This window comes from Reyranella sp. (assembly GCF_965249915.1).
Taxonomy (GTDB): domain Bacteria; phylum Pseudomonadota; class Alphaproteobacteria; order Reyranellales; family Reyranellaceae; genus Reyranella.
This window is the reverse complement of the sequence record NZ_OZ252257.1, coordinates 1,999,269-2,056,063: the sequence shown is the minus strand read 5'-3', so window position 1 is coordinate 2,056,063 and position 56,795 is coordinate 1,999,269. Positions and strand designations below refer to the sequence as shown.

The 56,795-nt window shown below is 65.5% G+C and carries 53 protein-coding genes and 4 tRNA genes (2 of these 57 cut by a window edge); 45 read left to right on the top strand and 12 right to left on the bottom strand.

Annotated elements, in window-relative coordinates; translation table 11 throughout:
• The 6 genes from ACP15H_RS10285 to pcp form a co-directional block, all read left to right on the top strand.
• Positions 1–216, top strand: partial view of a hypothetical protein gene (locus ACP15H_RS10285; RefSeq protein WP_425066090.1) — the 3' portion only. The gene continues 1,716 nt to the left of window position 1, outside the view; 216 of the gene's 1,932 nt are visible here — the last part of the coding sequence; the start codon falls outside the window, past its left edge; the stop codon is at positions 214–216.
• A gap of 22 nt (positions 217–238) precedes the next feature.
• Positions 239–700 (top strand): SRPBCC family protein, encoded by a 462-nt coding sequence (locus ACP15H_RS10280; protein WP_425066089.1) that lies wholly within the window; start codon positions 239–241, stop codon positions 698–700.
• Positions 701–966: 266 nt separating this feature from the next.
• Positions 967–1,452, top strand: a complete 486-nt coding sequence (locus ACP15H_RS10275; protein ID WP_425066088.1) for a (2Fe-2S)-binding protein — start codon at positions 967–969, stop codon at positions 1,450–1,452.
• Between the two features lie 3 nt (positions 1,453–1,455).
• A complete protein-coding gene (locus ACP15H_RS10270) occupies positions 1,456–3,840 on the top strand; it encodes a xanthine dehydrogenase family protein molybdopterin-binding subunit (RefSeq protein WP_425066087.1) in 2,385 nt (794 codons plus the stop codon).
• A gap of 15 nt (positions 3,841–3,855) precedes the next feature.
• Entirely contained in the window at positions 3,856–4,653 is a 798-nt protein-coding gene (locus ACP15H_RS10265; RefSeq protein WP_425066086.1) for an FAD binding domain-containing protein, read from the top strand.
• Positions 4,654–4,724: 71 nt separating this feature from the next.
• Positions 4,725–5,366, top strand: coding sequence for a pyroglutamyl-peptidase I (pcp, locus tag ACP15H_RS10260; protein ID WP_425066085.1), 642 nt, complete (start codon positions 4,725–4,727; stop codon positions 5,364–5,366).
• 151 nt (positions 5,367–5,517) lie between these two features.
• On the opposite strand, the gene ACP15H_RS10255 is transcribed toward pcp, so the two are convergent.
• The gene (locus ACP15H_RS10255; RefSeq protein ID WP_425066084.1) at positions 5,518–8,622 is read right to left on the bottom strand and encodes an efflux RND transporter permease subunit; all 3,105 of its coding nucleotides are present in this window, start codon (positions 8,620–8,622) and stop codon (positions 5,518–5,520) included.
• Between the two features lie 41 nt (positions 8,623–8,663).
• Entirely contained in the window at positions 8,664–9,818 is a 1,155-nt protein-coding gene (locus ACP15H_RS10250) for an efflux RND transporter periplasmic adaptor subunit (protein ID WP_425066083.1), read from the bottom strand.
• Positions 9,819–9,928: 110 nt separating this feature from the next.
• Between ACP15H_RS10250 and ACP15H_RS10245 the strand changes: the two genes are divergently transcribed.
• Positions 9,929–10,591 (top strand): TetR/AcrR family transcriptional regulator, encoded by a 663-nt coding sequence (locus ACP15H_RS10245; protein ID WP_425066082.1) that lies wholly within the window; start codon positions 9,929–9,931, stop codon positions 10,589–10,591.
• Positions 10,592–10,594: 3 nt separating this feature from the next.
• Here ACP15H_RS10245 and ACP15H_RS10240 read toward each other — a convergent pair whose 3' ends face one another.
• From ACP15H_RS10240 to ACP15H_RS10225, 4 genes are read right to left on the bottom strand one after another with little or no spacing between them, the layout of a single operon-like run.
• Complete coding sequence (locus ACP15H_RS10240) at positions 10,595–11,782, bottom strand: TMEM43 family protein (protein WP_425066081.1); 1,188 nt, start codon at positions 11,780–11,782, stop codon at positions 10,595–10,597.
• A 30-nt stretch (positions 11,783–11,812) separates the two neighbouring features.
• Entirely contained in the window at positions 11,813–12,622 is an 810-nt protein-coding gene (locus tag ACP15H_RS10235) for a phytanoyl-CoA dioxygenase family protein (RefSeq protein WP_425066080.1), read from the bottom strand.
• Positions 12,619–12,921 carry a putative quinol monooxygenase gene (locus ACP15H_RS10230; protein WP_425066079.1) on the bottom strand — a complete coding sequence of 101 codons (303 nt, stop codon included), beginning with the start codon at positions 12,919–12,921 and terminating at the stop codon, positions 12,619–12,621. Before ACP15H_RS10230 ends, ACP15H_RS10235 begins: the two co-directional genes overlap by 4 nt.
• 27 nt (positions 12,922–12,948) lie before the next feature.
• Positions 12,949–14,634, bottom strand: a complete 1,686-nt coding sequence (locus ACP15H_RS10225; RefSeq protein ID WP_425066078.1) for an N-acyl-D-amino-acid deacylase family protein — start codon at positions 14,632–14,634, stop codon at positions 12,949–12,951.
• A 108-nt stretch (positions 14,635–14,742) separates the two neighbouring features.
• On the opposite strand from ACP15H_RS10225, the gene ACP15H_RS10220 reads away from it, so the two are divergent.
• Both ACP15H_RS10220 and ACP15H_RS10215 read left to right on the top strand, forming a co-directional pair.
• Complete coding sequence (locus tag ACP15H_RS10220) at positions 14,743–15,816, top strand: tartrate dehydrogenase (protein WP_425069881.1); 1,074 nt, start codon at positions 14,743–14,745, stop codon at positions 15,814–15,816.
• A 35-nt stretch (positions 15,817–15,851) separates the two neighbouring features.
• Positions 15,852–16,838 carry a tripartite tricarboxylate transporter substrate-binding protein gene (locus ACP15H_RS10215; RefSeq protein ID WP_425066077.1) on the top strand — a complete coding sequence of 329 codons (987 nt, stop codon included), beginning with the start codon at positions 15,852–15,854 and terminating at the stop codon, positions 16,836–16,838.
• A 558-nt stretch (positions 16,839–17,396) separates the two neighbouring features.
• Here the strand turns inward: ACP15H_RS10215 and ACP15H_RS10210 are convergent.
• A complete protein-coding gene (locus ACP15H_RS10210; protein WP_425066076.1) occupies positions 17,397–18,446 on the bottom strand; it encodes an alkaline phosphatase D family protein in 1,050 nt (349 codons plus the stop codon).
• Positions 18,447–18,491: 45 nt separating this feature from the next.
• On the opposite strand from ACP15H_RS10210, the gene ACP15H_RS10205 reads away from it, so the two are divergent.
• Positions 18,492–19,001, top strand: coding sequence for a hypothetical protein (locus tag ACP15H_RS10205; RefSeq protein ID WP_425066075.1), 510 nt, complete (start codon positions 18,492–18,494; stop codon positions 18,999–19,001).
• Here the strand turns inward: ACP15H_RS10205 and ACP15H_RS10200 are convergent.
• Positions 18,998–19,903, bottom strand: coding sequence for a LysR family transcriptional regulator (locus ACP15H_RS10200; RefSeq protein WP_425066074.1), 906 nt, complete (start codon positions 19,901–19,903; stop codon positions 18,998–19,000). The genes ACP15H_RS10205 and ACP15H_RS10200 overlap by 4 nt on opposite strands.
• A 103-nt stretch (positions 19,904–20,006) precedes the next feature.
• Between ACP15H_RS10200 and ACP15H_RS10195 the strand changes: the two genes are divergently transcribed.
• The 4 genes from ACP15H_RS10195 (at position 20,007) to ACP15H_RS10180 (ending at position 23,892) form a co-directional block, all read left to right on the top strand.
• Positions 20,007–21,362, top strand: a complete 1,356-nt coding sequence (locus ACP15H_RS10195) for an arylsulfatase (RefSeq protein WP_425066073.1) — start codon at positions 20,007–20,009, stop codon at positions 21,360–21,362.
• Entirely contained in the window at positions 21,359–22,321 is a 963-nt protein-coding gene (locus tag ACP15H_RS10190) for a Bug family tripartite tricarboxylate transporter substrate binding protein (protein ID WP_425066072.1), read from the top strand. The genes ACP15H_RS10195 and ACP15H_RS10190 overlap by 4 nt, the downstream gene beginning before the upstream one ends.
• Positions 22,322–22,416: 95 nt before the next feature.
• Entirely contained in the window at positions 22,417–23,256 is an 840-nt protein-coding gene (locus ACP15H_RS10185; RefSeq protein WP_425066071.1) for a TauD/TfdA dioxygenase family protein, read from the top strand.
• Positions 23,257–23,307: 51 nt separating this feature from the next.
• Complete coding sequence (locus ACP15H_RS10180; RefSeq protein ID WP_425066070.1) at positions 23,308–23,892, top strand: GNAT family N-acetyltransferase; 585 nt, start codon at positions 23,308–23,310, stop codon at positions 23,890–23,892.
• Between the two features lie 362 nt (positions 23,893–24,254).
• Here ACP15H_RS10180 and ACP15H_RS10175 read toward each other — a convergent pair whose 3' ends face one another.
• The 4 genes from ACP15H_RS10175 to ACP15H_RS10160 all read right to left on the bottom strand — a co-directional run bounded on the left by ACP15H_RS10175 (position 24,255) and on the right by ACP15H_RS10160 (position 28,208).
• The gene (locus tag ACP15H_RS10175; RefSeq protein WP_425066069.1) at positions 24,255–25,448 is read right to left on the bottom strand and encodes a CaiB/BaiF CoA transferase family protein; all 1,194 of its coding nucleotides are present in this window, start codon (positions 25,446–25,448) and stop codon (positions 24,255–24,257) included.
• Positions 25,445–26,344: a hypothetical protein gene (locus tag ACP15H_RS10170; RefSeq protein ID WP_425066068.1), complete on the bottom strand. Its 900-nt coding sequence runs from the start codon at positions 26,342–26,344 to the stop codon at positions 25,445–25,447. Before ACP15H_RS10170 ends, ACP15H_RS10175 begins: the two co-directional genes overlap by 4 nt.
• A gap of 62 nt (positions 26,345–26,406) precedes the next feature.
• Positions 26,407–27,813: a type I glutamate--ammonia ligase gene (gene glnA / locus ACP15H_RS10165; RefSeq protein ID WP_425066067.1), complete on the bottom strand. Its 1,407-nt coding sequence runs from the start codon at positions 27,811–27,813 to the stop codon at positions 26,407–26,409.
• Positions 27,814–27,869: 56 nt separating this feature from the next.
• Positions 27,870–28,208 (bottom strand): P-II family nitrogen regulator, encoded by a 339-nt coding sequence (locus ACP15H_RS10160; protein WP_324504790.1) that lies wholly within the window; start codon positions 28,206–28,208, stop codon positions 27,870–27,872.
• 199 nt (positions 28,209–28,407) lie between these two features.
• On the opposite strand from ACP15H_RS10160, the gene ACP15H_RS10155 reads away from it, so the two are divergent.
• The 31 genes from ACP15H_RS10155 to ACP15H_RS10005 all read left to right on the top strand — a co-directional run.
• Positions 28,408–29,571: an aminotransferase gene (locus ACP15H_RS10155; RefSeq protein WP_425066066.1), complete on the top strand. Its 1,164-nt coding sequence runs from the start codon at positions 28,408–28,410 to the stop codon at positions 29,569–29,571.
• 69 nt (positions 29,572–29,640) lie between these two features.
• Positions 29,641–30,390, top strand: a complete 750-nt coding sequence (locus ACP15H_RS10150; protein ID WP_425066065.1) for a TetR/AcrR family transcriptional regulator — start codon at positions 29,641–29,643, stop codon at positions 30,388–30,390.
• Positions 30,387–31,004 carry a TetR/AcrR family transcriptional regulator gene (locus ACP15H_RS10145; protein WP_425066064.1) on the top strand — a complete coding sequence of 206 codons (618 nt, stop codon included), beginning with the start codon at positions 30,387–30,389 and terminating at the stop codon, positions 31,002–31,004. Before ACP15H_RS10150 ends, ACP15H_RS10145 begins: the two co-directional genes overlap by 4 nt.
• Positions 31,001–31,642 carry a TetR/AcrR family transcriptional regulator gene (locus tag ACP15H_RS10140; protein ID WP_425066063.1) on the top strand — a complete coding sequence of 214 codons (642 nt, stop codon included), beginning with the start codon at positions 31,001–31,003 and terminating at the stop codon, positions 31,640–31,642. The genes ACP15H_RS10145 and ACP15H_RS10140 overlap by 4 nt, the downstream gene beginning before the upstream one ends.
• A 55-nt stretch (positions 31,643–31,697) precedes the next feature.
• Positions 31,698–31,774, top strand: a tRNA-His gene (locus tag ACP15H_RS10135).
• Between the two features lie 23 nt (positions 31,775–31,797).
• A complete protein-coding gene (locus ACP15H_RS10130; protein WP_425066062.1) occupies positions 31,798–33,300 on the top strand; it encodes an NAD(P)H-hydrate dehydratase in 1,503 nt (500 codons plus the stop codon).
• Between the two features lie 88 nt (positions 33,301–33,388).
• Positions 33,389–33,473: transfer RNA gene (locus ACP15H_RS10125), tRNA-Leu, on the top strand.
• A gap of 18 nt (positions 33,474–33,491) precedes the next feature.
• A complete protein-coding gene (gene tig, locus ACP15H_RS10120) occupies positions 33,492–34,838 on the top strand; it encodes a trigger factor (RefSeq protein ID WP_425066061.1) in 1,347 nt (448 codons plus the stop codon).
• A gap of 76 nt (positions 34,839–34,914) precedes the next feature.
• Entirely contained in the window at positions 34,915–35,565 is a 651-nt protein-coding gene (locus ACP15H_RS10115; RefSeq protein ID WP_425066060.1) for an ATP-dependent Clp protease proteolytic subunit, read from the top strand.
• Between the two features lie 145 nt (positions 35,566–35,710).
• Complete coding sequence (gene clpX / locus ACP15H_RS10110; RefSeq protein WP_425066059.1) at positions 35,711–36,982, top strand: ATP-dependent Clp protease ATP-binding subunit ClpX; 1,272 nt, start codon at positions 35,711–35,713, stop codon at positions 36,980–36,982.
• Positions 36,983–37,157: 175 nt separating this feature from the next.
• Positions 37,158–39,557: an endopeptidase La gene (gene lon, locus ACP15H_RS10105; protein WP_425066058.1), complete on the top strand. Its 2,400-nt coding sequence runs from the start codon at positions 37,158–37,160 to the stop codon at positions 39,555–39,557.
• Positions 39,558–39,705: 148 nt separating this feature from the next.
• On the top strand, positions 39,706–39,978 hold the full coding sequence (locus ACP15H_RS10100) for an HU family DNA-binding protein (RefSeq protein ID WP_425066057.1): 273 nt from the start codon (positions 39,706–39,708) through the stop codon (positions 39,976–39,978).
• Between the two features lie 34 nt (positions 39,979–40,012).
• Positions 40,013–40,087: transfer RNA gene (locus ACP15H_RS10095), tRNA-Val, on the top strand.
• Between the two features lie 591 nt (positions 40,088–40,678).
• Positions 40,679–40,755: transfer RNA gene (locus tag ACP15H_RS10090), tRNA-Asp, on the top strand.
• Positions 40,756–40,800: 45 nt separating this feature from the next.
• Positions 40,801–41,166: an NADH-quinone oxidoreductase subunit A gene (locus ACP15H_RS10085; protein ID WP_068198877.1), complete on the top strand. Its 366-nt coding sequence runs from the start codon at positions 40,801–40,803 to the stop codon at positions 41,164–41,166.
• On the top strand, positions 41,157–41,690 hold the full coding sequence (locus ACP15H_RS10080; protein WP_422036071.1) for a NuoB/complex I 20 kDa subunit family protein: 534 nt from the start codon (positions 41,157–41,159) through the stop codon (positions 41,688–41,690). The genes ACP15H_RS10085 and ACP15H_RS10080 overlap by 10 nt, the downstream gene beginning before the upstream one ends.
• Entirely contained in the window at positions 41,690–42,319 is a 630-nt protein-coding gene (locus tag ACP15H_RS10075; RefSeq protein ID WP_425066056.1) for an NADH-quinone oxidoreductase subunit C, read from the top strand. The genes ACP15H_RS10080 and ACP15H_RS10075 overlap by 1 nt, the downstream gene beginning before the upstream one ends.
• A 1-nt stretch (position 42,320) precedes the next feature.
• Positions 42,321–43,505, top strand: coding sequence for an NADH-quinone oxidoreductase subunit D (locus ACP15H_RS10070; protein WP_425066055.1), 1,185 nt, complete (start codon positions 42,321–42,323; stop codon positions 43,503–43,505).
• 11 nt (positions 43,506–43,516) lie between these two features.
• Complete coding sequence (gene nuoE / locus ACP15H_RS10065; protein ID WP_425066054.1) at positions 43,517–44,098, top strand: NADH-quinone oxidoreductase subunit NuoE; 582 nt, start codon at positions 43,517–43,519, stop codon at positions 44,096–44,098.
• 4 nt (positions 44,099–44,102) lie between these two features.
• Positions 44,103–45,386 (top strand): NADH-quinone oxidoreductase subunit NuoF, encoded by a 1,284-nt coding sequence (nuoF, locus tag ACP15H_RS10060; RefSeq protein ID WP_425066053.1) that lies wholly within the window; start codon positions 44,103–44,105, stop codon positions 45,384–45,386.
• A 19-nt stretch (positions 45,387–45,405) separates the two neighbouring features.
• Positions 45,406–47,454 (top strand): NADH-quinone oxidoreductase subunit NuoG, encoded by a 2,049-nt coding sequence (gene nuoG / locus ACP15H_RS10055; protein WP_425066052.1) that lies wholly within the window; start codon positions 45,406–45,408, stop codon positions 47,452–47,454.
• Between the two features lie 16 nt (positions 47,455–47,470).
• Complete coding sequence (gene nuoH, locus ACP15H_RS10050) at positions 47,471–48,496, top strand: NADH-quinone oxidoreductase subunit NuoH (RefSeq protein ID WP_425069880.1); 1,026 nt, start codon at positions 47,471–47,473, stop codon at positions 48,494–48,496.
• A gap of 13 nt (positions 48,497–48,509) precedes the next feature.
• Positions 48,510–48,998 carry an NADH-quinone oxidoreductase subunit NuoI gene (gene nuoI, locus ACP15H_RS10045; protein ID WP_425066051.1) on the top strand — a complete coding sequence of 163 codons (489 nt, stop codon included), beginning with the start codon at positions 48,510–48,512 and terminating at the stop codon, positions 48,996–48,998.
• A 24-nt stretch (positions 48,999–49,022) separates the two neighbouring features.
• On the top strand, positions 49,023–49,637 hold the full coding sequence (locus tag ACP15H_RS10040; protein ID WP_425066050.1) for an NADH-quinone oxidoreductase subunit J: 615 nt from the start codon (positions 49,023–49,025) through the stop codon (positions 49,635–49,637).
• Positions 49,637–49,945, top strand: coding sequence for an NADH-quinone oxidoreductase subunit NuoK (gene nuoK, locus ACP15H_RS10035; protein WP_425066049.1), 309 nt, complete (start codon positions 49,637–49,639; stop codon positions 49,943–49,945). Before ACP15H_RS10040 ends, nuoK begins: the two co-directional genes overlap by 1 nt.
• A 12-nt stretch (positions 49,946–49,957) precedes the next feature.
• Positions 49,958–51,925, top strand: a complete 1,968-nt coding sequence (gene nuoL, locus ACP15H_RS10030) for an NADH-quinone oxidoreductase subunit L (protein WP_425066048.1) — start codon at positions 49,958–49,960, stop codon at positions 51,923–51,925.
• A gap of 8 nt (positions 51,926–51,933) precedes the next feature.
• Positions 51,934–53,448, top strand: coding sequence for an NADH-quinone oxidoreductase subunit M (locus tag ACP15H_RS10025; RefSeq protein ID WP_425066047.1), 1,515 nt, complete (start codon positions 51,934–51,936; stop codon positions 53,446–53,448).
• A 19-nt stretch (positions 53,449–53,467) separates the two neighbouring features.
• Positions 53,468–54,910: an NADH-quinone oxidoreductase subunit NuoN gene (gene nuoN, locus ACP15H_RS10020; RefSeq protein WP_425066046.1), complete on the top strand. Its 1,443-nt coding sequence runs from the start codon at positions 53,468–53,470 to the stop codon at positions 54,908–54,910.
• Positions 54,907–55,641 (top strand): biotin--[acetyl-CoA-carboxylase] ligase, encoded by a 735-nt coding sequence (locus ACP15H_RS10015; RefSeq protein ID WP_425066045.1) that lies wholly within the window; start codon positions 54,907–54,909, stop codon positions 55,639–55,641. Before nuoN ends, ACP15H_RS10015 begins: the two co-directional genes overlap by 4 nt.
• Positions 55,642–55,652: 11 nt before the next feature.
• Positions 55,653–56,423, top strand: coding sequence for a type III pantothenate kinase (locus ACP15H_RS10010; protein ID WP_425066044.1), 771 nt, complete (start codon positions 55,653–55,655; stop codon positions 56,421–56,423).
• A protein-coding gene (locus ACP15H_RS10005) for a ribonuclease J (RefSeq protein WP_425066043.1) crosses the window boundary here: on the top strand, positions 56,420–56,795 show its 5' portion. It continues 1,277 nt past the right edge of the window; the window shows 376 of its 1,653 coding nt (coding positions 1–376); its start codon is at positions 56,420–56,422; its stop codon lies beyond the right edge, outside the window. Before ACP15H_RS10010 ends, ACP15H_RS10005 begins: the two co-directional genes overlap by 4 nt.

The following is a 56,795-nucleotide window of genomic DNA, read 5'->3' as shown; positions in this document are numbered from 1 at the left end:
GAAGGGGCGATCAAGCTGCATGATGGCGGCGCCGGCGGTTTCGTGTCGGCCGATGGCGGCCGCTGGGTCATCCGCACCTTGCTCTGGAACACCCAGGCCAACTGGTTCGCGTTCATGGCGCTGCTGATGGCCGTGCCCTATATCGCCACCATCTATGTCTCCGTACGCGAGCCTCTGGCAGAATTGCCGCCGGACTCCTATACGAACAAATGGTAGGCGCTGAGCCGGGAGTTGCGAGATGGAAATCAAGGGCGAGTACAGGATTGCGGCATCGCGGGAGAAGGTTTTCGCGGCGCTGAACGACCAGGCCATTCTGCAGGCCTGCATTCCGGGATGCGAATCGCTGGAGATGCTTTCACCCACCGAGATGACGGCCAAGGTGCGCCTGCGCATCGGGCCGGTGAGTGCTGCGTTCTCGGGCAAGGTGACGCTCTCCGACATCGATCCGCCGAACGGCTACCGGATCTCCGGTGAAGGGCAGGGCGGGGTCGCGGGCTTCGCCAAGGGCGGCGCCGTCGTGGCCCTCACGGAAGATGGCGGTGATACGATCCTGAAATACGAGGTCGATGCCCAGGTCGGCGGCAAGATCGCCCAGGTCGGTGCCCGCCTGATCACCGGTACGGCCAAGAAGCTGGCCGATCAGTTCTTCGGCAAGTTCGCCGAAAGCGTCGGCGCTCCGCCGCCCGTCGCGGCCGCGTGATGACGATGCCGACGTCGGGCCCGTCAGGCGATCCGCCGCCTCCGGTGCCGTCTGCTGCAGTGCAGCGCGGATTTCGTCACTGGACCGTCATCGGTGTCGGCGCCGCCGTGCTGATCCTTGTCTTTCTTGCGAGTCGTTAGCAGTTAGCGACCGTAACTTGCAATTCCCTTGACCGCCACGTGAAGGGCTTGCGAGAGTCGTGGGCAATGCCCGGCGGCCGCGCATAGCCGCAGCCGCGCGAACCAATACGTGAGGGGAGATTGAGTATGACCATTTCCGTCGCCATGACCGTCAACGGCAAGTCCGTCTCGGGCAAGGTCGAGGCGCGCACGCTGCTGGTTCAGTTCCTGCGTGAACATCTCGGCATGACCGGCACCCATGTCGGCTGCGACACCAGCCAGTGCGGCGCCTGCGTCGTCCACGTCGACGGCCAGTCGGTGAAGTCCTGCACAATGCTCGCGGTCCAGGCCGAGGGCGCGCAGGTCACGACCATCGAAGGTCTGGCCCCGAGCGCCGACAAGCTGCACCCGATGCAGGAAGCCTTCCGCGACAATCATGCCCTGCAGTGCGGCTTCTGCACCCCCGGCATGGTGATGAGCGCCATCGACATGGTGAAGCGCCACAACTACGTGCTCGACGAGGCCACGGTGCGCCGCGAGCTCGAAGGCAATCTCTGCCGTTGCACCGGCTACCACAACATCGTGAAGGCAATCCTGGCCGCTGCGCCGGCTATGAAAACCGCAGGGGTGTAAGCCATGACCTCCGCCACCGGAATCGGTGCCCGCGTCCCGCGTACGGAAGACAAGCGCTTCCTCACCGGGACCGGTCGCTATGTCGACGATCTGCCCCTCGCCCGGGCGACCTACGCGTATTTCCTGCGTTCGCCGCATGCCCATGCGAAGATCAAGAGCATCGACATTTCGGCAGCGGAGAAGAGTCCTGGCGTCGTCAACATCTTCACCGGCAAGGATCTTGTCGACGCCAAGGTGGGCGGCCTGATCTGTGGCTGGGTGGTGAAGGACAAGCACGGCGAGCCGCACAAGGCGCCTCCGCACCCGGTGATGGCGGTCGATACCGTGCGTTACGTCGGCGACACCGTCGCCATGGTCGTGGCCAACAGCCATGACGAGGCCAAGGATGCGGCCGAGGCGATCAAGGTCGACTACGAGGTGCTTCCGGCCAGCGTCGACCTCGCCAGGGCGTTCGACAAGGACGCCCCGCAGGTCCACGCCGAGGCGCCGGGCAACCTGATCTACGACTGGGAGATCGGCGTGAAGGCCGATGTCGAGGCGGCGTTCGCCAAGGCGGCGCACGTCACCAAAATGGACATCGTCAACAATCGGCTGATCCCGAATGCGATGGAGCCGCGCGCCGCGGCGGCCGAGTACGACAAGGGCACGGGCAACTACACGCTCTGGTCGACCTCGCAGAACCCGCATGTGCTGCGCCTGATCCTGTCGGCCTTCGTGCTGGGCATTCCCGAGCACAAGCTGCGGGTCATCGCGCCTGACGTCGGTGGCGGCTTCGGCAGCAAGATCTTCTGCTACGCCGACGAGACGCTGGTCTGCTGGGCAGCCTCACGGGTCGGCCGGCCGATCAAGTGGACCGCCGAGCGCAGCGAGTCGTTCCAGACCGACTGCCATGGTCGCGACCACGTCACCCACGCCGAACTTGCTCTCGACAAGGAGGGCAAGTTCCTGGCCCTCAAGGTCGAAACGATCGCCAACATGGGCGCCTACCTGTCGACCTTCTCGACGGCGGTCCCAACCTATCTCTATGCGACCTTGCTGGCCGGCCAGTACACGACGCCGCTCATCTATGCCAACGTCAAGGCGGCGGTGACGCACACGGCGCCGGTGGATGCATATCGCGGCGCCGGTCGCCCGGAGGCGACTTTCGTCATCGAGACGATCGTCAGCAAGGCGGCAGCCGAACTGAAGATGGATCCGGCCGAGCTGCGCCGGAAGAACTTCATCCCGACGACGGCCTTCCCGTATCAGACGCCGGTGGCGCTGCAGTACGATTCGGGCAACTACCCGCCGATCATCGACGAGGCAATGAAGATCGCCGACTATCCGGGCTTCGAGGCCCGGCGGGCCGAGGCCAAGGCGCGCGGCAAGCTGCGCGGCATCGGCTTCTCGTCCTACATCGAGGCCTGCGGCCTCGCGCCGTCGCAAGTCGTAGGCTCACTGGGTGCCGGCGTCGGCCAGTGGGAATCGGCACAGATCAAGTTCAACCCGACCGGCAATGTCCAGGTCATGACCGGGGCGCACAGCCACGGCCAGGGACACGAGACCACCTTTGCCCAGCTGATCCACGACAGGCTGGGCGTGCCGATGGACCAGATCGAAATCGTCCACGGCGATACCGCGACCACGCCCTTCGGCATGGGCACCTACGGCAGCCGTTCGCTGGCCGTCGGTGGATCGGCGATCATGAAGGCGACCGACAAGATCATCGCCAAGGGCAAGAAGATCGCGGCGCATCTGATGGAAGCCGACGTGGCCGACGTCGTGTTCGAGGACGGCACCTTCAAGGTGGCGGGCACGGACAAGAACGTGCCGCTGGCCCAGGCGGTGTTCGCCGCCTACGTGCCGCACAACTACCCGCACGCCGATCTCGAGCCGGGCATGGACGAGAACGCCTTCTACGATCCGGCGAACTTCGTCTATCCGTCGGGCACCCAGATCTGCGAGGTCGAGATCGATCCGGAGACCGGCATCGTCGAGGTCATCGCCCATACCGCGGTCGACGATTTCGGCAACATCATCAATCCGATGATCGTCGAGGGCCAGGTCCATGGCGGCATCGTCCAGGGTGTCGGCCAGGCGCTGTTCGAAGGTGCGGTCTACGACAAGGCGACGGGCCAGCTGCTGAGCGGCTCGTTCATGGACTATACGATGCCGCGCGCCGACAACTTCCCGTCGTTCAAGCTCGGCTACAAGGTCACCCCATGTCCGCACAATCCGCTGGGCGTGAAGGGATGCGGCGAGGCGGGGGCCATTGCGGCGCCCGCGGCCGTGATGAACGCGGTTCACAACGCGCTGGCGCCGATCGGCGTCAAGCACGTGGAAATGCCCGCCACGCCGCTCAACGTGTGGCAGTCGATCCAGGGCGCCCAGCACGCGGCGGCCGAGTAAACGGAGGAAATCCAGATGTACGATTTTGCCTATCATCGTCCGAAGTCGGTTGCCGACGCGATCGCCCTGCTCAAGGGCAATGAAGAAGCCCGCCCGATGTCGGGCGGCATGACCCTGATCCCGACGCTGAAGCAGCGTCTGGCGCGGCCGAGCGACGTCGTCGATCTCGGCGGTCTCAAGGAACTGGCCGGCATCAAGATCGAAGGCGACACCGTCGTCATCGGCGGCATGACCAAGCATGGCGACGTCGCGACATCGGCCGACGTGAAGAAGGTCATTCCGGCGCTGGCCGACCTGGCCGGCCATATCGGCGATCCGCAGGTCCGCAACCGCGGCACGATGGGCGGCTCGGTCGCCAACAACGATCCGGCGGCCGACTATCCGGCGGCCGTGGTGGCGCTGAATGCCACGGTGATCACCAACACCGGCAAGCATTCGGCCGACGCCTTCTTCAAAGGCCTGTTCGAGACGGCGCTGGGCGAGGGCGAGATCATCACCGCCATCAGCTTCCCGAAGGCCGAGAAGGCCGCGTACATGAAGTTCCCGAATCCGGCCTCGCGCTACGCGATGGTCGGCGTGTTCGTCGCCAAGACGGCGGCGGGCGTGCGCGTCGCGGTCACAGGCGCCGGCCCCAGCGTCTTCCGGGTGAAGGCGATGGAAGAGGCGCTCTCCAAGAACTTCTCGTCGGACGCCATCAAGGACATCAAGGTGCCGGCCGACGGCCTGAACAGCGATATCCACGGTAGCGCCGAATATCGCGCCCACCTGGTCGGCGTGATGGCCCGCCGCGCGGTCGACAAGGCCAACAAGTAGCGGTGCCCCGTTTCAGGGACTAACGTCGGGGCGCCCTTACCGGGCGCCCTTTCGTTTGAGGTGAGTAGACAATGAAAGCTCTGGTCACGGGCTTCGACCCTTTCGGCGGCGACGCGGTCAATCCGTCGTCGCTGGCGGTGAGCCGGCTGAAGAAGAAGATCGGGACGGTGACCGTGGTGACCGCGGTGCTTCCGACGTCCTATGCGAAGTCCGCGATTGTGCTCCGCAAGGCGATCGAAAAGGAGAAGCCCGACATCGTTCTGTGCGTCGGCCAGGCCGGCGGCCGCACCGAGCTCTGCCTCGAGCGGATCGGAATCAACGTCCAGGACGCCCGTATCCCGGATAACGACCGAAATCAGCCGATCGACGTGCCCGTGCTGGCTGAGGGCCCCGCGGCCTATTTCGCGACCCTGCCGATCAAGGCCTCCGTCGCGGAGATGCGGAAGGCGGGCCTCCCGGCCGCCGTGTCGAACACCGCCGGCACCTTCGTCTGCAATCATATCCTCTATTCGCTGATGGACATCATCGTGAGCCATCCGGCGAGGATGCGCGGCGGCTTCCTGCACATTCCTTACGTACCCGAGCAGGCCGCCCGGCTGGGCGGCGCGCCGTCCATGGCCCTCGACGACATCGTGCGCGGCATCGAGATCATCGTCGCGACAAGCGCGGCGCGGACGACGGACATCCACAGCGCCGAGGGCCGGATTTCCTAAAACTCCCGTCGTCTCGACCGGAGCACCGAAGGTGCGGAGCGGAGAGACCTGTGCTCGACCAAAAGCCGGCAAATCGTCGAGAGAAGATCTCTCCACTCCGCGCTGCGCGCTCCGGTCGAGATGACGGAGTAGTTATTAGGCCAGCGTGCGGCTACTCCGCCGCGATCGCGAGCGGGGGCGGGGCGTGGTGGACCGGCGAGGACTGGGCGGTCACCTGCGGCTTCTTCACCCGGAACCACGCGGCATAGAGCGCCGGCAGGAATAGGAGCGTGAGCGCCGTGGCGACCAGCAGGCCGCCCATCAGCGCGACGGCCATGGGACCCCAGAAGACGCTGCGCGACAGCGGGATCATGGCGAAGATCGCGGTGCCGGCCGTCAGCAGGATCGGGCGGGCGCGGCGCACCGTGGCGTCGATCACCGCGTCCCACTTGCTGTGGCCGGCGGCGATGTCCTGGTCGATCTGGTCCACCAGGATCACCGAGTTGCGCATGATCATGCCCGCGAGCGCGATCACGCCCAGCAGCGAGACGAAGCCGAACGGCTGGTTGAACAGCAGCAGGAACAGCGACACGCCGATCAGGCCGAGCGGAGCGGTCAGCAGCACCAGCGCCAGCTTCGAGAAGCTTTGGAGCTGCAGCATCAGGAACAGGATCATCAGGAAGGCCATCAGCGGCATCATCTTGAAGATCGAGGCCTGGCTCTTGGCCGATTCCTCCTGGTCGCCGCCGACCTCGATGCGGTAACCGGGCGGCAGGCTGGCGCGGACCGGCGCCAGCGCCTTGTCGATGCGCGCGGCGACGTCCGGTCCCTGTACGCCGTCGGCGACACCGGCGCGGACGGTCATCAGCAGGTCCTTGTTGCGCCGCCACAGGATCGGCTCCTCGAGTTCGAACTTCAGCGTCGCGAGCTGGGCCAGCGAGACGACGCCGCCCGTCGAGGTGCGCAGGTTGATCGCCTCCAGCCCCTCGACGCTCAGCCGTTCCGGCGCGACCGCGCGGGCGACGACATCGATCGACTCGGTGCGTTCGCGATACTGGGTGACGTTGATGCCCGTGAGAAGGGTCTGCAGCGTGTTGCCCAGCGCCTGCGAATCGACGCCGAGCGCGCGCGCTTTCGCCTGGTCGACCTCGAGGCGCACCGTCTTGGCGAGTTCGTTCCAGTCGAAGTTGACGTCGCGCGTCGCCGGGTCGGCCTTGAACACCTGGCGCACCTGTTCCGCCACCTGGCGCACCTTCTGCGGGTCGTCGCCCAGCACGCGGAACATGACGGGGTAGCTGACCGGCGGGCCGTTCTGCAGCCGCTGCACGCGGGCGCGGACGGCTTCGAAGTCCTTCTTGAAGAGGTCGTCGAGAGCGGCGACGACCCGCTCGCGGGCCACCAGATCCTTGGTCATGACGATGATCTGGCCGAAATTCGCATTGGAGAGCTCAGGGACCGTCGGCAGATAGAAGCGCGGGCTGCCGGCGCCGACATAGGCGGTGTAGGAGGCCACGTCGGCGCTGTTGGCGAGCCAGGTTTCGAGCTTGCCTATCTCGGCGTCGGTCGCCGCCCACGAGGCGCCCTGCGCCAGTTTCATGTCGACGATCAGCTCCGGCCGGTTGGCGGTCGGGAAGAATTGCTTGGACACCAGGCCGAAGGCCGCGATCGAGCCGACGAAGGCCAGCGCCGTGATGACGATCGTGGTCTTGCGCCAGGTGACGCACCACGTGACCATCTTGCGAAAGAGCGTGTAGAGCCGGCCGTTATACGGATCGTGGTGCTGGACCTTGGGAGTCGGCAGCAGGTGATAGCCCATCCACGGCGTAAACAGGACGGCCACGAACCACGAGATGATCAGCGACAGGCCGACTACCCAGAAGATCGAGTTGGTGTATTCGCCGGCGCCGGAGCGGGCGAAGCCCACCGGCACGAAGCCCACGGCCGTCACCAGCGTTCCCGTCAGCATGGGGAAGGCGGTGGAAGTGTAGGCGTAGGTCGCGGCCTCCATGCGGCTGGCACCTTGTTCCAGCTTCACCATCATCATCTCGACGGCGATGATCGCGTCGTCGACCAGCAGGCCCAGCGCAATGATCAGCGCGCCGAGCGAGATGCGCTGGAAGTCGATGCCCAGGATCAGCATGCCGACGAAGGTGATGGCCAGCACCAGCGGCACGGAGAGGGCCACGATCACGCCGGTGCGGATGCCGAGGCTGACGAAGGAGACCACCAGCACGATCGCAAGCGCCTCGAGCAGCGAGGAGCTGAATTCCTCGAACGACTTGGCGACGACCTCGGGCTGGTTGGCGATGCGATGCACCGTGATCCCGACCGGCAGGTCGGCCTCGACCTGCTTCATCGTCTTGTCGAGCGCGACACCCAGCTTCTCGACGTTGCCGCCCGGCGCCATGACGACGCCGAGGCCGATCACCGCCTTGCCGTTGAAGCGCATGGAGAGCTGGCGGGGATCCTGGTAACCGCGCTTGATCTCGGCCACGTCGCCCAGGGTGAGCGTCTGGCCGTTGGCGGTGAACGGTAGCGCCATGAGCTGCTCGGCAGAAGTCGGCGCACCGTCGACCCTGACGGCCACGCGCTCGCCCTTGGTCTCGACCGTGCCGGTGGCCACGATCGCGTTCTGCCGGCGCACCACCTCGAGGATCTGGTCGACCGGCACGCCCAGCATGGCGAGCCGGGTGTGGCTGAACTCGATGTAAATCTTTTCATCCTGGAGGCCGAACAGGTCGGCCTTGGTGACGTCCGGCACGCGCAGCAGGCGCTGGCGCACCGCCTTGGCGATCTCCTTGACCTCGGCCGGCGAGAATCCGTCGGCCTCGAAGGCCCAGATCATGCTGTAGGTGTCGCCGTACTCGTCGTTGAAGAAGGGGCCAACCACGCCCTGCGGCAGCGAACTCTTGATGTCGCCCACCTTCTTGCGCACCTGGTACCAGAGGTCGGCGACCCGGCCCGGCGGGGTGTCGTCCCGCAGCGAGACGTAGATCACCGTCTCGCCGGGCTTGGTGTAGCTCTGGACGTTGTAGAAGTAGGGGAGTTCCTGCAGCTTGGTCTCGATCTTCTCGGTGACCTGCTGCTCGACCTCGCGCGCGGTGGCGCCGGGCCAGGCCGCCGACACGACCATCTGCTTGATGGTGAAGGGCGGGTCCTCGGCGCGGCCGAGATTGAAGAAGGCGTAGAAGCCGGCCAGCGTCAGCGCGATCATGAAGAACACGGTGAGCGTGCTGTACTTCAGCGCGAGCGCCGAGAGATTGGTGCGCGTCGTCATGGATCGTCTCCTCTTGGAGCGAAGCGGGCGGGGCGAGGCCGCTAGCGTGCCGCCTGTTGCTGCTGCTGGAGAGGCTTCACTTTCTGGCCGGTCTCGAGCTTGTGCACGCCGGCGGTGGCGATCAGCTCGCCCTCCTTGACGCCCGACAGGATGGCCGCCGTGTCGTCGCGCCACCGTGCGATGGTGACGGGCCGAAGTTCGACCGTGCCGGTGTCGCGATCGACCACCCAGACCGCGGGCTGCGTGCCGCGCTGGAAGATGGCGGAGAGCGGAACCTCGGCGACCGGCGTCGCATCCGGCCGCTCGAAGCCCAGGGTCGCGGTCATGCCGAGCCCGATGAACTCGGGCGGCTCGAGGACGCTGAAGCGGGCGGCATAGGTGCGGGTCACCGGATCGGCGCTGGGCGACAGCTCACGCAGCTTGGCGGCATGATGCCGGCCTGGATCGGACCACAGTTCGAAAGTGGCGGTGGGGTTTTCGCGCACGACCTTAAGGCGATGCTCCGGGACACCGACCACGATCTCCAGCTCGTCCAGTCGAGCGAGCCGGACGACGCCCTGGCCCTGCGCCATGACCTGGCCGACCTCGGCCTGCACGGCCGTGACGACACCTGCCGCATCGGCGCGCAGCACCGTATAGGCGAGGTTGTTCTCGGCCGAGGAAAGCTGGCTCTTCGCCTGGTCGACGCGGGCAAGGGCAGTCGAGGCCAGCGACTGGCGCTGGTCGAGCGTCTGCGGCACGAAGGCCATGCTGCCGCGCAGGTTCAGGTAGCGCTCGTGGTCGGCCTTGGCGCGCACATAGTCGGCTTCCGCCGAGGCGAGGGCGGCACGCGCATTGTCGACGGCGAGCTTGTAATCGGAGGGATCGAGGGACGCGATGACATCGCCCGGCTTGACCACGGCGCCGACATCGACCGAGCGCTGGATGATCTTGCCGGCGACGCGGAAGCCCAGGGTGCTCTCGATGCGGGGCACGACCGTGCCGGCCAGTAGCAGAGCCTGACTTTGCTTCCTGTAGGCGATTTCGGCGACCCGGGCCGGCCGGATGACCGGTTCGCTGCCGGCTGAGGGACGATGGGCAGTGCCGACGAGGGAGACGGCGGCGAAGGCTCCGCCAGCGAGGGCCACGCCGACCGCTCCGAACACGACGAGTTTCAGGGGAAACTTGTGGGGAATCCGGACGTTGGGGAGACGCATGGCGGGGCTTCCTTCGGACGTTTACTATGAACTCAATAATCTAAACGCCGTTAACTGACCATTGATAAGTTATCGACGTTCATATAAGAGTCAAGGGTAGGAGAACCCCGGTGAGCGCTTTTTCGACAGCGGCGACCGGCGGCCGGAAGAAGCGCGGCGAGGGTCATACCCGCCGCGAGGAAATCCTCCAGGCTGCCAAGGAATTGTTTCTGGAGCAGGGCTACGAGGCGACCACCATCCGCAGGATCGCGGACCGGGTCGGTGTGTCCGCGCCCGCGCTGTACCTCTACTTCCAGGACAAGGAGCAGATGATGCTCGCGCTCTGCGATCAGACCTTCGGGTACCTGATCGGGAGCATCAGCGAGATCGAGGCCACCGTCAGCGATCCGCGCGAGCGCATCCGGCGCTTCGGCGAGGCCTATCTCAAGTTTGGCCTCGCCCATCCCGACGAGTACAAGCTGATCTTCCTGGGGACCAACATTCCCGAATCGGTCCGTAAGCTCGGACACCGCATGCCGACGGACGATCCGACGCGGCCCGGCATCGGGGGCGCCCTCGTGTTTCAGCGCCTCGTCTCTATCATCGCCGAAGCCGAGGCGTCGGGCCTCAAGCTCAATTACCCGGCGGACACCTGCGCGGAGCTCTGCTGGATGGCCATGCACGGCGTCGCCTCGGCCCTGATCCTGAAGGCCGACTTCCCATGGTCCAACCGCGACCTGCTGGGCACCGGCATGCTCGACATCGTGATGAAGGGCATCATCAGGGGCGACTGACGATCAGGCCGCGGGCTGCGCAGCCTTCTTCTTCGCCGCCCGCGTGTGCAGCAGCCGTATCAGGCCCCAGGTCGCAGCCGCCCCGACCGCCAGCACGCCGATCCCGATCAAGGGTCGGTACCACAGCCATCCGAAGGCGATCACGATCGGTGCGATCGCCACCGTGCAGACCAGCGCGACCAGGAACGTGCCGGCGCCGATCACGGCGCCCAGCAGCGGGATGACGCTGCCCGCGACCGCCAGCGGGCGCAGCACGAAGTTGAAACCGATCATCATGAAGATCACGCCGATCAGGCGCAGTACCCAGGTCATGGCGACGTTCTCCTCCTCGGCATGCTGGAACATGACCTTGGCGGGCACGCTGCCGGCCGCGATCAACTCGACCGTCGTGCCGGTATGGGTGGGGAAGGGCGCGAAGCCGGAACCGGCCTGTGCCGCGACCACGGTGGCCGGCTGCACTGGCACTTCCGAGAAAGAGATCCGCATGTCGCCGATCGCCGGTTCGGAGGGATCGCGACCGACATAAAGAATGCCGTCGTTGACCGTGACCGGCTTGGTGACGCGGTTTTGCAGGGCGTTGACCTGGGCATCCGTCGCCGCCAGCCGCCTTGGCTCGCCGAAACCCCGCAGCAGCGACTCAGGGACCGCAAAGGCGCCGAGGCGCGTGCCCGGCGCCAGCGACTCGCGCGACTGGTAGGTCATCACCGGGTTGGTATGGCCGCGCGGCTCCTTGAAGCGGTCGGAGTCGATGGGCTTGTCCGACCAGGTACGCACATACTTGTAGGTCGTGGTGCGCTCCTCGCCGCCGCCGAGGCGGGTATGGCTCTCGCTGTGGGTCTCTTCCTTCCACTGATAGACCTCGACATGACGGTCGAGCCGTACGCCGCGCACCCTCATGGCGAAGTCGGGATCGGACACCGGGCCGGCTGTCGAGAGCATGCCGCTCACATGGATCAGCCTGCCGTCGTTCGCGGGGTCGACCGCTTCGGCCGGCACGCTGCGCACGATACCGGCGCCTTCGGCCAGACCCTGCGCCGTTCGGATCGCGCGGCCCTCGTTCCAGAACAGCACGCCGATCGACACGACGATGAAGATGAGGCCGATGAAGACACCGACGATCGCCTGCCCGAGCCGTGCGAACCACGATGTGCTGGTGACCTCGGTGATTTGATCGACGCCGCGCTCTTCCATTGAACCTGCCCTCGGGAACGGGCGCGGAGACTAACGCCTCGGCCAGACCCTCGGGAAGAGGTCGCAGGTCATCGGCGCGCCCGCGGCGAGATCGGGTGTGTAGGGGAACTGGAAGGTGCCGGGCCGCGGATCGTAGCGGGCATCGTCGCCGGTGTAGCGCAGCGACAGGCCGCGACGCCGTGCGCCCGGCGTATCGTTGCCCGGCGCGCCGTGCACGATCATCGCGTGGAATACCAGGCAGTCGCCCGGCTCCATCTTCCAGGACCGGATGTCGAATTTGCTCCGGTCCGCGTCGATGTCCGGGATCTGGACGAGGTCGCTCGACGTGAACTTGGCTTCGTGTCCTTTGCGGAAAGGCGTCGGCCGGTAGTTGATTCCCCAGCGATGGGAGCCGGCGATGAATTCGACCGCGCCGTTGCTGTGGTCGATATCGTCGAGGGCGATCCAGACCGATGTGATCTGCCGGCCTGTAATGGGCCAGTAGGACTGGTCCTGATGCCACGGCGTGGGATGCGCCGTGCCGGGCTCCTTCACGAACAGCTGGTCGTAGAAGAAGTCGACCTTCTCCGACTGCATGAGGGCGGCGGCGATTTCTCCGGCCGGCGACGTGGTGGCGGCAAGGCGGAAATCGTTGTCCCGCCGCCACATGAACATGTCGCCGAAGAACCTGCCCGACGAGCTGCCTTCGGCAAAATTGGTTGCGTGGGGTCCAGGCTTGAGGAGGTCTCGCTCGACCGCCTCGCACAGGATTCCAACCCACACGGCATCGAAGGCGCCGCGCAGGCAGACGACGCCGTCGCGTTCGTACGCGGCGACGTCCGTTTCAGTGACGGAGATCAAGCGTTCTGCAGGACGTGGACGGCGCGATCGGCGAGCAGGTCCTTGTTCTTGACTGCATAGGCCTTCATGTGCTCCGACGCGCCATGGGCCTTGAGGTGGTCCATGCTCTCCCACTTTTCGACGACGACGAACGTGTCGGGACCGAACTTGGCGAACGGACCGCCATCGATGTCGACGGTCGCGCCGTACTCGATGCAGCCCTTCTCGGCATGCACGGCCGGGACGTTGTCCTTGAAGTTCTTCAGGACTTCGTCGCGCTTGCCGGGCTTGGCCGTGATGATGGCGATGACGTGGATCATGATCTTCTCCCTGTGGCTTCTTGGTCGCTAGGCGGCGCGGCCGTGTCTTAGCAGACGACCGGGCAGCTTGTCGTTGGCCGCGACGGTATCCTTGTTGTTCTGGCGAATGACCTTGCCGTTGACGATGACGGCGTCGATGCCGCTGGCTTCGGAGACGAGACGGTCGGCGCCGGCCGGCATGTCGTAGACGCGCTTCAGCGGGCCGGGGCTCACGGTCTTCGGATCGAACACCACGACGTCGGCGGGGCGGCCTTCGGCCAGCACGCCGCGATCGGTGATGCCGAACATCTCGGCCGGGCGCTGCGTGAGATTGTGCACCGCCTCCTCGAGCGTGAAGACCTTGCGGTCGCGTACCCAGTGGCCGAGCAGGTGGGTGGAGTAGCAGGCGTCGCAGAGCTGACTGGCATGGGCGCCGGCGTCGGAGAGGGCGATGATCGTGTTCGGATCGGTGATCAGTTCGGCCACTTCCTTCTCGTCGAAGTTCATGACGGCCATGCGGAAGCGGGTCTGCAGATCGTCGGCCAGCGAGATGTCCAGGGCGAGATCGACCGGATCCTTGCCCAGCCGGGCGGCCGCCACGGCCAGCGGCATCTCTTCGAGCTCGCGATGCGATGGCGACCACGAGATGACCACGCGGTCCCACCATTTCTGGAAGAGCGGGGTGACCTCGCTGCGCAGCTTTTCGCGCCAGGCCGGATCGGCATAGGCGCGGCGGCGTGCGCCGGGATCCTTCGCGTCGGCTTTCGCCAACTCGTTCATGAACGGCATCACGTCGAAGATGAACGGTTCGGCGAACGTGACCTCGAAGTTGAGCGGCCGGCAGCTCACCTGCGGGATCACCATGGCGCCGGACTTGCGCTGCTCGGCGGCGAGATCGAGCTGCTTGCGATGGCCGCCCGGCCCGTAGAGGTGGGAGAGCAGGGCGGTCCAGGTGACCGGGATGTTGTACTTGCGGCTGACCTCGGCCATGTGGCGGGTCGAGAAATCGCGGCCGATGGTGATCTGCATCAGGCCGCGCTTCATCTCGCCCATGACCGAGACGAGGGCATCCATTTCCTCGGGCGTCGCCTGGCGGCTGGGCACCGGCTTTCCGGCGTAGCCGTTGTGGCTGACCGACACCGAGGTGCCGAAGCCGATGGCGCCGGCTTCCATCGCCTCGCGCACCAGCTTCTTCATCGTGCCGACCTCGTCGGCGGTCGCGGCGCGCTCGGTCGATTCCTCGCCCATCACGTAGAGGCGCAGCGGCGTGTGGCCGAACAGGGCCGCCACGTTGATCGCCGAGCCGCGCGTCTCCAGCGCATCGAGATATTGTGGGAAGGTCTCGAACGGCCAGTCCGTGCCGAGCCCCGCTTCCAGCGCCTCGAGGCTCATGCCCTCGACCTTTTCCAGGGTCTGCATGATCATCTTGCGGTGGATTTCCCGGGTCGGCGCGACACCGAAGCCGCAATTGCCGATCACCGTCGTGGTGACGCCGTGCCAGGGCGAGATGGTGAGCATGCGATCCCACAGGATCTGGGCGTCGTAATGCGTATGCACGTCGACGAAGCCCGGGGCGACGACCTTGCCCGTGGCATCGATCGTCTGCGCCGCCGATCCATCGACCTTCCCGAGTGCAACGACCTTGCCGTCCTTGATGCCGAGATCGCCGGCGAAGCCCGGCTTGCCGGTGCCGTCGATGATGGTGCCGCCGGTTATCTTTAGGTCGAAGGTCATGGCCACTCCGGGGTAAACGCTTGTTCATATTGGCGCGGGTGCGTCGCAGGGGCAATGCCGTGCTTGCATGGCAAGGTCGCGCTGCTACGTTCCGCGCGGTTCGGGAGGATTATGATGGCCAAGCACAAGATCGCGCTCATTCCGGGTGACGGAATCGGCAAGGAAGTTCTGCCGGAAGGCGTGAAGGTTCTGGAGGCCGTGGCGCGGCGCTTCAACTTCCAACTCGAGTTCACCGATTTCGACTGGTCGTGCGACCGTCTGGTGAAGACCGGCAAGATGATGCCGGACGACGGCATGGAGCAGCTCAAGGCCTTCGAGAGCATCTTCCTGGGGGCCGTGGGGTGGCCGGGCGTGCCCGATCACGTTTCGCTGTGGGGCCTGCTGATTCCGATCCGTCGCGACTTCGACGAATACGTGAACCTGCGCCCGGTGCGCCTGTTCGAAGGCGTGCCGTCGCCGCTCGCCAACCGCAAGCCGGGCGAGATCGACTTCTGGGTGGTGCGCGAGAACACCGAGGGCGAGTACAGCTCGATCGGCGGCCGCATGTTCCAGGGCACCGACGACGAGATGGCCATTCAGCAGTCCATCTTCACGCGCAAGGGCGTCGACCGGATCCTCAAGTTCGCCTTCGACTTCGCCAGCACGACGAAGAAGAAGCATGTGACCTCGGCCACCAAGTCCAACGGCATCATCCACACCATGCCGTTCTGGGACGAGCGCTTCGAGGTGATGCGCAAGAAGTATCCCGACATCAAGGCGGACCAGTATCACATCGACATCCTGACGGCGCATTTCGTGCGCAACCCGGACTGGTTCGACGTGGTGGTGGGCTCCAACCTGTTCGGCGATATCCTCTCCGACCTCGGCCCGGCGCTGACCGGTTCGATCGGCGTGGCGCCGTCGGGCAACATCAACCCGGAGCGCAAGTATCCGTCGATGTTCGAGCCGGTTCACGGTTCGGCACCCGACATTGCGGGCAAGGGCATCGCCAACCCGATCGGCCAGATCTGGTCGGGCGCGATGATGGTTCGTCACCTGGGCTATCCGGAGGCTGCCGAGGCGATCGAACGGGCAATTGCGGCCTCCCTCGTCGAGGGCGGTCCCCGGACCAAGGATCTGGGCGGCAACGGCGACACCAAAACCGTGGGCGCTGCCATTGCAGAGCTCGTGAAGACGGTGTAGCAGCCGCGTTACAGTGATTCTTGGGAGGTAAGCCTGTGAAGAGACGCAACCTGCTGACGACCGCCGCCGCCGTTGCCCTGGCGGCCGCGCCTATGGGCGCGATGGCCCAGACGGCCTATCCGACGAAGCCGATCACCGTCGTCGTGCCGTTCGCGGCCGGCGGCCCGACCGACGCGCTGGCGCGCGTGCTGACCGCCCGCATGGGCGAGGCGCTCGGCCAGACGATGATCGTGGAGAATGTCGGCGGTGCCGGCGGCACGATCGGCGTCAACAAGGCCGCCAAGGCGACACCGGACGGCTACACGATCCTGTTCACACACATGGGCACCCTCGCGGTGAACATCGCGCTCTACAAGACGCTGCCCTACGACAGCCAGAAGGACCTCGAGCCGGTCGGTCTCGGCGGCACGAACCCGATGGTGCTGGTCACCAAGAAGGATCTGCCGGCCAAGAACTTCAAGGAGTTCGAGGCCTATGTGAAGGCCAACCAGAAGAAGGCGCAGTACGGCATGGCCGGCATCGGCGCCGCCTCGCATCTCGGCGGCCTGATGCTGAACAGCATGATGAAGGTCGACGTGCTCGAGATCCCCTACAAGGGGACCGGTCCGGCGCTGAACGACCTGGTGAGCGGCCAGTTCGATTACATGGTCGACCAGGCGGTGAACGTGTTGCCTCAGATTCAGGGTGGCAACATCAAGGCCTTGGGCGTCAGCACGCTGAAGCGCCTGCCGCAGCTCCCCGACGTCCCGACGATCGACGAGTCCGGCCTCAAGGGCTACGAGGTCACGATCTGGAACGGCTTCTTCGTGGCCAAGGGCACGCCGAAGAACGTCATCGAGACGCTCAACAAGGCGCTGGTCACCGCGCTCAGCGACGAGAAGGTGCGCGCGCGCCTGATCGAGCAGGCAGTCGATCTGCCCGAGCCGAAGGACGCGACACCCGAAGCGCTGCGTGACCAGCTCAAGGCCTCGATCGACAAGTGGGTGCCCGCCATCAAGGCGGCCGGCGTCCAGCCGCAGTAACGCACCCCGGAATGCATAAAGGGCCGCCGCGGAGGCGGCCCTTTTTTTGCGCCATCAACCGGGGTTTGCGGCACTCGAGCCGGCTGGCGGCTGCTGGCGGGACGGGGGCCTTTCCTGATCGCGCGGTTGGCCTGACATCGGTTGCGGCGGCTGACCCTGCTGGCCCATGCGCGACGAGTCGGGTGGAGGCCGGCCGTTTCCTCCTCGGTCACCGGAGGGCGGCTGGCCCGGCTGAGCCGGGCGCGAAGCGTCGGAAGGAGGCCGGCCGTATCCGGTCCGCTCGCCCGGCGGTGTCTGTCGAGCGTCGGTTGACCTTCCTTGCGGAGGCTGCCCTTCGGGACGGCCGGAGGGCGCCTCCGTCGATGCCTGGCGGGACGGCGGCGCCGGCCCGTCCTGTGCGCGGACCGAGGTACTGGCGAGCGCCAGTGCGAGCAGGGGGATCGAGGTGAGGGCTTTCACCGATTGCATGCAGCTTCCTTTGGAAACCGGCGGTGGACACCGCCATGGTCCCGGTTACGCGCCGCAGCGATTGCCCATCCCCGGATTCAATTAGGGCATTCAGGTGGCGATGCCGAGTGCACTGAAGTCGATGTCGACGGCGCGCCGCGTGTCGCCGCTTTCGTCGCGTAGCGCCAGCAGGAGCTTGCGGGCCGGCCAGTCGATTTCGACCACGCCGAAGTTGGCGGCGGCGAAGAGCGGGCCGAGGCGATTGGGGCCGGGCTCCTTGGCGGCCCAATAGACCATGTTGAGGCCGCTCGACGTGGCCTCGTACAGCGGGTAGAGCCCGTCGGGCGTCTCGCGATAGAGCGCGCCGATGTGACGGTCGCCGGACAGCAGCACGACACCCTTGGCGCCGCTCTCGCGAATCGTATCGACGAGCTTCTGCCTTTCGAGCGGGAAATTGCCCCAGCGCTCCCAGCCATGGCCTTCGGCGAGGACCTGCGTGCTCGACACGAGCAGGCGCAGCTCGGCCGGCTTGCGCAGTTCTCCCGCCAGCCAGGCCCATTGCTCGGCGCCCAGCATCGTCTTCGCCGGATCGGGGTCGGGCAGGTAGCGCTGCTTGCCCGCCGCGCCGCGCTTGTCCGTGATCTTCAGCGGCGAGCGGAACCAGCGCACGTCGAGCAGGATCACCTGCACGCGCTTTCCCGGCGGACCGATGATGCGCGAATCGTAGATGCCGCCGCGCGTGCGGCGGATATCGTTTGCCGGAGCCTTCCAGAACTCGAGGAAGAGGTCCTTCGACAGCGCCTTGTGCGCGAACTCCCCGCCGCCGTCGTTGACGCCGTAATCGTGATCGTCCCAGACGGCGAGATGGGGGACCGTCTCGAGCAGCTTCGTGTAACCCGCGATGTGCCTCGCTTCCTCGTAGGCACGCTTCAGATCTGCTGCATCCGGCGCATTGAAGTCGCCATAGACATTGTCGCCGGCGAAGATGAAGAGGTCCGGCCGGTAGTTGAGGATGGGCTCCCATATCGGCTGGGGCAGGGTCTGCTTCGCGCACGAACCGAACGCGATCCGGGACAGGGGCTTTTGCGGCTGCGCCAGGGAAGAGGCGGGAGCCAGCGAAGCAGCGCCGATAAGGCGGGCGAGGGTACGGCGGGTGAACATGCTAAACACCATAATGACATTTTGTGTGGGTTGAATGGCGGCAGCATGAAACGCCATCTGAAGCGCGCCTTGGAACTGGTGCTGATGCCCCTGGCGGCGGCGATCGTCTTCATCGAGGACGTTCTGCTGCATTACCTGGGCGTCGCCATGGCGGCGTTCGCCAACTGGCCGCCGGTCGCCCGCCTGGAAGCCTGGTTCGCACGCCTGCCGCCGTGGGCCGCCCTGATCGCCTTCGTGGCGCCCTCCACGCTTGTGTTGCCGATCAAGCTGGCGGCGGTCGGTTTCGCGCTGCATGGAAAGTTCGCCCTGGCGACCGCCAGCATCCTGCTCGGCAAGGTTCTCGCGACCGCGCTGGTCGCGCGCCTCTACAAGATCCTGCGCCCCACCCTGGTGACGATGCCCTGGTTCCTCGCCTCCGAGACCTGGGTCTTCAAATGGCGCGACAGGCTCTATGCCTTCGTCCAGTCCCTGCCAGCCTGGCAGAAGACGAAGGCCATGGTGCAGCGTCTGCGCCGCTGGCTGTCGGGATTGCTGACAGGCCTGCTCGCGCGCTAGGCGGAGGCGAGGCGGCCGCCGAGTTCCTTGCCCGCGCGCCGCAGAGCCTCCAGGAACTGCTCGACCGAACGCGAGGGCGGCATCAGCGCCGGCAGGAGTACGCCGACGTGGAACAGGGTTCGAGGCCGCCACGGCACCAGGACGAGACGTCCGGCGCCGACAGCGGCGGGCGTCAGCGGATCGGCAATCGTGACGCCCGCGCCCTGTCCGACGAGACGGCAGGCGAACTCGAGCGAATCGACGACGATTGTCGGGCGGATGGCAGCGCCTTCGGCCGCGAACATGGCCTCGACGTCGTGGCGCAGCTGGGTACCGGGCCCGAGTACGATCAAGGTCTCTGCGGCAAGATCGCGAACGCCGAGCGACTTGCGCCGGGCGAGGGGATGATGCGCCGGCAGGACGACCACCGCCGGCAGGCTCAGCAGCGGATGTGCCTCGATGCCGGGATTGTCCAAAGGCAGGGCGCCGATCCCCAGATCGAAGGATTGGTTGGCGACGGCCAGTTCGAGTTCGCGGCGATGAATGATTGCGACGTCGACCTCGACCTCGGGATGATCGCGATGGAAACGGGCGACGGCCGGCGCGAGCAGGCTGGCGGCGAAGCGCGGCATGCTCACGATCCGAAGGCGTACGCGCGTGCCGCCGGCGACGCGCTGGGCGACGCGAGGCAGATCGTCGATCGCGACCAGAACGCGCCGCACCTCGGCAAAGAAGGACGTGCCCTCGGTCGTCGGCACGAGGCGCATGCGGTCACGGTGGAAGAGCCGCAGCCCGGTGCCGTGTTCGAGCCCCGCGAGCAGGCGGCTTGCCGCGGACTGGCTCATGTTCAGGGACTGGGCGGCAGCCCCGAGGCTTCCGAGTTCCATGATGCGCAGGAAGAGCCGGAGCGCCTGCAGCTTCATCCAATACCTCTTGCTGATATCGCAACAGCCGGTCCGTTGTTTGCATTTTATACAAGACCGTTCCGCTGTCACTCTTCGTGCGTCTTTCAGAGGAGCGTGACCCGTGACCGTTCGCCCGCCCAACATCCTGCTGATCCTGGCCGACAATCTCGGATGGGGGGAACTCGGCTGCTACGGCGGCGGCGTCCTGCGCGGCGCGCCGACGCCGCGGATCGACGCTCTGGCAGCGGAAGGCCTGACCTGCCTCAACTTCAACGTCGAGAGCGACTGCGTGCCGACCCGCTCGGCGCTGATGACCGGCCGCCATCCGATCCGGACCGGGGCGATGCAGTCCGTGCCGGCCGGCCTGCCGCAGGGCCTGATCCCCTGGGAGATCACGATCGGCGAGCTGCTGCAGGGCGCAGGCTACGCCACCGCCTGCTTCGGCAAATGGCATCTGGGCGATCGGGAAGGGCGCCTGCCCAAGGATCGCGGCTTCGACGAATGGTACGGCATTCCGCGCACGTCGAACGAGGCCATGTTCACGGCGGCGCCGGGCTTTGATCCCACGATCGTGCCGATGCCCTATGTGATGGAAGGCGTGAAAGGCGCGCCGGCGCGCGACCTCGCGGTCTACGATCTCGAGCAGCGCCGGTTGATCGACGGGGAGCTGACGCGCCGGACGATCGACTTCATGGAGCGCCAGTCAGGTGTCGGCCGGCCGTTCTTCGCCTATGTGCCGCTGACGCAACTGCACTTCCCGACCTTGCCGCATCCCGACTTCGCGGGGCGCACCGGTGCCGGCGACTTCGCCGATGCGATGGCCGAGATGGACCATCGGGTGGGCGAGATGCTGGATGCGATCGACCGCCTTGGCTTGCGCGAGGACACGCTGGTGCTGTTCGGCAGTGACAACGGGCCGGAGTTCCGGCGGCCGTGGCGCGGCACCGCCGGGCCCTGGCGCGGCACCTATCACACGGCCATGGAGGGCGGGCTTCGGGTCCCGTTCATCCTGCGATGGCCGGGCCGCATCGCGCCGCGTCGCTCGACGGAGGTGCTGCACATCACCGATCTCTATCCGACCCTGGCCAAGGTCGCCGGCGCCCGGCTGCCGACCGACCGGCCGATCGACGGCATCGACCAGCTCGGCTTCTTCCTGGGCGAGCAGCCGAAGTCCGCACGCGAGGGATTTCCCTATTATATCAAGACCGAGCTGCGCGCGGTGAAATGGCGTGACTGGAAGATGCATCTCATGTGGGAGGTCGAGCCCAACGAAGGGCCGATCAAGCTGGAGACGCCCTACCTGTTCAATCTCGTGAAGGATCCGAAGGAGGAGACCGACGCGAACATGGACGAAGGATGGGTGCGCGGCCCGATCCGCCGCCTGATCGAATCGTTCCAGGAGAGCCTCAAGGCACATCCGCCGATTCCACCCGGCGCGCCGGACGGGTTCGTGCCGGGCGGGAAGGCGGGCACATGAGGCGGGCGCTCCTCCCGTTCCTCGCCGGCTGCTTCGCGCTCTCGGCCTTCGCCGCCGCGGCACAGGACTGGCCGAACAAGCCCATCCGCATCGTCGTGCCCTTTCCCTCCGGCGGGACCACCGACACCGCCGTGCGCCCGCTGGCGGACCGGCTGTCGCAGCAACTCGGCGTCTCGGTCGTGGTCGACAACAAGCCGGGCGCGGCCGGCCGCATCGGCTACGACTTCGCGGCGAAGGCGGCCCCCGACGGCTATACGCTGCTCGCGGGGACCGACAGTCTCGGCCTGCAGCCGCATCTCGACCCGCCGCCCAATTACGATCCGATCCGCGACTTCGCGCCGATCGCCCAGCTCTCGTCGCAGCCGCTGGTGATCGCCGTGCATCCGTCGCTGGGCGTGACCACGCTGCAGCAGCTCGTCGAGCTCGGTCGCACGAAGCCCGAGCCCATCGGTTACGCCACGTCGGGTATCGGCTCGTCGCAGAATTTCGCCGGCGAATGGTTCGCCCGCGTCTCCGGTCTGAAGATGCTGCATGTGCCGTATCGCGGCGGCGGCCAGGCGGTGAACGACCTTCTCGCCGGGCAGGTCCAGCTCGCGGTACTGGGGATCGCGCCGCTGATCCCCTATCAGAAGTCGGGCCGGATCCACATCCTGGCGGTCACCACGGCCGAGAGATCGCCGGCGCTGCCCGACGTGCCCACCCTGAAGGAGCTGGGCTACGACGTCGTCGTCGACCAGTGGATGGCGCTGCTGGCGCCGGCGAAGGTGCCGCCCGCCATCCTCGATCGGCTCAATGCCGAGGTGAACGCGGCGCTGCAGGATGTGCGGCTGCGGGAAATCTACGCCGGCGCAGCGATGCGGCCGGTCGGCGGCAGGGCCCAGGACCTCGATGCTCTGTTGAAGAACGACTATCGCCGCTTCGGCACGTTAACCAGGGAACTGAACTTCAAGGCCGAGTAGGGCGTCCTTCCGCTCTCCGGCTCGCCCCTTTGTGCGGCCGGCCGTTCCTGCGTTAGGCTCGAGCGACGCAGTCAACCGACGGGAGACGCAGGACCATGCCGGAAGTCGTTCCCAACGAAGCCGCCCTGGGCGCGCGCATCGAAGGACTCGATCGCGCCACAGCGAACCAGCCCGCGGTGGCGGCGCTGTTGAACGAGGTGCTCGCCGAGCATCTGCTGGTCGTGATTCCCGGAGCCCCGATGACGCCGGAACAGACCCGTGACTTCGCGGCGGCGTTCGGCCGGCCGCAGGTCCAGTTGCTGCGCTACAAGCGGAGCGGCGCCGTCCCGGAAGTCTCGGTGATGGTGAGCACGCTGATGGACGACGGCACGACCGACAAGACGGCGATCCGGGCCGAGGACTGGCACACCGACGATTCCTATTTCGCGGTCCCCGCCAAGGCGACTCTGCTGCACGGCATCGAGATCCCGAGCAAAGGCGGCGCCACCTGGTTCTGCAACATGCATTCGGTCTACGAGGCCCTGCCGGAGGCGACGAAGAAGCGGATCGACGGCAGGCGCGCCATCCACGGCTACGATACGCCGCGCGCCCGCAACCGGCCGTCGCCCCGCACGCCGGAGGAGATTGCCGAAACGCCGGATGTCGAGCATCCGCTCGTCCGCACCCATCCGGTGACCGGCCGCAAGGCGCTGTACCTCAACCCCAACCGGCTCGACCGCATCGTCGGGCTGGAGCGGGCCGAGAGCGACGCCTTGCTCGACGAGCTGGCCGACGAGGCACGCAAGCCGCAGCACCATTTCGGCCATGTCTGGAGCCGGGGCGACATCGTCGTCTGGGACAATCGCGCCACCATGCATCGCGTCGTGATCGACTATCCGGTGGGAGAGCCGCGGATCATGCAGCGCGTGCTGATCGAGGGCGATCGGCCCTTCTGAGTAATTGACCGCCGCCTGACCAGCTCCGACTGGTGACAAAGGAATGAATAGATGAGCGACGTCGTCTTCCGCAAAGGTGAGCACGTACTGTTGCGTCCTCTCCAGCGAGCCGACATCCCGGCAATCCGGCGCTGGATGAATGATCCGGAAATAACCCAGTACCGATTGGCGCGGGCCTTTCCTCTCATGGAAAAGGCACAGGAGGAATGGCTGGACAGGCTGTCGGGTTCGACGACGGAGTTTGCCGTCGGCATCGTGACGATCGAGGACAACAAACTCATCGGTTGGATCGGCCTGCACGAGGTCGATTGGGCACACCGCACGGCCACCACCAGCACAACGATCGGCGAGGCGGATCATCTCGGCAAGGGCTACGGAACCGAAGCGAAGATGCTGCTGCTCGACTTCGCCTTCAATGCACTCGATTTGTATGCCGTCCGCTCACGCGTGATGGACGACAACAAGCGCAGCCTCGCTTACGCCCGCAAGAACGGCTACGAGGAAGTAGGGCGACTTCCAAAGTGGATCCGACGGCAGGATGGAGAACGTTGCGACGAAGTCGTGCTCGTCGTCACGCAGGAACAATGGCGACCGCTGTGGCAGGAGTATCTCAGGAACAGAAGAAGTCCTGGGTAGCGCGAGCGCAGGGCCGAACGGCATCCTGAACGAGAGCGACAGGCCGAAGTGATGAACAGGCCGCCCCGTAACTTCAACCCGCCGTGCGCCCTGGCCTGGTCCTCGCCTGGCGATGCCGCCCGTCGCCGGCGAGGTCATCCAGGCCCGTCCAGACCCGGCTTCCGCGGTATTTAAGTACCGCATTGTCCCGGGGGGCGGGTTCATTTCGTTTGTTTCGGTTATTTCGTTTATTGCGTTTACGCGGCCTGACCACGCCGGCGAGGCACGCAAGCCGGTGCATCGTTTCGGGCAAGCGGAAAGGTCCTGCGCTGCGCTCGGGATGACAGGTTTGTCGGGGCCGGCGGGGTGCGCCGAAGGAGCGGTTAGCGCGCCGCGCCCGACGTCCGCATCTCCTCGATTTCGGCCTGGCCATACCCGGCCTCGGCGAGAATTTCGGCGGTATGCTCGCCGAGTTTCGGGGCGTGCGTCTCGACCGGACGTTCGCCGCCCGAGAACTTGTTGGCGCGGCGGGAGCGGCGGATACGGCCCTCGCTGGGATGGTCCTCGGGCTGGAAGAAGCCGACATCGCTCAAATGCGGGTCGGTGAGCAGGTCGTCGATCGTGTTGTAGCGCGCGGCCGGCACGTCGAGTCTGTCGAAGATTTCCAGCCATTCCGCCGTGGTCTTTTGCGCCAGGCCGGCCTTGCGGACCTCGAAATAGGCGGCAGCGTTGTTGGTTCGGGCAAAAGCGCTGTCGAAGCGCGGGTCGGTCTTCAGCTCGGGGCGGCCGATGGCGTCGAAGAAGGCGAAGGCCTGCTGGTTGGTGTTGGGCCCAACGGTGATGTAGCTGTCCTTGGTGGGCAAGGGACGATAATCCGGGCTGAGCAGCCGGCCGTCGCCGCTGGGACCGATCGGCGGATCGAAGGTCGCCGCACCCAGATGCTCGCTCGACACGAACGAGGCCATGTTCTCGAGCATGGGCACGTCGATCGCCTCGCCGACGCCGGTCTTCTCGCGGCGATAGAGCGCGAAGCCGATGCACTGGGCGGCGATCAGGCCGGTCGTGTGATCGCTCATCACCATCGGCACGAAGCGCGGTTCGCCGGTCGCGCGCTCCAGCGTACCGGCGACGCCGGACAGGCTCTGCACGATGGGGTCGTAGGCGGGGCGGTTGTAGTAACGGCCGCCGCGGCCGAAGGCCAGGATCGAGCAGTGGATCAGCTTCGGGTTCTTCTTGGCGAGGCTTGCATGGTCGAGCCCGGCGCGGGTGAGGGCCTCGGGCCTTACATTGCTCACGAACACGTCGGCCTTCTCGATGAGGCGATGGAGTGCCGCAAGCCCGTCCGGCTTCTTGATGTCGAGCACGATCGACCGCTTGTTGCGGTTGAAGTTGATGAACTTGCCCGACATGCCGGGATTGCGGCTGCCCTGCGCCATGGTGCGTAAAAGATCGCCGCCCGGCGCCTCGACCTTGATGACCTCGGCGCCGTAGTCGGCCAGCGTGCGCGTGCAGATCGGCCCGACGACCACCGTCGTCAGGTCGACCACCTTCACGCCGGAGAGCGGACCACCGCTCACGCCGCGAACTCCAGGTCCATCTCGCCGCACAGCACGCCGTTCTTGTCGGCCGCCCACAGTTTCAGTTTGCCATCTTTCTGTTCCTCGCCGCGGACCTCGATCAGGTCGCCGACCCAGAGCGGATGGACGAGGCGGGCGCTGTAGCCCTTCAGCTCGCCCCTGGCGTGCTTCAGTGCGGCATCGACCATCAGGTGCATGGACAGACCGCCGTTGGAGACGATGGCCGGATAGCCTTCCTCGCTGCGCGTGTAGTCGCCGTCATAGTGGATGCGGTGGGCGTTCCAGGTGATGCCGCCATAGCGGAAATTGAGCGTGTTGGTGAGGGACGTCGTCTCGGTCCAGGACTGGTCGGTCCGCGCCGGAGTCGCCACCGTGGCGGTGGTCTTCTGGCCCGGCGGCACGGCGGGGCGGTAGATCGCGTCGAACGTGTCGGAGGCGATGGTCCGGCCGCCCTGTTCGATCGTGTGGCGCATCGTCAGCACGAAGATGTCGCCCGAGCGCCCGGTCTTGGGGACGATGTTCGCCACCTCGGCCTTCTTCAGCGCGGGCTCGCCGGCCTTCAGGCGGCCCATGATCTCGACCCGGCGGCCGGCGCCCATGCGGCGCGGCATCGGAATCGGCGGCAGGACGATGCCCTTGTTGGGATGGCCGTCGGGACCCAGCTCGCCCTGGCGGACGGTCTCGGCAAAAAACACCGTGAACCAGTGCGGCGGCAGCTCCTGGCCGCGCTTGATCGAATCGGGATCGACGTCGAAGGTCGCGGCGACGCGGCGGACGGCCATCATGCCGATATCGTCCTCGACCGTGCGCACGCGCCCGATCCAGGGGCGCAGGGTCTCCATCGCTTCGTCCATCCAGCCCATCTCGATCTTCCCTCGAAGGTTTGCGACGCGCATCCTCCAACAAAAGAAGGGCCCGCGACAGCGGGCCCTTCCATGATCCGAAAGATCGGAGACGATCAGATCGAGTAGTACATCTTGTACTCGATCGGGGCCGGCTGGTGTTCCCAGTTGTAGACCTCTTCCCACTTGAGCTCCATGTAGGCGTCGATCTGGTCGTCGGTGAACACGCCGCCCTGGGTGAGGAACGAGCGGTCTGCGTCGAGGGCGTTGAGGGCCTCGCGCAGCGAGCCGGCGACGGTCGGAACCTTGGAGAGCTCTTCCGGCGGCAGGTCGTACAGGTTCTTGTCCATCGGGTCGCCCGGATGGATCTTGTTCTTGATGCCGTCGAGGCCGGCCATCAGCATCGCCGCGAAGGCGAGGTACGGGTTGGCCGACGGATCGGGGAAGCGGACCTCGACGCGCTTGCCCTTGGGCGAGGACGCGTAGGGGATGCGGCACGAGGCCGAGCGGTTGCGCGAGGAGTAGGCCAGCAGCACCGGCGCCTCGAAGCCCGGGATGACGCGCTTGTAGGAGTTGGTGCTGGCGTTGGTGAAGGCGTTCAGCGCCTTGGCGTGCTTGATGATGCCGCCGATGTAATAGAGCGCCGTCTCCGACAGGTCGGCATAGCCCGAACCGGCGAACAGCGGCTTGCCGTCCTTCCAGATCGACTGGTGGGTGTGCATGCCCGAGCCGTTGTCGCCATAGAGCGGCTTCGGCATGAAGGTCAGCGACTTGCCGTAGCTGTGGGCGACGTTATGCAGCGAGTACTTGTACTTCTGCACGTTGTCGGCGGTCTTCACGAGCGTGTCGAACTTGAAGCCGAGTTCGTTCTGCGCCGGAGCCACCTCGTGGTGGTGGATTTCCATGACCAGGCCCATGTCGGTACAGACCGACATCATCTCGGCGCGCAGGTCGTTGTGCGTGTCGACCGGCTGGACGGGGAAGTAGCCGCCCTTGACGCCGGGACGATGGGCGAGGTTGCCGCCCTCGACCGCGATGCCGGTGTTCCACGGCGATTCGTTGGAGGAGATGCTGTAGAAGCTGCCCTGCATCTGCACGTCGTAGCGCACGTCGTCGAACACGAAGAATTCGAGCTCGGGACCGAACACGGCGGTGTCGCCGATGCCGGACGACTTCATGAAGGCTTCGGCGCGCTTGGCGGTCGAGCGCGGGCAGCGGGCATAGAGCTGGCCGGTCGAGGGCTCGACGACGTCGCAGTTGATGATCAGCGTGGTCTGCGCGGTGAAGGGATCGAGCACGGCGGAGGCGGGATCCGGCATCAGGATCATGTCGGACTCGTTGATCGCCTTCCAGCCGGCGATCGAGGAGCCGTCGAACATCACGCCGTCCTCGAAGGTGCCTTCGTCGGTGGCGGACGCCATGCGGGCCGTGTGCTGCCACTTGCCGCGAGGATCGGTGAAGCGGAAGTCAACGAACTTGACGTCCTTTTCCTTGATCAGCGCGAGAACCTGTTTGGCATCCATAGTCGATCGTCCCTCTACTTGTGGTTTACTTCTTCAGCCCCCGAAAGGCCGGGTCCTCATACGGCGGCGTCACCACGCTCACCAGTACGAATTCGAATCGCGTCGTCGATGCTCGACACGAAGATCTTGCCGTCGCCGATGCGACCGGTATGCGCGGAGGCGCGGATCGCCTCGACCGCCTTTTCCACCATCTCGTCCTCGATGATGAGTTCGAGCTTCACTTTCGGCAGGAAGTCGACGACGTACTCTGCGCCACGATAAAGCTCGGTATGGCCTTTCTGCCGGCCGAAGCCCTTGGCCTCGAGAACCGTGATGCCTTTCAGGCCGATCTGGTTGAGGGCGTCCTTTACCTCGTCCAGCTTGAAGGGCTTGATGATCGCTTCGATCTTCTTCATTTGGCTTGAGACACTCCGCACGCAGGCACCGGGCCCTCCGATCAGAAGAGCCCGTATGAGGATAGGGAAGCACACTTCATGCCATAATTTTCCACAGGACTCTGCGGGAAATCCGGCTTCAGTCTGTCTGTTTTGAGGGCGGAATGATCAAAATACAATCAAAATACAGAGTAAAAATTAGACACCGAGAGACGTTCGCATGAAATCCGCAAACTCCACGATGGCCGGGCTCGGCACGACAGTCTTCGAGGTCATGTCGGCGCTCGCTCGGCAGCACCAATCCGTAAATCTCGGGCAGGGCTTTCCCGACGACAAGGGGCCGGACGAGGTGAGGGCGGCGGCAGCGGACTATCTGCTGAACGGTCACAACCAATATCCCCCGATGATGGGGATTCCGGAGCTGCGCCAGGCCGTCGCCGAGCACGCCAGGCGCTTCCAGGGTCTCGACATCGACTGGCAGAGCGAGGTGCTCGTCACCTCCGGCGCGACCGAAGCGCTGGCCGACTGCCTGTTCGGCCTGATCGAGCCGGGCGACGAAGTCGTGCTGATCGAGCCTCTCTACGATTCCTATCTGCCCATCGTGCGGCGGGCGGGGGGCGTGCCGAAACTGGTGCGGCTCGAGCCGCCGACCTGGCGTCTCCCCAGGGAAGAGCTGGCGGCGGCATTTGGCCCGAAAACCAAGCTCATTCTGTTCAACACGCCGATGAACCCCTGCTCGAAGGTCTTCGACCGGGACGAACTGGCCTTCATCGCCGAGCTTTGCCTCAAGCACGATGTCTACGCCGTCTGCGACGAAGTCTATGAGCACATCATTTTCGACGATCTCCGGCACGTCTCGCTGATGACCTTGCCCGGGATGCGGGACCGCACGGTCCGCATCGGCTCCGCCGGCAAGAGTTTCAGCCTGACCGGATGGAAGGTGGGCTACATCACCGCGGCGCCCGAACTGATGAAGGCGATCGCGAGGACCCACCAGTTCATGACGTTCACGACGCCGCCCAACCTGCAATGGGGGGCCGCAACGGGATTGCGTCTGGACGATCGCTACTTTTCGTCACTTGCCGCCGACATGCAGCGCAAGCGCGACCGCCTCGCCGGTGCGCTGGCGACGATCGGCTTCGACGTGCTGCCGTCGCACGGGACGTATTTCGTCACGACGGACTTCAGACCGCTCGGATTCAACGGTACCGACGAGGCGTTCTGCCGCCACATCACCGTCGAGGCCGGCGTGACGGCCGTCCCGGTCAGCGCATTCTACCAGTCCGAAGCGGCACCCCAACATTTCGCGCGATTCTGCTTCTGCAAGCATGATAGTACGCTGGACAGCGCCGTGGATCGCCTGGCGAGACATTTTCGGCGCTAATCTCCTAGTATTTGCAGTAAACGGACATTAGGATGCAATTGTCGCCCGATTCTGGGAAGGACCACCCGCGTGGTGGAGGTTCGCGTTGAGAGTGCTTTTGATTTGCTCCTTGAGCCGCATCGTCGCGGCCTGGAACTCGGCGGCGAGTTCGCTCTCGGAATGAGCTGGATCGACCCTTCCTCGCGCCTCCCGGCTGCCTCGAAGAACATCAGGGTAGATGGGCGTCGACTTCGCAGCGAGCGAACGAAGCAGCTCATCGTCGAAGCCTACCTGGCCATCATTCGGGAAAACCCGCAGACTCCGCTGCCGACGGCGGCCGAGATCGCGGCTCGTGCCGGTTATTCGGTTCGCTCCATCTTCGAGCGTTTCCCGGACCTCCATACGTTGCGCGTGGCGGCGGCGGACTACGCGCTCGCGCATGCCGCAGCGCTGGCGCCGGCACGCGACGTCGACGGCGACCGGGCGACGCGAATCAAGTCTCATGTCGAGACCCGGGCAGGGACCTGCGAACGCGGGGTTTCCTTGTGGCGGTCGCTGGTGTTCAACATCGACGAGAACGATGAACTGAAGATCCGCATCAAGGTGGCGCGCGATCGCACGATCGAACGCATGGAACTGATGTATCGGCCGGAACTGTCGGTACTCCCGGCGACCGAGCGGCGAGCTGTCCTGATTGCCCTCGAGGCGATCACCGACATCGAGAGTTGGGCGCGGCTTCGCGATGTTCATGGCCTGTCGTTCGCCGAAGGGTGCGCGGTGTGGATTTCGGCGGTCGACCGGATTCTGCCGCCGCCGCCGGCGGATGCGCCGGTTCCATGAGCCCGCCCCCCACCAAGCTCGACGGCCGCCGCCTGCGCAGCGAGCGGACCAAGCAGCTGATCATCGAGGCCTACCTCGCGCTCGCTCAGGAGCTGTCGCCGCGTGTACCGACGGCCGCCGAGATTGCGGGAAAGGCTGGCTATTCGGTGCGGTCGATCTTCGAGCGCTTCCCCGATATCCGCGCCCTCCAGGTCGCGGCCGTCGACTACTGCTTTGCGCAGATCGCCGCGCTGGCGCCGCCGCGAGGTGCCGACGGTGACCGCGGGAGCAGGATCGAGGCGTACGTCCGCACGCGCGGCCAGACCTGTGAACGGTGGGCACGGTTGTGGCGGTCCCTGGTCGTCAACCAGGGGGACTCGCCGGAGTTGGGGGCACGCATCCGCTTGGCGCGCGAACTCGTAAGAGATCGCATGGAACTGATGTTCGCGCCGGAGTTCGCCATGATGCAGCCAGAGGAACGACTTCGGACGCTGATCTTGCTTGAGGCGCTGGTCGACGTGGAAAGCTGGGAACGCATGCGTGAGTTCTTCAGCCTGTCCTTCGACGACGCCTGCCACGTGTGGATGCAGACGATCGATCGGCTACTGCCCAAGAGTTCCAGCGAGGCTGCGTGACCGCCGCGGGTGGAGGGGAGCCCACGCCGCTGGACAAGCCCGAACCCATGGATGGCCGCCGGCTGCGCAGTGCGCGGACACGGCAGTTGATCATCGACGCCTACCTGGCACTGCTTCGTGAACGGCCGCAAATTCCAACAGCCGCTTCGATCGCCCATCGCGCCGGCTACTCGGTAAGATCCGTCTTCGAACGCTTTCCGGACCTCCACGCGCTGCGCGTCGCTGCAACCGACGAGGCGCTGCTGAGGGGGGCCGCGACGGTGGCAGCCCGCCCGGCGGTCGGGACGCGCGGCGAGCGGCTGAAGGTCCATGTCGAAATGCGTGGTCGCAGCTGCGAGGAATGGTTGCCCCTCTGGCGGGCCCTCAACGCGAATCAGGGCGATTCGCCGGAACTGAAGGCGCGTGTGCGGCTGATCCGCGAGATGGTGATGCGCCGCATCGACGAGGTCTATGCGCCGGAACTTTCCACGCTGGATGCGCGCGCGCGGCGCCAGACGGTCCTGGCCATCGAGTCGCTTGTGGATTTCGAGAGCTGGGCGCGCCTGCGCGGGCAGTTCGAACTGTCGTTCGAAGAGGCTTGCGCCGTCTGGCTGCGGGCACTGGATCGACTGTTGCCTGCAACCCCTGCTGATTGTTGACGCTCCGGCCGCCGAAGCGTAGGAAGGCGCGCTTCCTCGGGAGCGATCCGCGATGGCGGCCGTAGCTCAGTTGGTTAGAGCGCCAGATTGTGATTCTGGATGTCGCCGGTTCAAATCCGGTCGGCCGCCCCAATCGCCCCCGTAGAATGCCCCAGATGCCCGACATGCAAGATCTCATTCCCAGCGACGCTCTCGCGCTCCTTGGCTGTGCGCAAATGGCGAGAGCAGACGCCTTTGCCATCGCCGCCGGCGTTTCGGGCCCGACTCTGATGGAGGCCGCCGGAAGGGCGGTGGCCTTCGCGGCGATGGAACGCCATCCGCGCCGGGACGTCCTCGTTCTGTGCGGGCCGGGCAACAATGGCGGCGACGGCTTCGTCGCCGCCCGGCACCTGCAATCGGCGGGCTGGCCGGTACGTGTCGTGCTCTTCGGACGTGTCGAGGCGCTCAAAGGCGATGCGGCGTGGGCTGCCGGGACGTGGACGGGGCCCATCGAGCGCTGGTCGCCGGCGCTGGCCGACGGCACGCCGCTGGTGATCGACGCGATCTTCGGCGCCGGCTTGAGCCGCCGCGTCGATGGCGAGATTGCCGCCGCCATCGATCTCGTGAACGAGCGGAAGCTTGCGGTCGTCGCGGTCGACGTGCCGAGCGGTCTCCACGGCGACACCGGCGAAATCCTGGGCCGGGCCTTTCAGGCGGAAACCACCGTTTCTTTTTTTCGCGCCAAGCCCGGTCACTATTCCGTGGAGGGTCTGCGGCGCTGCGGCCGCCTCCGCATCGTCGATATCGGTATTCCGGCGGCCGCGCTGGCGTCGATCGGACCCCGGGCCTGGCTGAATGCGCCGGCCCTGTGGGCGCATCTGTTGTGCCGGGACGACATTGCCGACCACAAGTATGCGCGCGGGCATCTCACCATCCTCGCTGGGCCTCATGCTACGGGCGCGGCGCGCCTGGCGGCGCTGGCCGGCCGCCGTGTCGGGGCCGGACTGGTGACGATCGCGGGATTTCGGTCGACCATGGCGGCGTATCAGGCGGCCGAGCCCGGCAATCTCGTGGCCGAGGCCGACGACGGTCCGATGTTCGCCCACCTGCTGCAAGACGAGCGGCGCAATGCCGTCCTGATCGGTCCGGGATCGGGTGTGCTCGATCGAACGAAGGACGCGGTTCTCGCGGCCCTGGACGCGCGGCGTCACGTGGTCCTGGATGCCGATGCCATCACCGTCTTCTCCTCCGATCCCGAACGTCTCTTCGGGCGCATCGCAGGACCCACATTGCTCACGCCGCATGAGGGAGAGTTCCGGCGGCTCTTCCCCGACCTGGCCGCGACGCAAGGCAAGCTGGAGCGGGTGAGGCGGGCGGCGGCGCGAAGCGGGGCGACCGTCCTGCTGAAGGGACCGGACACGGTGATCGCCGAACCGGACGGCCGCGCGGTCATCAACGTCCATGCCTCGCCGGCTCTTGCCACGGCCGGGTCGGGCGACGTTCTGGCCGGATTGAGCGGCGGCCTGCTGGCCCAGGGCCTCACGCCGTTCGCGGCAGCCTCGGCCGCGGCATGGCTGCATGGCGAGTGTGCGCTGCAATTCGGTCGTCACGGGCTGATCGCGGAGGATTTGCCCGCTCTTTTGCCTCACGTACTTCGGTCGCTGTCGTCCTTCAATTGACCGCTCATCGGGGTCGGGCTAAGAGGCGCGCGATTCGGCCTTCGCGGCACGCCCCGATGGCTCAGGATGTGTTTTGGGCAGGCTTCGGGCGGGCGTGGTGGAATTGGTAGACACGCGAGATTTAGGTTCTCGTGCCGCAAGGCGTGGGGGTTCAAGTCCCTCCGCCCGCACCAGGAAATGGAAGTGAGACAATGCAAGTTACGGAACTCTCGGCTGAAGGCCTGAAGCACCAGTTCAAGATCGTCGTCCCCGCGAGCGACCTGTCGGCGAAGATCGACGAGCGCCTGGCCGAAATGGCGAAGACTGCGGCCCTGCCGGGCTTCCGTCCCGGCAAGGTGCCGGTCAGCCTGCTGAAGAAGCAGTATGGCCAGGCGTTGTTCGGCGAAGCCGTCGAGGCCGCCGTCAATACCAGCACGGCGAAGGCGATCGAGGATCGTGGCCTGAAGCCCGCGCTGCAGCCGCGCGTCGACCTGAAGCAGCTCGAAGAGGGCAAGGACGTCGAATTCGAAGTCGTCGTCGAAGTGCTGCCGGAGATCGGCAAGCTCGACTTCTCGGGCATCGAACTCGAGCGGCTCAAGGCCGAAGTTCCCGAGAAGGACATCGACGAGGCGCTCGATCGCATCGCCAAGGCCAATCGTGAACAGAAGCCCGTGGATCCGCCGCGTCCGGCGCAGAAGGGCGACGCGATCAAGCTCGACTTCGTGGGCTCGGTCGACGGTGTCGAGTTCCCCGGCGGTGCGGCCAGCGACTACACGCTGGAACTGGGCTCGGGCTCGTTCATCCCCGGCTTCGAAGATCAGCTGGTGGGTGCCGAGGTCGGCAAGACGGTCGACGTCAAGGTGACCTTCCCGGCCGAATACGGTGCGCCCGAACTGGCCGGCAAGGACGCCGTGTTCAAGTGCACGATCAAGGAGATCCACGAGTTCGTCGACAAGCCGGCGGACGACGAGCTGGCGAAGAAGAGCAACTTCGAGAACCTCGAAGCCATGCGCAAGGCGATCGGCGAGCGGATCGGGCAGGACTACAACCAGATCTCGCGCACCATGATCAAGCGCCAGCTCCTCGACAAGCTCGCGGAAACCCACAAGTTCGAGGTGCCGGAAGGTCTCGTCGAAGGCGAGTTCAACGCGATCTGGCAGCGCATCGAGGAAGCCAAGAATAAGGGCGAGAAGCTCGAGGACGACGAGGAGAAGATGCGCAAGGAGTACCGCGAGATCGCGGATCGCCGCGTGCGTCTCGGCCTCTTGCTGGCCGACATCGGTCGCTCCAACAGCATCGACGTGACGCCCGAGGAACTCAACCAGGCGGTGATGCGCGAGGCCATGCGCTACCAGGGCCAGGAGCGCCAGGTCCTCGAGTTCTTCAGCAAGAACGCCGAGGCGAAGGACCAGCTCCGCGCGCCGATCTTCGAGGAGAAGACGGTCGATTTCATCCTGGAGCTGGCCAAGGTTTCGGAGAAGTCGGTTACCCCCGAGGAACTGCTCAAGGCCGCCCGCGAGGCGGAGAACGAGGAGCCTGCGGAAGCGGCGGCGAATTGATCCAGGGCCGGTGCCCTTGAACAGGGCCACCGGCGCTGCCACTTTCCGTAGCACTGTCACTCAAGGGGGCCACGCGATGATTCGCGACCGCGATCCGCTGGAAGTTCACAACAACTACTACGTGCCGATGGTGGTCGAGCAATCGGCGCGCGGCGAACGCGGCTACGACATCTGGTCGAGACTGCTGAAGGAACGGATCATCTTCCTGAACGGTCCGGTCGAGGACCATGTGGCGGGCGTGCTGTGCGCCCAGCTGCTGTACCTCGAAGCCGAGAACCCGACGAAGGACATCTCGTTCTACATCAACTCGCCCGGTGGCGTGGTGACGTCCGGCATGGCGATCTACGACACCATGCGGTACATCCGCCCGCACATCTCGACCCTGGTCTATGGCCAGGCGGCGTCGATGGGCTCGCTGCTGCTGACCGCGGGCGAGAAGGGCAAGCGCTTCGCCCTGCCGAATGCCCGGATCATGATCCACCAGCCCTCGGGCGGCGCCCAGGGCCAGGCCACGGATATCGAGATCCATGCCCGGGAGATCCTTGCGACCCGGTCGCGGCTTAACCAAATGTACGTGGAACATACCGGCAAGCCGCTCGAGGTGATCGAGCAGGCCATGGAGCGCGACAAGTTCTTCGCGCCCCTGGAAGCCAAGGAGTTCGGCCTTATCGACGACGTGCTCGAGAAGCGGCCGACCCCCACGACCATCCAGGCGGCTGCCTCCTAAAGGGGCAGCAGCGACCAATTGTTTCCCGTTCGCACGGCGACACACCATATTTTGATGTTGTCGCCGTCCGGGCGGCACGTTTAACATAGGCTTGTGTGCGGGCCCGCAGGTCGTAGGGCCCCCCAAGCGGAGGTGCGTTACAGACATGCCAGCCGCCAAGTCCGGGGGTGATTCCCGCAACACCCTGTATTGCAGCTTCTGCGGCAAGAGCCAGCATGAAGTCCGCAAGCTCATTGCCGGTCCGACCGTGTTCATCTGCGATGAATGCGTCGAACTCTGCATGGACATCATCAGGGAAGAGAGCAAGACGACTCTCGTCAAGTCGAAGGATGGCGTGCCGTCTCCCAAGGAGATCCGGCAGATCCTCGACGACTATGTCATCGGACAGGACCGCGCCAAGCGCATCCTTTCCGTCGCCGTGCATAATCATTACAAGCGGTTGAGCCACGGCGGCAAGGCGAACGAAGTCGAGATCGCCAAGTCCAACATCATGCTGATCGGTCCGACCGGGTGCGGCAAGACGCTGCTCGCCCAGACCCTGGCGCGCATGCTGGACGTGCCGTTCACGATGGCCGATGCCACGACGCTCACCGAGGCCGGCTATGTCGGCGAGGACGTCGAGAACATCATCCTGAAGCTGCTGCAGGCCGCCGACTACAACGTCGAGCGGGCGCAGCGCGGCATCGTCTATATCGACGAGGTCGACAAGATCAGCCGCAAGTCCGACAACCCCTCGATCACCCGCGACGTGTCGGGCGAGGGCGTCCAGCAGGCTCTGCTGAAGATCATGGAGGGCACCGTGGCCTCCGTGCCGCCGCAGGGCGGGCGCAAGCACCCGCAGCAGGAGTTCCTTCAGGTCGATACGACCAACATCCTGTTCATCTGCGGTGGCGCGTTCTCGGGACTCGACAAGCTCATCGCCATGCGGCGCCAGGGCACGTCGATCGGCTTCGGCGCGGAAGTCCGGGGCCCCGAAGATCGCCGGACGGGCGAGATCCTGCGGGATCTGGAGCCCGAAGATCTGCTGCGCTACGGCCTGATCCCCGAGTTCGTCGGCCGCCTGCCGGTCGTGGCGACGCTCGAGGACCTGGATGAGGTCGCGCTGATCGAGATTCTGACCCGGCCCAAGAACGCGCTGATCAAGCAGTATCAGCGTCTGTTCGACATGGAGAACGTCAAACTCAAATTCTCCGACGATGCCCTGCGTGCGGTGGCCCAGAAGGCGATCATGCGCAAGACCGGTGCCCGCGGGCTTCGGTCCATCATGGAGACGGTCCTGCTCGACACCATGTACGACCTCCCGTCGCTCGACGGGGTCGAGGAAGTGGTGATCAACCGGGAAGTGATCGAGGGTCGCGCCCAGCCGCTCTATGTGCATGGCGAGCGCAAAGAAGGCGCGGCGGCTGCTCCGGCCTGAGTTTTGCTGCGTCGGCGGTAACCGTCGCCGGCGGTCTCCCCGACGGGGCTTGAACAACCCTCTGTTCAGGCCAATCTCTGATAGCGAGTGCGCGCGTTCGCGTGCCGTGGATTGCCCCGAGAGGGATCCACGGCCGAGGCACGGGTAGCTCTAACAGCGTACGTTGCGAGGCATCATGAACGCCCCCATTCAAGGAACCGTCTATCCCGTCCTGCCGCTGCGCGACATCGTCGTGTTTCCCGGCATGATCGTCCCGCTCTTCGTCGGTCGTGAGAAGAGCGTAAAGGCCCTGGAAGAGGTCATGAAGGACGACAAGCAGATTCTGCTGATCGCCCAGAAGAATGCCAGCCAGGACGATCCCGGGCCGGAGGACATCTACACGATCGGTACGCTCGGCACCGTGCTGCAGCTGCTTAAGCTGCCCGACGACACTGTCAAGGTGCTGGTCGAAGGCGGCCGCCGCGTGAAGATCACCGGCTATAACGATCGCCCCGACTTCTTCGAAGCGCGCGCCATCGACATGGAAGAATCCGCCGGCGACAGCGCGGAACTGCAGGCGGCTGCCCGCACCGTGGTCTCGGAGTTCGAGAACTACGTCAAGCTGAACAAGAAGGTCCCGCCGGAAGTCGTCGTCTCGATCAACAAGATCGAGGAGCCGGCTAAGCTCGCCGACACGATCTCCGCCCATCTGGCGCTCAAGGTCGCCGAGAAGCAGCAGCTGCTCGAGCTCGATTCGGTGTCGAAGCGCCTGGAGCGGATCCTCGGCCTGATGGAGGGCGAGATCGGCGTCCTGCAGGTCGAGAAGAAGATCCGCAATCGCGTGAAGCGTCAGATGGAGAAGACGCAGCGCGAGTACTATCTCAACGAGCAGATGAAGGCGATCCAGAAGGAGCTTGGCGAGACCGAGGACGGTCGCGACGAGGTCTCCGAGCTGGAGAAGCGCATCAAGAAGACCCGCCTCAGCAAGGAGGCGAGGGAGAAGGCCAACGCCGAAGTGAAGAAGCTTCGGACGATGAGCCCGATGTCGGCCGAGGCGACGGTGGTGCGCAACTACCTCGACTGGCTGCTGTCGATCCCGTGGCGCAAGTCGACCAAGATCATCAAGGACCTGAAGTACGCCGAGGAGATTCTCAACGCCGATCATCACGGCCTCGAGAAAGTGAAGGAGCGCATCCTCGAATATCTCGCGGTCCAGCAGCGCGTCGACAAGATGAAGGGCCCGATCCTGTGCCTCGTCGGTCCTCCCGGCGTCGGCAAGACCTCGCTCGGCAAGTCGATCGCCAAGGCCACGGGCCGCAATTTCGTTCGCATGTCGCTGGGCGGCGTGCGCGACGAGGCGGAGATTCGCGGCCATCGCCGGACCTACATCGGCTCGCTGCCGGGCAAGGTCATCCAGAGCATGAAGAAGGCGAAGTCCTCGAATCCGCTGTTCCTGCTCGATGAGATCGACAAGCTCGGCGCCGATTTCCGCGGCGATCCGTCGTCGGCTCTGCTCGAGGTGCTCGACCCCGAGCAGAACACCTCGTTCAACGACCACTATCTCGAAGTCGACTACGACCTGTCTGACGTGATGTTCATCACGACGGCCAACTCGTTGCGCATGGCGCAGCCGCTGCTGGACCGTATGGAGATCATCCGGCTCGCCGGTTACACCGAGGACGAGAAGGTCGCGATCACGCGCAAGCACCTGATCCCCAAGCAGATCGAAGCGAACGGTCTCAAGGAGAGCGAGATCGAGATCCACGACGACGCGGTGCGCGACCTCGTGCGCTACTACACGCGCGAGGCGGGCGTCCGTAACCTGGAGCGCGAGATCGCCAACCTGGCCCGCAAGGCCACCAAGGAAATCCTCATGAAGGGGACGACCAAGGTGAAGATCGGCCCCAAGAACCTCGAGAAGTATGCCGGCGTCCGGCGCTTCCGCTTCGGCGAGGCCGAGCTCGAGGATCTGGTCGGCATCACGACGGGCCTGGCCTGGACCGAGGTCGGCGGCGAGCTGCTGCAGATCGAGGCCGTGCTGGTTCCGGGACGGGGCCGCATGAGCGTGACGGGCAAGCTGGGTGACGTGATGCAGGAGTCGGTGCAGGCCGCCAACGCCTACGTCCGGTCGCGGGCCCACATGTTCGGCATCAAGTCGAACATCTTCGAGAAGCGCGACATCCACATCCACGTGCCAGAAGGCGCGACGCCGAAGGACGGACCGTCCGCCGGCGTGGGCATGGTCACCTCGATCGTGTCGGCGCTGACCGGCATCGCGGTGCGCAAGGAAGTGGCGATGACCGGCGAGATCAGCCTGCGTGGGCGGGTCATGCCGATCGGCGGCCTCAAGGAGAAGCTGCTGGCGGCGTTGCGGGGCGGTCTGAAGACCGTGCTCATTCCCAAGGAGAATGAGCGCGATCTGCCGGAGATCCCCGACAACGTGAAGAAGGGCCTGGAGATCGTGCCGGTGTCGACCGTGGACGAGGTCCTGGCCCGGGCGCTGGTGAAGCCGCTGGTCGCCATCGAGTGGGTGAACGATCTCGATGCGGTGCCCGCCAAGCCGGCCGAGCCGACCGAGGCCGCCCGGGCGCACTGACGCCTCTCTCAGGAACGGAATGCGAAGCCCCGGTTGATCCGGGGCTTCGTCGTTTCTGCCCAAATCATGCGATCCGTTTCGGCGCGGCTACAAAATATGGTATAGTTGGTCTGAGACTTGAGTTGCCGGACCATGGAGAGGCTCGCCCGTGAACAAGCACGATCTGATTGCCGCCGTTGCCGCGTCGACCAACCTTTCCAAGACGGATGCCGCAAACGCCATCGATGCGATGCTCACGGTGATCACCAAGTCGCTCAAGAAGAAGGAAAAGGTCCTTCTGGTCGGGTTCGGAACGTTCCAGGTGACGAAGCGGCAGGCGGGCGAGGGGCGTAATCCCCAGACCGGCGAGAAGATCAAGATTCCCGCGGCCATCGTGCCGCGCTTCAAGGCCAGCAAGGCTCTGAAAGACGCGATCAACTAGGCTTTTCCCTGGCGGCTGTGCTAGGACCGGCGGCGGGCGATTAGCTCAGCGGTAGAGCATTCCCTTTACACGGGACTGGTCGGCGGTTCGATCCCGTCATCGCCCACCAACTTTCACGGCCGATCGGCGGCGTGACGCGATCGAGGCGCGCCTCGGGCCACTGCCTGCTTTGGCCAAACCCTCCTAGAGGGGGCCAGACTTCCGGCGCGAGACGAGAGCCAGGCCCGCAAGCGATTCGGGCGGATCAGCCCAGGCCGCTTCAGGCGGTCGGCTTTAGCCAGCGCAGGGTGTGCCTGGTTGGAATCAGATGGTTTCCAGCGGTGATCCTGGAGGCCTTTGTCCCCAGCCGATCCAGCGCCCCGATGCCGCATCGGGAGGTGGGAGCCTCCCGACCTTGCCGGCAGGTTTGCTCGTGTACTCAACCGGGAGAGGGGCAGGAGAGCAGGGCGACGCGCCTGAAAGTGAGGCTGGCCGGCGTTTTTTCTTTGCCTGGACTGCTGCGATTCGGGTGAGGTCCGTGTGCCGAAATCGATGCGAGCGACTCGCAAAATCCGTCGTGTGATCGCAATTCTGCGCGGCGTCATACGCCACGCGGAAATTCTCTGAAAATTCCGGCACTTACCGACGACTTAGCAGCTGCGGTATGCTTGACACACCATAGGCCGTCCTATATTTCTCCGCGCGCCGTTTGGGGCTGAAAGCGGGCGTAGTTCAGTTGGTTAGAATGCCGGCCTGTCACGCCGGAGGTCGCGGGTTCGAGTCCCGTCGCTCGCGCCAGCCCAAACACTGGCAGCCCATAACAATTGGGCGCAAGGGGTGGCGATGGAAGCTCTTCTGCGGGAATACCTGCCAATCCTGATCTTCCTGGGACTAGCCTTCGGGCTGGTCTGCGCCATGCTCGGCGGATCGTATCTGATCGCCCGCCAGAATCCGAACTCGGAGAAGCTGTCGCCGTTCGAATGCGGGTTCGCCCCGTTCGACGATGCGCGCGGCCAGTTCGACGTTCGCTTCTATCTCGTCGCGATTCTTTTCATCATCTTCGATCTCGAGGTCGCGTTCCTGTTTCCATGGGCCGTGGCGCTGGGCGACATCGGCCTCTTCGGGTTCTGGTCGATGATGCTCTTCCTCGGCGTGCTGACGGTCGGCTTCATCTACGAATGGCGCAAGGGAGCCCTGGAATGGGAGTGATCACTCCGGCCAAGCCCAACACGGCGGCCGAAGCGGCGCTGTCGCGGGCGCTGAACGACGAGCTGGCCGACAAGGGTTTCGTCGTCGCCCAGCTGGACAAACTGGTCACCTGGGCGCGCACCGGTTCGATGTGGGGCTTGACCTTCGGTCTGGCCTGCTGCGGCGTCGAGATGATCCACTGCTGGATGAGCCGCTACGATCTCGACCGATTCGGCTTCGCGCCGATGCCGAGCCCGCGCGCCGCGGACGTGATGATCGTGGCCGGCACGCTGACCAACAAGATGGCTCCGGCGCTGCGCAAGGTCTACGACCAGATGGCCGAGCCGCGCTACGTGATCTCGATGGGCTCGTGCGCCAACGGCGGCGGCTACTATCACTACAGCTATTCCGTCGTGCGCGGCTGCGATCGCATCGTGCCTGTCGACGTCTACGTGCCGGGTTGTCCGCCGACCGCCGAGGCGCTGCTCTACGGCGTGCTCCAGCTCCAGAAGAAGGTCCGTCGTACGGGCACGCTGGTGCGCTGATGAGCGAGGCTCTCAAGGAACTCGGTGCCCATATCGTCCAGGCTCAGGCGGGTGTGGTTTCGAAGGCTGAAGTTCGCCTCGGCGAGCTCATGCTCGAGACGACGCCGGACAAGGTGATCGCGCTTCTCACGTATCTGCGCGACGATCCGAAGTGCCTGTTCAAGCAGCTGATCGACATCTGCGGCGTCGACTGGCCGGAGCGCGAGAAGCGCTTCGATGTCGTCTACAATCTGCTCAGCCTGAAGAACAACCAGCGCATCCGCGTGAAGCTGATGACCGACGAGACATCGCCGGTACCGTCGGCCGCCTCCGTCTACAGCTCGGCCGGCTGGTTCGAGCGCGAAACCTACGATCTTTACGGCGTGTGGTTCTCGGATCATCCCGACCTCCGCCGTATCCTCACGGATTACGGATTCGAGGGGCATCCGCTGCGCAAGGATTTCCCGCTGACCGGCTTTGTCGAGCTGCGCTGGGACGATGTTCAGAAGCGCGTGGTCTACGAACCCGTGAAGCTCGCCCAGGAATTCCGGCGCTTCGACTTCCTGAGCCCCTGGGAGGGCGCGCCCCAGATTCTGCCGGGCGACGAGAAGGCCCAGGAAGCGGCCGCGGCGCCGGCGAAGGCGAACTGACATGTCCGACGTCGAAATCAAGACACTGACCATGAACTTCGGGCCGCAGCATCCGGCGGCCCACGGCGTGCTTCGCCTCGTCGTCGAGATGGACGGCGAGATCGTCGAGCGCTGCGATCCGCATATCGGCCTGCTGCATCGCGGCACCGAGAAGCTGATCGAGTACAAGAGCTACCTGCAGGCTGTGCCGTACTTCGACCGGCTCGACTATGTGTCGCCGATGAACCAGGAGCATGCCTACGCGCTCGCGGTGGAGAAGCTGCTGGGCATCGAGGCGCCGGAGCGCGGCCAGTACATCCGTGTCCTGTTCTCCGAGATCACGCGAATCCTCAACCATCTGCTGAACGTCACGACCTTCGCGATGGACGTCGGTGCGCTTACGCCGCCGCTCTGGGGCTTCGAGCAGCGCGAACTGCTGATGGAGTATTACGAGCAGGTGAGCGGCTCGCGCATGCACGCGGCCTATTTCCGGCCGGGCGGCGTCCACCAGGACCTGCCGGCGGGCATGCTCGATTCGATGGATGGCTGGATCAAGCAGTTCTATCCGTTCATGAAGGACGTCGAGAACCTGCTGAACGACAACCGCATCTTCCGCCAGCGTACCGTCGACATCGGCGTCGTGTCGGCCGAGCAGGCGCTCGACTGGGGCTTCTCGGGCCCGCTGATCCGCGCTTCGGGCCTGCCGTGGGATCTGCGCAAGTCGCAGCCCTACGACGTCTACGACCGCATGGATTTCGACATTCCGGTCGGCAAGACCGGCGACTGCTACGCGCGTTACCTCGTGCGCATCGAGGAAATGTACCAGAGCGTCCGCATCATGGAGCAGTGCATCGCCGCACTGCGCAAGGTCGGCGGCCCGGTACGCGTCGACGACCGCAAGATCTCGCCGCCGCGCCGCGGCGAGATGAAGGGATCGATGGAAGCGCTGATCCATCACTTCAAGCTCTACACCGAGGGCTACAAGGTGCCGGCCGGTGAGACCTATACGGCGGTCGAGGCGCCCAAGGGCGAGTTCGGCGTCTATCTCGTCTCGGACGGCACCAACAAGCCGTACCGCTGCAAGATCCGCGCTCCCGGGTTTCCGCACCTGCAGGCGCTCGACATGATGACCAAGGGACACCAGCTCGCCGACATGTCGGCGAACATCGGCTCGCTCGACATCGTGTTCGGCGAGATCGACCGCTAGGAGACGATGCGATGGCGATGATCACCGCCGACCCCAAGGACGTCCCGCAGGTCGCGCACTTTTCCTTCACGCCCGAATACATGGCGAAGGTCGAAGAGCAGATTGCCCACTATCCGCCGGGCCGCCAGGCGAGCGCCGTGATCGCGGTGCTGGACCTGGCGCAGCGCCAGCAGGGCTGGCTGCCGCGCGCGGCGATGAACGAGGTGGCGCGCCTCCTCGATATGGCGCCGATCCGCGTCTACGAGATCGCGACCTTCTATACGATGTTCCAGCTGCGCCCGAAGGGTAAGTACCTGCTGCAGGTCTGCACCACGACGCCGTGCTGGCTGCGCGGCTCGGACGCGGTGATGAAGGCCTGCCAGCATGCCGCCGACGGCGAGACGTTCAGCGTGCAGGAGGTCGAGTGCCTCGGCGGCTGCGTCAATGCGCCGGTCGTACAGATCAACGACGATTTCTACGAGGACCTCGACGAGGCCTCGATGAACAAGGTGCTCGACGCGTTCCGGCGCGGCGAGACGCCGAAGCCCGGACCGCAGGTGGACCGCCAGACGTCGGCGCCCGAGGGCGGACTGACAACGCTGAAGGGCGAATAGAACGATGCTCGGCGACAAGGACCGCATCTTCACCAATCTTTACGGCGTCCACGACTGGCGCCTGGCCGGCGCCCGCGCGCGCGGCGCCTGGGACAACACCAAGGCGCTGATCGAGAAGGGCCAGGACTGGATCATCGACGAGATGAAGAAGTCCGGGCTGCGCGGCCGCGGCGGCGCCGGCTTCCCGACCGGCATGAAGTGGTCCTTCATGCCCAAGGAAGTGAAGGACCGTCCGCACTATCTGGTCGTGAACGCCGACGAGTCGGAGCCGGGCACCTGCAAGGATCGCGACATCATGCGGCACGATCCGCACCTGCTGATCGAGGGCTGCCTGATCGCGGGCTTCGCGATGCGCGCCCATGCCGGCTACATTTATGTGCGCGGCGAGTTCTACAACGAAGCGCAGCATCTGATCGCCGCCATCAAGGAGGCCTATGATGCAGGCCTGCTCGGCAAGAACGCCTGCGGCTCCGGCTGGGATTTCGACCTCTACGTCCATCGCGGCGCCGGCGCCTATATCTGCGGCGAGGAGACCGCGCTGCTCGAGAGCCTCGAGGGCAAGAAGGGCATGCCGCGGCTGAAGCCGCCGTTCCCGGCGGGCGCCGGCCTGTATGGCTGCCCGACCACCGTGAACAACGTCGAGTCGATCGCCGTCGCCCCGACCATCCTGCGCCGCGGTGCGGCCTGGTTCGCGGGCATCGGCCGGCCCAACAACACCGGCACCAAGCTCTTCTGCATCTCCGGGCACGTGAACCGGCCGTGCAACGTGGAAGAGGAGATGGGCATTCCCCTCCGCGAGCTGATCGAGCGCCATTGCGGCGGCGTGCGCGGCGGCTGGGACAATCTCCTGGCGGTGATCCCGGGCGGCGCCTCGGTGCCGCTGCTGCCCAAGGCGATCTGCGATACGCAGCTGATGGACTTCGACTCGCTGCGCGACCAGCGCTCGGGCCTCGGGACCGCGGCCGTCATCGTCATGGACAAGTCGACCGACGTCGTGAAGGCGATCGCGCGGCTGAGCTACTTCTACAAGCACGAGAGCTGCGGCCAGTGCACGCCGTGCCGCGAGGGCACCGGCTGGATGTGGCGCGTGATGGAGCGGATGGTCACGGGCAACGCGCGGATCGAGGAGATCGACGCGCTCGAGGACGTCACCAAGCAGGTGGAAGGCCACACGATCTGCGCGCTGGGCGACGCGGCGGCGTGGCCGATCCAGGGCCTGATCCGGCATTTCCGGCCCGAAATGGAGCGCCGCATCCGCGCGCGCACCGAAAAACTGGCAGCCGAGTAGGCGGGGCGGGGAGCAGGCAATGCCCAAGGTCAAGATCGACGGCGTCGAACTGGAGGTGCCGGCCGGCATCACCGTGCTGCAGGCCTGTGAGCTGGCGGGCGTCGAGATTCCGCGCTTCTGCTACCACGACCGTCTGTCGATCGCCGGCAACTGCCGCATGTGCCTCGTCGAGGTGAAGCCCGGCCCGCCCAAGCCGCAGGCGAGCTGCGCGCTGCCGGTCGCCGACAAGCAGGAAATCTTCACCCAGACCCCGACCGTGCAGAAGGCGCGCAAGGGCGTGATGGAATTCCTGCTGATCAACCATCCGCTGGATTGTCCGATCTGCGACCAGGGCGGCGAGTGCGACCTGCAGGATCAGGCGATGGCCTACGGTTTCGACCGCAGCCGCTATCATGAGAACAAGCGCGCGGTGCCGGACAAGGAACTCGGGCCGCTCGTGAAGACGTCGATGAACCGCTGCATCCATTGCACGCGCTGCATCCGCTTCGCGACCGAGGTCGCCGGCGTCGAGCAGCTCGGCGCCACGGGCCGCGGCGAGAGCATGGAAGTCACGACCTATGTCGAGCAGGCGCTGTCGACCGAGCTCGCCGGCAATCTGGTCGATCTCTGCCCGGTCGGCGCACTGACCTCGAAGCCCTACGCTTTCGAAGCGCGGCCCTGGGAACTGACCAAGACCGAGTCGGTCGACGTGCTGGACGCGCTGGGTTCGAACATCCGAATCGACACGCGTGGTGCGCAGGTCATGCGCGTGCTGCCGCGTCTCAACGACGACGTGAACGAGGAGTGGATCTCCGACAAGACGCGCCACGCGATCGACGGGCTGCGTCACCAGCGGCTGGATCGTCCCTATGTCCGCACCAAGGGCAAGCTCGTGGAAGCGACCTGGGACGAGGCCTTCGCCGCGATCGCCGCGAAGCTGAAGGGTCTGGACGGGAGCAAGATTGCGGCGATCGTCGGCGATCAGTGCGATGCCGAGTCCATGGTGGCGCTGAAGGACCTCATGGCGTCGCTGGGCTCGCCCAACGTCGACTGCCGCCAGGACGGTGCCAAGATCGACGGGCCGCGCGGCAGCTACATCTTCAACACCGGCGTCCGCGGTATTGACCAGGCGGACGCCATCCTGCTGATCGGCACCAACCCACGCACCGAAGCACCGGTTCTCAATGCCCGCATCCGCAAGCGTTATCTCCACGGCAAGTGCCCGGTGGCCAGCATCGGCACCGCCGAGGACCTGACCTATCCGGTCGAGCGCCTGGGCGCCGGCGCGGCGACCCTGCGGGAACTTGTCGATGGAAAGCTCGGCTTCTTCGACAAGCTCAAGGACGCGAAGAACCCGCTGATCGTCGTCGGCATGGGCGCGCTCGCCCGCGAGGACGGCGCGGCGGTGCTGGCGATGGCCTATGAGCTGGTCGGCAAGCTGAACGGGGTGCGCGACGACTGGAACGGCTTTGCCGTCCTGCACACGGCCGCAGCGCGCGTCGGCGGCCTCGACCTCGGCCTGGTGCCGGGCGAGGGCGGGCGCGATGTCGCCGGCATTCTGGAAGGTTGCCAGAAGAAGGAGATCGAGGCGGTCTTCCTGCTCGCGGCCGACGAAATCGATACGACGAAGCTCGGGAAGGCCTTCGTGGTCTACCAGGGCCACCACGGCGATGCCGGAGCCCACCGCGCTGACGTGATCCTGCCGGGCGCGGCTTACACCGAGAAGCCCGGCATCTACGTGAACACCGAAGGCCGCGTCCAGGTCGGTCGCCGCGCCGGCTATCCGCCGGGCGATGCCCGCGAGGACTGGGCGATCCTGCGTGCGCTCTCGGAGCGGCTGGGCAAGACGCTGCCCTACGACACGCTTCATCAGGTGCGGGCGCGGCTCGTGGCGGTGAACAAGGTCTTCGCGGCGATCGACCAGCAGGCGCCCGGCGCCTGGGGACCGGTCGGCAAGCCCGGCGCGACCACGGATGCGCCGCTCAAGTCGGCGGTGCCGAACTTCTACATGACCTGTCCGATCAGCCGCGCGTCGAAGACCATGGCCGACTGCATGGCCTCGCGGGCGCATCTCATGGCGGCGGAGTAGGGGCATGTACGCCGATCTGATCACCTTCTTCACGACCAACTGGCTGGGCATGGCGATCGTCATGCTGGCGCAGTGCCTTGCCGTGACCGTGCCGCTGCTCGTCTCCGTGGCCTACATGACCTACGTCGACCGCAAGGTCTGGGCCTCGATCCAGCTCCGCCGCGGCCCCAACGTGGTCGGTCCGTTCGGTCTCCTGCAGCCGTTTGCCGACGGTCTGAAGCTGGTGCTCAAGGAGACGATCGTCCCGTCGAGCGCCAACGGCATCCTGTTCATCATTGCGCCGATGATCGCCTTCATGACGGCGTTGGTCGCCTGGGCCGTTGTGCCGTTCGACGACGGCTGGGTGATCGCCAACATCAATGTCGGCATCCTCTATCTCTTCGCCATCTCGTCACTGGGCGTCTACGGCATCATCATCGCGGGCTGGGCCTCGAACTCGAAGTACGCCTTCCTCGGTGCCCTTCGCTCCGCGGCGCAGATGGTTTCCTATGAGGTCTCGATCGGCTTCGTGCTGATCACCGTCCTGCTCTGCGTCGGCTCGCTGAACCTCTCGCAGGTCGTGCTGGCCCAGTCCGGCTGGTTCTGGAACTGGTTCTGGCTGCCGCTGCTGCCGATGTTCGTGATCTTCTTCATCTCGGCGCTCGCCGAGACGAACCGCACGCCGTTCGACCTGCCGATGTCGGAGGCCGAGCTGGTGGCGGGCTTCCACACCGAATACTCGGCCATGACCTTCGGCCTGTTCTTCCTCGGCGAATACGCCAACATGATCCTGCTCTCGGCTCTGGGCGCGGTCCTGTTTCTGGGCGGCTGGCATTCGCCGATCCCCTATGCGCCGTTCACGTTGGTGCCGGGCGTCGTCTGGTTCGCCCTCAAGATCGCCTTCCTGCTGTTCATCTTCAGCTGGACCAAGGGCACGCTGCCTCGCTACCGCTACGACCAGCTGATGCGGCTGGGCTGGAAGGTGTTCCTGCCCGTGTCGCTGGGCTGGGTCGTCCTCACCGCTGCCGTGCTCACGTTCGGCGGCTGGCTGCCGAAGCCCTAGGAGCAATCGCCAAATGGCTTCCCTCGACCGTACCGCGCGCGCCTTCCTGCTCACCGAGCTGGTGACGGGATTCGCCCTCACCCTGAAGTACATGTTCAAGCCCAAGGTGACGGTGAACTACCCCTACGAAAAGGGCCCGCTCAGCCCGCGCTTCCGCGGCGAGCATGCGCTGCGCCGCTATCCAAACGGCGAAGAGCGCTGCATTGCCTGCAAGCTCTGCGAGGCGATCTGCCCGGCCCAGGCCATCACCATCGAGGCCGAGCCGCGCGATGACGGCAGCCGCCGCACGACGCGCTACGACATCGACATGACGAAATGCATCTATTGCGGCTTCTGCCAGGAAGCCTGCCCGGTCGATGCGATCGTGGAGGGCCCGAACTTCGAGTTCTCGACCGAGACGCGCGAGGAACTCATGTACAACAAGGACAAGCTGCTCGCGAACGGCGACCGCTGGGAGACCTTGATCGCGGCGAACCTCCACTCCGAAGCGGCGTATCGCTGAGCCGGGCGGGGGGAGAGACAGATCATGATACTCCAGGCTCTGGCCTTCTACGTCTTTGCCGCGATCACGGTGGCTGCGGCCGCCATGGTCGTGGTTTCGCGCAATCCCGTTTATTCGGTGCTTTTCCTGATCCTGGCGTTCTTCAACGCTGCGGGGCTGTTCCTGCTGATCGGCGCCGAGTTCATCGCGATGATCCTGGTCATCGTCTATGTCGGCGCGGTCGCGGTGCTCTTCCTCTTCGTGGTCATGATGCTCGACATCAACCTCACGGAGCTGCGTGAGGGTTTCCTCGATTACTTCCCGGTGGGCGCGCTGATCGGCGCGGTGCTGTTCGCCGAGCTGCTGCTGGGCCTCGGCATCATCGGCGCCGGCTCGACGACCATCACGGGCCTGAATGCGCACGGCGCCCAGGTGATGGCCATCGAGAATACGCGGGCCATCGGGCGGGTGCTCTATACCCAGTATTTCTATCTCTTCCAGGTGGCCGGTCTGGTGCTGCTGGTCGCCATGATCGGCGCCATCGTCCTCACCCTGCGCAGCCGGCCGGGCGTCCGCCGCCAGAAGGCGGGCGAGCAGATCAACCGCACCAGGGAACAGTCGATCACCGTGGTCAAAGTGCCGACCCGGGGAGGGGTGTGATGACGATCGGGCTGGGCCACTATCTCGCCGTCGCGGCCGTGCTGTTCACGATGGGCATCCTCGGCATCTTCCTGAACCGCAAGAACGTCATCGTCATCCTGATGTGCGTCGAGCTGATGCTGCTCGCGGTGAACATCAACCTGGTGGCCTTCTCGGTCTTCCAGGGCAACGTCGTCGGGCAGGTCTTCGCCCTTCTGGTGCTGACCGTGGCCGCCGCCGAGGCGGCGATCGGATTGGCGATCCTGGTGGTCTACTTCCGTAACCGCGGAACGATCGAAGTCGAAGACATCAACGCGATGAAGGGCTAGGGCGCACTCATCATGGATCTCGCCATCAAGCTCATCGTCTTCCTGCCGCTGGTCGCGGCAGCGATTGCCGGTCTTTTCTGCCGCGTGATCGGCGCCCGCCCGGCGCAGATCGTGACCTGCGCGGCGCTGCTGATTGCGGCAGCGATCTCGGTCTTCGTCTTCGTCAAGATCGGCTTCGGGACGGAGAAGCTGATCGTCGTCAAGCTCTTCTCCTGGATGGAGTCGGGCACGCTCGACATCTCCTGGGCGCTGCGCGTCGACACGCTGACCGCGGTCATGCTGATCGTCGTGACCGGCGTGTCGTCGATGGTCCACATCTACTCCATCGGGTACATGGAGGACGATCCCAGCATCCCGCGCTTCATGGCGTATCTCAGCCTGTTCACCTTCTTCATGCTGATGCTGGTGACGGCCGACAACCTCGTGCAGCTCTTCTTCGGCTGGGAAGGGGTGGGCCTCGCGTCCTACCTGCTTATCGGCTTCTGGTACGACAAGCCCTCGGCCAATGCCGCGGCGATGAAGGCCTTCATCGTCAACCGGGTCGGCGACTTCGGCTTCGCGCTGGGTATCTTCGCGGTCTGGATGCTGTCGGGCTCGGTGGGTTTCGAGGAGATCTTCGGCAAGGCGCCGCAGATGGCCCAGATGCGCATCCAGTTCCTGGGCATGGACCTGCCGGCCCTGGAGACCGCCTGCCTGCTGCTGTTCGTCGGCGCCATGGGCAAATCGGCCCAGCTCGGCCTGCACACCTGGCTGCCGGACGCCATGGAAGGCCCGACCCCGGTGTCGGCGCTGATCCATGCCGCCACCATGGTCACGGCCGGCGTCTTCATGGTCTGCCGCCTGTCGCCGCTCTTCGAGCTGGCGCCGACCGCCTCGATGGTCGTGACGATCATCGGTGCGCTGACCGCGTTCTTTGCCGCGACCGTCGGCCTGACCCAGTTCGACATCAAGCGGGTCGTCGCCTATTCGACCTGCAGCCAGCTCGGCTACATGTTCTTCGCCTGCGGCGTCGGCGGCTACTCGGCCGCCATGTTCCACCTCACGACGCACGCCTTCTTCAAGGCGCTGCTGTTCCTCGGGTCGGGCTCGGTGATCCACTGCCTCCACCACGAGCAGGACATGCGCAAGATGGGGGGCGTGCGCGAGAAGGCGCCCCAGACCTTCATCCTGATGTGGGTCGGCACGCTGGCCCTGTCGGGCATCGGCGTCCCGTTCATCCTGGGCAACGGCCTGGGCTTCGCGGGCTTCTACTCCAAGGACATCATGCTGGAGTCGGCCTACGGGACCCATACGACGGTCGGCGTTTTCGCCTACTGGATGGGGGTGGTCGCGGCCTTCATGACCGCCTTCTACTCGACCCGCCTGATGTTCATGACCTTTTACGGCAAGTATCGCGGCGACCATCACACCTGGGATCACGCCCACGAATCGCCGATCGTCATGATGATCCCGCTCTACGTGCTGGGCATCGGCGCGGCGTTCTCGGGCCTGGTCGGCTACGACTGGTTCGTCGGCCATGACTGGCACGCCTTCTGGGGCCATTCGCTCGCCGTGAAGGCGACGGAGGAAGTCCTGCACCACGCTCACGAAGTGCCGCTGTGGGTGAAGCTGATGCCGCTGGTGCTCGCGATCGCCGGCATCGCGCTCAGCTACTACTATTACGTCGTGCGCACCGACATGCCGGAGCGCACCGTCAGGACGTTCCCGCGCCTGCACGACTTCTTCTACAACAAGTGGTACTTCGACGAGCTCTACGATGCGGTGTTCGTGAAGCCCTCGCTGGCCATCGGCCGCTTCCTCTGGAAGAAGGGCGACGGCGCCGTTATCGATGGGCTCGGACCCGACAATGTCGCCGCTCGGGCGCAGGACATGGCGGGCATTCTGATGCGCTTCCAGAGCGGCTATCTCTATCACTACGCGTTCGTGATGCTGGTCGGCGTCGCCGGTCTCGTCACCTATTTCATGCTGTCGGCGAGGTAAGGCCCCCGATGTCGAGCTGGCCCATCCTTTCCCTGGTCACGTTCCTGCCTCTGGTGGGGGCGTTCTTCTGCCTGATCGTCAACGGCCCGAAAGAGGCCGTCGAACGCAACTGCCGCAGCGTGGCGATCGTCACCACGACGGTAACCTTCCTGATCTCGCTGCTTCTGTGGATCCGCTTCGATCCGACGAAGGCGGGCTTCCAGTTCGAGGAGAAGGTCGCCTGGGTGCCGGCCCTCAATATCGGCTACCACGCCGGTATCGACGGCATCTCGCTGTTCTTCGTGCTGCTCTCGACCCTGCTGACGCCGATCTGCATCCTGGCGAGCTGGGAATCGGTCAAGGTCCGCGTCAAGGAATACATGATCGCGTTCCTCGTGCTCGAGACCTTCATGGTCGGCATGTTCTGCGCGCTCGACCTGGCGCTGTTCTACATCTTCTTCGAAGGCGTCCTCATTCCGATGTTCCTGATCATCGGCGTGTGGGGCGGCAAGCGGCGCGTCTACGCGGCCTTCAAGTTCTTCCTCTACACGCTGCTCGGCTCGGTGCTCATGCTGCTGGCGATCATCGCCGTCTACGGGCAGGTCGGCACGACGGACCTGCCGACGGTCATGGAGAAGCTCGACCTGCCGTTCACCTGGCAGTGCTGGCTGTGGCTGGCCTTCTTCGCCTCGTTCGCGGTGAAGGTGCCGATGTGGCCGGTCCACACCTGGCTGCCGGACGCCCACGTCGAGGCGCCGACCGCGGGCTCCGTCATCCTGGCCGGCGTGCTGCTGAAGATGGGCGGCTACGGCTTCCTGCGCTTCTCGATCCCGCTGTTTCCCGAGGCGACGCAGTATTTCGCGCCGATGGTCTTCGGCCTCTCGATCGTGGCCGTGATCTACACCTCGCTGGTCGCGCTGGTGCAGGAGGACATGAAGAAGCTGATCGCCTATTCGTCCGTCGCCCACATGGGCTTCGTGACGATCGGCGCCTTCGTGATGAACATGCAGGGCGTGCAGGGCTCGATCTTCCAGATGCTGAGCCACGGCATCGTGTCGGCCGCGCTCTTCCTCTGCGTCGGCGTGGTCTACGACCGCATGCATACCCGCGAGATCGCGGCCTATGGCGGCCTCGTGCATCGCATGCCGCGCTATGCCTTCACCTTCCTGTTCTTCACGCTGGCGAGCGTCGGTCTGCCCGGCCTGTCGGGCTTCGTCGGCGAATTCCTGGTTCTGCTGGGCGCCTTCAAGGCCAACACCTGGGTGGCCTTCCTGGCCGCCACCAGCCTGATCCTCGGCGCCGCCTATGCGCTGTGGCTCTATCGCAAGATCGTCTTCGGCGAACTCACCAAGGATTCGCTGAAGGGCATCCTCGACATGAACGGTCGGGAGATCGCGATCTTTCTGCCGCTCGTGTTGCTGACGATCTGGATGGGCGTCTATCCCAATTCCTTCCTCGACCCGATGGCGCCGGCGGTGGACAAGCTGATCGGCGACTATCAGGCGGCTTTGAAGCTCGCCCGCACCGCGGCGCTGGTACCGTGAGCGGCCGGGAGTAATGAACATGATCGTCGGTCTCGAATCCTGGACCCTGGCCCGCCCGGAAATCTTCCTCGCGGCGGCCACCGCCCTGCTGCTCATCTACGGTGTCGTCCGGGGTGAAATCGCCACGCCGTTCGTCTCGGCGGCGACCTCGGTCGCCCTGCTGGTGACGGCGGCTTTGCTGTTCCTGCCGTATCGCGAAGGGACGGCCTTTTCCTCGCTGTTCATCGTCGACCGGCTGACCGCGACCATGAAGGCGATGGTGCTGGTGGGCTCCGCCATCGCCATCCTGATGTCGCGCGCCTATTTCGAGCAGGCCAAGGCCTGGAGGTTCGAGTATCCGGTGCTGGTCGCCCTGGCGACGCTCGGCATGATGCTGATGATCTCGGCCAACGACCTGATGGCGCTGTATGTCGGCCTCGAGCTGCAGTCGCTGGCGCTCTACGTCATCGCCTCGTTCCAGCGTGACAGCGTGCGGTCGACCGAAGCCGGCGTGAAGTACTTCGTCCTGGGCTCGGTCGCCTCGGGCATGCTGCTGTTCGGCTCCTCGCTGATCTACGGCTTCTGTGGCGGCACGGCGTTCGTGCAGATCTCGGGCGCGCTGGCCGACGGCCGCGCGACGGAGATCGGGGTGATCATCGGCCTGGTGTTCGTGGTTGCCGGTCTCGCCTTCAAGGTCTCGGCCGTGCCGTTCCACATGTGGACGCCGGACGTCTACGAGGGCGCCCCGACGCCGGTGACGGCGCTGTTCGCGGTGGCTCCCAAGATCGCCGCCCTGTCGCTGCTGGTGTCGGTCCTGATGGGCCCGTTCAAGCCGCTGTTTGCGCAGTGGCAGCAGATCATCGTCGTGGCCTCGGTGCTGTCGATGGCGCTCGGCGCGTTCGCGGCACTCCGCCAGCAGAACATCAAGCGTCTGATGGCCTATTCGTCGATCGGCAACGTCGGCTACATCCTGCTGGGCGTGGCCAGCGGCACGGAGATCGGCATCCAGGCGGTGGTCTTCTATCTCGCCATCTACCTGGTCATGACGCTGGGCGTCTTCGCCACCATCCTGATGATGAAGCGCCGCAACATCATGGTCGAGCAGGTCTCCGATCTCGCAGGCCTCGCGCGCAGCCAGCCGATGATGGCTCTGGGCATGCTGATCTTCATGTTCTCGCTGGCCGGCATCCCGCCGCTCGCGGGCTTCTGGGGCAAGCTCTACATCTTCATGGCCGCGGTCGAAGCCAAGCTGTTCGTCCCCGCCGTGCTGGGCGTGCTCGCCTCCGTGGTGGCGTCGTACTACTACCTGCGCATCGTGAAGGTGATGTACTTCGACGAGCCCGCCGAGGCGATCGACCGGCCGGCGTTCGGCGTCAACCGCGTGGTGGCGCTGGTCGCGGCCTTCCTGATCGCCATCTTCTCCCTGGTTCCCCAGCCCCTCAGCGTGATCGCCGAAGCGGCCGCCAAGGGCCTGTTCCCGTGACCTCGATACCCGTCCTCCCGGACGGGTGGACGCTGATTGCGCTTCAGAGCGTCGGCAGCACCAATGACGAGGCCATCCGCCTGGCCGATGCCGGTGCCCGCGAGGGCACGGTCGTCTGGGCGCGCGAGCAGTCGGGCGGCCGCGGTCGAAGGGGCCGCAACTGGGCATCCCCGGTCGGCAATCTCTACAGTTCCACGGTCCTGCGACCCGGCTGCGCGGCGCCGCGCGCCGCCGAACTGGGCTTCGTCGCGGCCCTCGCGGTCGGCGACCTCGTGCCGGCGGATCGAAGCGTGCGCCTGAAATGGCCCAACGACGTGCTGGTCGACGGTGGCAAAGTCGCCGGTATCCTGCTGGAGAGCGCGATCGGACAGGATGGACAGGTCGAGCACGTCGTGGCCGGCATTGGCGTGAACGTCACCTTTGCCCCGCAGCTGCCCGATATGCGCTATCCGGGGGCGGCGCTGGGCGGCACGGTCGAGGCGGCCTTGGAAGGTCTCACGCGTGCGCTGGCGAACCGGCTGGCGCAATGGCGCCGCGACGGGTTCGAGACGGTGCGCCGCGAATGGCTGGCCAAGGCGGGGCCGTTGGGGGCGGAGGTCGACGTCCGGCTGGGCGAGGGGCTCGTCCGCGGCCGGTTCGCCGGGCTGGACCGCGAGGGCGCGCTTCTGCTGGATACGGCAGAGGGCCCGCGCAAGATCGTCTCGGGTGAATTGCTGGGCCGGGCGGCCTGAGGAGAGCGGGGATGCTGCTGGCCATCGACGTTGGCAATACCAACTCGAAATTCGTCGTGTTCGACGGCGACCGGATCGTTGCCGCGTGGCGCCTGCGGACCGAGTCCAAGCGCACGGCCGACGAATATGCCGCCTGGGTGACGCAGCTGATGAACCTGCAGGGTTTCGATCCCAGGTCGATCAAGGGTGCGATCCTGGCCAGCGTCGTGCCGGCCGTGAACACGCACCTGCGGCGTCTCTGCGAGACCTATTTTCACACCAGGCTGCTGATCGTCGGCGAGCCCGACTGCAATCTCGGGATCAAGGTCCTCATCGACCGGCCGGCCGAGGCGGGCGCCGACCGACTCGTCGGCGTGATCGCCGGTCACACGAAGTACGGCGGGCCGCTGATCACCATCGACTTCGGCAGCGCCACCACCTTCGATCTCGCGGACAAGGACGGCAACTTCATCGGCGGCGTGTTCGCGCCGGGTGTCGAGCTGACGATCGAGGCCTTCTACCTGATGACGGCGCGCCTGCCGCGCATCCGCGTCGAGAAGCCGGCCCACGTGATCGGCAAGAACACCGTGGCGAACATGCAATCCGGAATCTTCTGGGGCTATGTCGGGTTGATCGAGAGCCTGATCCGGCGCATCCGCGAGGAGTATGGCGAGCCCATGAAGGTGATCGCGACGGGCGGTCTCGCCAGCGTGTTCAAGGACGAGATCGGCCTGTTCGACTTCATAGAGCCCGACCTGATGTCGCTCGGCCTCCTGGAGATCTGGCGGCGCAACAGCCGATGACGGTTCCGTCGAACGACGAGCTGCTGTTCCTGGCCCTCGGGGGGGCCGGCGAGATCGGCATGAACCTCAATCTCTACGGCACGGCCGGCAAGTGGCTGATGGTCGATCTCGGCATCGGCTTCGCCGACAGTTCGATGGCCGGCGTCGAAGTGGTGATGCCGGATCCGGAATTCATCGTGGATCGCCGCGACGACCTCGTCGGCATCGTCCTGACCCATGCGCACGAGGATCATCTCGGCGCCGTCGCGGATCTGTGGCCCCGGCTGAAGGCGCCGGTCTACGCAACGCCGTTCGCGGCCTCCGTCCTGAAGCGCAAGCTGATCGACGCGGGGTTGCGCGACGTGGTGCCGGTCACCGAGATCCCGCTCGGCG

Excerpts from the sequence above, each read along its gene's own strand:
- ACP15H_RS10080 (WP_422036071.1), top strand. The coding sequence starts at position 41,157 with ATGGGAGTGATCACTCCGGCCAAGCCCAACACGGCGGCCGAAGCGGCG.
- ACP15H_RS10200 (WP_425066074.1), bottom strand. The coding sequence starts at position 19,903 with ATGAAGCTGCAGGCGCTCCGGCTCTTCCTGCGCATCATGGAACTCGGA.
- ACP15H_RS10240 (WP_425066081.1), bottom strand. The coding sequence starts at position 11,782 with ATGGAAGAGCGCGGCGTCGATCAAATCACCGAGGTCACCAGCACATCG.
- ACP15H_RS10085 (WP_068198877.1), top strand. The coding sequence starts at position 40,801 with ATGGAAGCTCTTCTGCGGGAATACCTGCCAATCCTGATCTTCCTGGGA.
- ACP15H_RS10255 (WP_425066084.1), bottom strand. The coding sequence starts at position 8,622 with ATGACGACGCGCACCAATCTCTCGGCGCTCGCGCTGAAGTACAGCACG.
- ACP15H_RS10270 (WP_425066087.1), top strand. The coding sequence starts at position 1,456 with ATGACCTCCGCCACCGGAATCGGTGCCCGCGTCCCGCGTACGGAAGAC.
- glnA (WP_425066067.1), bottom strand. The coding sequence starts at position 27,813 with ATGGATGCCAAACAGGTTCTCGCGCTGATCAAGGAAAAGGACGTCAAG.
- ACP15H_RS10185 (WP_425066071.1), top strand. The coding sequence starts at position 22,417 with ATGCCGGAAGTCGTTCCCAACGAAGCCGCCCTGGGCGCGCGCATCGAA.
- nuoG (WP_425066052.1), top strand. The coding sequence starts at position 45,406 with ATGCCCAAGGTCAAGATCGACGGCGTCGAACTGGAGGTGCCGGCCGGC.
- tig (WP_425066061.1), top strand. The coding sequence starts at position 33,492 with ATGCAAGTTACGGAACTCTCGGCTGAAGGCCTGAAGCACCAGTTCAAG.
- ACP15H_RS10170 (WP_425066068.1), bottom strand. The coding sequence starts at position 26,344 with ATGCGCGTCGCAAACCTTCGAGGGAAGATCGAGATGGGCTGGATGGAC.
- ACP15H_RS10190 (WP_425066072.1), top strand. The coding sequence starts at position 21,359 with ATGAGGCGGGCGCTCCTCCCGTTCCTCGCCGGCTGCTTCGCGCTCTCG.
- ACP15H_RS10010 (WP_425066044.1), top strand. The coding sequence starts at position 55,653 with ATGCTGCTGGCCATCGACGTTGGCAATACCAACTCGAAATTCGTCGTG.
- clpX (WP_425066059.1), top strand. The coding sequence starts at position 35,711 with ATGCCAGCCGCCAAGTCCGGGGGTGATTCCCGCAACACCCTGTATTGC.
- ACP15H_RS10115 (WP_425066060.1), top strand. The coding sequence starts at position 34,915 with ATGATTCGCGACCGCGATCCGCTGGAAGTTCACAACAACTACTACGTG.
- nuoI (WP_425066051.1), top strand. The coding sequence starts at position 48,510 with ATGGCTTCCCTCGACCGTACCGCGCGCGCCTTCCTGCTCACCGAGCTG.
- nuoF (WP_425066053.1), top strand. The coding sequence starts at position 44,103 with ATGCTCGGCGACAAGGACCGCATCTTCACCAATCTTTACGGCGTCCAC.
- pcp (WP_425066085.1), top strand. The coding sequence starts at position 4,725 with ATGAAAGCTCTGGTCACGGGCTTCGACCCTTTCGGCGGCGACGCGGTC.
- ACP15H_RS10250 (WP_425066083.1), bottom strand. The coding sequence starts at position 9,818 with ATGCGTCTCCCCAACGTCCGGATTCCCCACAAGTTTCCCCTGAAACTC.
- lon (WP_425066058.1), top strand. The coding sequence starts at position 37,158 with ATGAACGCCCCCATTCAAGGAACCGTCTATCCCGTCCTGCCGCTGCGC.
- ACP15H_RS10210 (WP_425066076.1), bottom strand. The coding sequence starts at position 18,446 with ATGTTCACCCGCCGTACCCTCGCCCGCCTTATCGGCGCTGCTTCGCTG.
- ACP15H_RS10275 (WP_425066088.1), top strand. The coding sequence starts at position 967 with ATGACCATTTCCGTCGCCATGACCGTCAACGGCAAGTCCGTCTCGGGC.
- ACP15H_RS10230 (WP_425066079.1), bottom strand. The coding sequence starts at position 12,921 with ATGATCCACGTCATCGCCATCATCACGGCCAAGCCCGGCAAGCGCGAC.
- nuoK (WP_425066049.1), top strand. The coding sequence starts at position 49,637 with ATGACGATCGGGCTGGGCCACTATCTCGCCGTCGCGGCCGTGCTGTTC.
- ACP15H_RS10155 (WP_425066066.1), top strand. The coding sequence starts at position 28,408 with ATGAAATCCGCAAACTCCACGATGGCCGGGCTCGGCACGACAGTCTTC.
- ACP15H_RS10225 (WP_425066078.1), bottom strand. The coding sequence starts at position 14,634 with ATGACCTTCGACCTAAAGATAACCGGCGGCACCATCATCGACGGCACC.
- nuoN (WP_425066046.1), top strand. The coding sequence starts at position 53,468 with ATGATCGTCGGTCTCGAATCCTGGACCCTGGCCCGCCCGGAAATCTTC.
- ACP15H_RS10145 (WP_425066064.1), top strand. The coding sequence starts at position 30,387 with ATGAGCCCGCCCCCCACCAAGCTCGACGGCCGCCGCCTGCGCAGCGAG.
- ACP15H_RS10205 (WP_425066075.1), top strand. The coding sequence starts at position 18,492 with ATGAAACGCCATCTGAAGCGCGCCTTGGAACTGGTGCTGATGCCCCTG.
- ACP15H_RS10265 (WP_425066086.1), top strand. The coding sequence starts at position 3,856 with ATGTACGATTTTGCCTATCATCGTCCGAAGTCGGTTGCCGACGCGATC.
- ACP15H_RS10075 (WP_425066056.1), top strand. The coding sequence starts at position 41,690 with ATGAGCGAGGCTCTCAAGGAACTCGGTGCCCATATCGTCCAGGCTCAG.
- ACP15H_RS10070 (WP_425066055.1), top strand. The coding sequence starts at position 42,321 with ATGTCCGACGTCGAAATCAAGACACTGACCATGAACTTCGGGCCGCAG.
- ACP15H_RS10180 (WP_425066070.1), top strand. The coding sequence starts at position 23,308 with ATGAGCGACGTCGTCTTCCGCAAAGGTGAGCACGTACTGTTGCGTCCT.
- ACP15H_RS10040 (WP_425066050.1), top strand. The coding sequence starts at position 49,023 with ATGATACTCCAGGCTCTGGCCTTCTACGTCTTTGCCGCGATCACGGTG.
- ACP15H_RS10130 (WP_425066062.1), top strand. The coding sequence starts at position 31,798 with ATGCCCGACATGCAAGATCTCATTCCCAGCGACGCTCTCGCGCTCCTT.
- nuoE (WP_425066054.1), top strand. The coding sequence starts at position 43,517 with ATGGCGATGATCACCGCCGACCCCAAGGACGTCCCGCAGGTCGCGCAC.
- ACP15H_RS10280 (WP_425066089.1), top strand. The coding sequence starts at position 239 with ATGGAAATCAAGGGCGAGTACAGGATTGCGGCATCGCGGGAGAAGGTT.
- ACP15H_RS10025 (WP_425066047.1), top strand. The coding sequence starts at position 51,934 with ATGTCGAGCTGGCCCATCCTTTCCCTGGTCACGTTCCTGCCTCTGGTG.
- ACP15H_RS10160 (WP_324504790.1), bottom strand. The coding sequence starts at position 28,208 with ATGAAGAAGATCGAAGCGATCATCAAGCCCTTCAAGCTGGACGAGGTA.
- nuoL (WP_425066048.1), top strand. The coding sequence starts at position 49,958 with ATGGATCTCGCCATCAAGCTCATCGTCTTCCTGCCGCTGGTCGCGGCA.